The 57671-nt window shown below is 38.7% G+C and carries 59 protein-coding genes (2 of these 59 running past the window's edge); 12 read left to right on the top strand and 47 right to left on the bottom strand.

Going from position 1 to position 57671, the window contains the following annotated elements:
* The 3 genes from B9T62_RS19435 to B9T62_RS19425 all read left to right on the top strand — a co-directional run.
* Positions 1–663, top strand: the 3' portion of a protein-coding gene (locus tag B9T62_RS19435; protein WP_245864500.1) for a methyl-accepting chemotaxis protein. It extends 1344 nt beyond the left edge of the window; the window shows 663 of its 2007 coding nt (coding positions 1345–2007); its start codon lies beyond the left edge, outside the window; it ends in the stop codon at positions 661–663.
* A complete protein-coding gene (locus B9T62_RS19430) occupies positions 656–937 on the top strand; it encodes an STAS domain-containing protein (protein ID WP_087916799.1) in 282 nt (93 codons plus the stop codon). Before B9T62_RS19435 ends, B9T62_RS19430 begins: the two co-directional genes overlap by 8 nt.
* A 268-nt stretch (positions 938–1205) precedes the next feature.
* A complete protein-coding gene (locus B9T62_RS19425) occupies positions 1206–1562 on the top strand; it encodes a hypothetical protein (RefSeq protein ID WP_087916798.1) in 357 nt (118 codons plus the stop codon).
* 106 nt (positions 1563–1668) lie between these two features.
* On the opposite strand, the gene B9T62_RS19420 is transcribed toward B9T62_RS19425, so the two are convergent.
* Positions 1669–2073: a CBS domain-containing protein gene (locus tag B9T62_RS19420; RefSeq protein ID WP_087916797.1), complete on the bottom strand. Its 405-nt coding sequence runs from the start codon at positions 2071–2073 to the stop codon at positions 1669–1671.
* A 122-nt stretch (positions 2074–2195) separates the two neighbouring features.
* On the opposite strand from B9T62_RS19420, the gene B9T62_RS39315 reads away from it, so the two are divergent.
* Positions 2196–2333, top strand: coding sequence for a hypothetical protein (locus B9T62_RS39315; RefSeq protein ID WP_157793931.1), 138 nt, complete (start codon positions 2196–2198; stop codon positions 2331–2333).
* 329 nt (positions 2334–2662) lie between these two features.
* On the opposite strand, the gene B9T62_RS19415 is transcribed toward B9T62_RS39315, so the two are convergent.
* On the bottom strand, positions 2663–3700 hold the full coding sequence (locus B9T62_RS19415) for an asparaginase (RefSeq protein WP_087916796.1): 1038 nt from the start codon (positions 3698–3700) through the stop codon (positions 2663–2665).
* 131 nt (positions 3701–3831) lie between these two features.
* Between B9T62_RS19415 and B9T62_RS19410 the strand changes: the two genes are divergently transcribed.
* Complete coding sequence (locus B9T62_RS19410; protein WP_087916795.1) at positions 3832–4533, top strand: response regulator transcription factor; 702 nt, start codon at positions 3832–3834, stop codon at positions 4531–4533.
* Entirely contained in the window at positions 4530–4991 is a 462-nt protein-coding gene (locus B9T62_RS19405; RefSeq protein ID WP_087916794.1) for a hypothetical protein, read from the top strand. The genes B9T62_RS19410 and B9T62_RS19405 overlap by 4 nt, the downstream gene beginning before the upstream one ends.
* On the opposite strand, the gene B9T62_RS19400 is transcribed toward B9T62_RS19405, so the two are convergent.
* A complete protein-coding gene (locus B9T62_RS19400) occupies positions 4928–5482 on the bottom strand; it encodes an alpha/beta fold hydrolase (RefSeq protein WP_425436671.1) in 555 nt (184 codons plus the stop codon). The two genes, B9T62_RS19405 and B9T62_RS19400, sit on opposite strands and share 64 nt — an antisense overlap.
* Positions 5483–5580: 98 nt before the next feature.
* Here B9T62_RS19400 and B9T62_RS19395 point away from each other — a divergent pair, with 98 nt between their 5' ends.
* Complete coding sequence (locus tag B9T62_RS19395) at positions 5581–6180, top strand: TetR/AcrR family transcriptional regulator (protein WP_087916793.1); 600 nt, start codon at positions 5581–5583, stop codon at positions 6178–6180.
* A gap of 811 nt (positions 6181–6991) precedes the next feature.
* On the opposite strand, the gene B9T62_RS19390 is transcribed toward B9T62_RS19395, so the two are convergent.
* A complete protein-coding gene (locus tag B9T62_RS19390; RefSeq protein ID WP_425436670.1) occupies positions 6992–8059 on the bottom strand; it encodes an LLM class flavin-dependent oxidoreductase in 1068 nt (355 codons plus the stop codon).
* Between the two features lie 138 nt (positions 8060–8197).
* On the opposite strand from B9T62_RS19390, the gene B9T62_RS19385 reads away from it, so the two are divergent.
* The 3 genes from B9T62_RS19385 to B9T62_RS19375 all read left to right on the top strand — a co-directional run bounded on the left by B9T62_RS19385 (position 8198) and on the right by B9T62_RS19375 (position 10661).
* Positions 8198–8689: a type 1 glutamine amidotransferase domain-containing protein gene (locus B9T62_RS19385; protein ID WP_245864499.1), complete on the top strand. Its 492-nt coding sequence runs from the start codon at positions 8198–8200 to the stop codon at positions 8687–8689.
* A gap of 83 nt (positions 8690–8772) precedes the next feature.
* Positions 8773–9150: a VOC family protein gene (locus B9T62_RS19380; protein ID WP_087916791.1), complete on the top strand. Its 378-nt coding sequence runs from the start codon at positions 8773–8775 to the stop codon at positions 9148–9150.
* A gap of 26 nt (positions 9151–9176) precedes the next feature.
* Positions 9177–10661 (top strand): recombinase family protein, encoded by a 1485-nt coding sequence (locus B9T62_RS19375; RefSeq protein ID WP_087916790.1) that lies wholly within the window; start codon positions 9177–9179, stop codon positions 10659–10661.
* A gap of 127 nt (positions 10662–10788) precedes the next feature.
* On the opposite strand, the gene B9T62_RS19370 is transcribed toward B9T62_RS19375, so the two are convergent.
* The 20 genes from B9T62_RS19370 to B9T62_RS19280 all read right to left on the bottom strand — a co-directional run bounded on the left by B9T62_RS19370 (position 10789) and on the right by B9T62_RS19280 (position 28979).
* Positions 10789–11205, bottom strand: coding sequence for a hypothetical protein (locus B9T62_RS19370; protein ID WP_087916789.1), 417 nt, complete (start codon positions 11203–11205; stop codon positions 10789–10791).
* 46 nt (positions 11206–11251) lie between these two features.
* Positions 11252–11998 carry a C39 family peptidase gene (locus tag B9T62_RS19365; RefSeq protein WP_087916788.1) on the bottom strand — a complete coding sequence of 249 codons (747 nt, stop codon included), beginning with the start codon at positions 11996–11998 and terminating at the stop codon, positions 11252–11254.
* Positions 11999–12092: 94 nt separating this feature from the next.
* Entirely contained in the window at positions 12093–12551 is a 459-nt protein-coding gene (locus B9T62_RS19360) for a phage holin family protein (protein ID WP_245864498.1), read from the bottom strand.
* A 53-nt stretch (positions 12552–12604) separates the two neighbouring features.
* Complete coding sequence (locus B9T62_RS19355) at positions 12605–14527, bottom strand: DNRLRE domain-containing protein (RefSeq protein ID WP_087916787.1); 1923 nt, start codon at positions 14525–14527, stop codon at positions 12605–12607.
* Positions 14528–14565: 38 nt separating this feature from the next.
* Positions 14566–16629, bottom strand: coding sequence for a DUF4082 domain-containing protein (locus B9T62_RS19350; RefSeq protein ID WP_157793930.1), 2064 nt, complete (start codon positions 16627–16629; stop codon positions 14566–14568).
* 63 nt (positions 16630–16692) lie between these two features.
* Positions 16693–17898, bottom strand: a complete 1206-nt coding sequence (locus tag B9T62_RS19345; RefSeq protein ID WP_087916785.1) for a discoidin domain-containing protein — start codon at positions 17896–17898, stop codon at positions 16693–16695.
* Between the two features lie 88 nt (positions 17899–17986).
* A complete protein-coding gene (locus B9T62_RS19340; protein ID WP_157793929.1) occupies positions 17987–19216 on the bottom strand; it encodes an SPRY domain-containing protein in 1230 nt (409 codons plus the stop codon).
* 70 nt (positions 19217–19286) lie between these two features.
* Entirely contained in the window at positions 19287–21461 is a 2175-nt protein-coding gene (locus tag B9T62_RS19335; RefSeq protein WP_087916783.1) for a discoidin domain-containing protein, read from the bottom strand.
* 15 nt (positions 21462–21476) lie between these two features.
* Positions 21477–22115, bottom strand: coding sequence for a hypothetical protein (locus tag B9T62_RS19330; RefSeq protein WP_087916782.1), 639 nt, complete (start codon positions 22113–22115; stop codon positions 21477–21479).
* 14 nt (positions 22116–22129) lie between these two features.
* Positions 22130–22684 carry a hypothetical protein gene (locus B9T62_RS19325; RefSeq protein ID WP_087916781.1) on the bottom strand — a complete coding sequence of 185 codons (555 nt, stop codon included), beginning with the start codon at positions 22682–22684 and terminating at the stop codon, positions 22130–22132.
* A gap of 16 nt (positions 22685–22700) precedes the next feature.
* A complete protein-coding gene (locus B9T62_RS19320) occupies positions 22701–23051 on the bottom strand; it encodes a hypothetical protein (RefSeq protein ID WP_087916780.1) in 351 nt (116 codons plus the stop codon).
* Positions 23052–23070: 19 nt separating this feature from the next.
* The gene (locus B9T62_RS19315; RefSeq protein WP_087916779.1) at positions 23071–23691 is read right to left on the bottom strand and encodes a hypothetical protein; all 621 of its coding nucleotides are present in this window, start codon (positions 23689–23691) and stop codon (positions 23071–23073) included.
* 413 nt (positions 23692–24104) lie between these two features.
* Positions 24105–24674 carry a hypothetical protein gene (locus B9T62_RS19310; protein ID WP_087916778.1) on the bottom strand — a complete coding sequence of 190 codons (570 nt, stop codon included), beginning with the start codon at positions 24672–24674 and terminating at the stop codon, positions 24105–24107.
* A gap of 30 nt (positions 24675–24704) precedes the next feature.
* Positions 24705–25856: a hypothetical protein gene (locus B9T62_RS19305; protein WP_087916777.1), complete on the bottom strand. Its 1152-nt coding sequence runs from the start codon at positions 25854–25856 to the stop codon at positions 24705–24707.
* Positions 25857–25878: 22 nt separating this feature from the next.
* The gene (locus tag B9T62_RS19300) at positions 25879–26520 is read right to left on the bottom strand and encodes a phage tail family protein (RefSeq protein ID WP_087916776.1); all 642 of its coding nucleotides are present in this window, start codon (positions 26518–26520) and stop codon (positions 25879–25881) included.
* An 11-nt stretch (positions 26521–26531) separates the two neighbouring features.
* Entirely contained in the window at positions 26532–27167 is a 636-nt protein-coding gene (locus tag B9T62_RS19295) for a hypothetical protein (protein WP_087916775.1), read from the bottom strand.
* A gap of 16 nt (positions 27168–27183) precedes the next feature.
* Positions 27184–27789 carry a phage tail domain-containing protein gene (locus B9T62_RS19290; protein WP_087916774.1) on the bottom strand — a complete coding sequence of 202 codons (606 nt, stop codon included), beginning with the start codon at positions 27787–27789 and terminating at the stop codon, positions 27184–27186.
* A gap of 13 nt (positions 27790–27802) precedes the next feature.
* A complete protein-coding gene (locus tag B9T62_RS39310; protein WP_157793928.1) occupies positions 27803–28294 on the bottom strand; it encodes a hypothetical protein in 492 nt (163 codons plus the stop codon).
* A 110-nt stretch (positions 28295–28404) separates the two neighbouring features.
* The gene (locus B9T62_RS19285) at positions 28405–28776 is read right to left on the bottom strand and encodes a type II toxin-antitoxin system PemK/MazF family toxin (protein WP_157793927.1); all 372 of its coding nucleotides are present in this window, start codon (positions 28774–28776) and stop codon (positions 28405–28407) included.
* An 8-nt stretch (positions 28777–28784) separates the two neighbouring features.
* The gene (locus B9T62_RS19280; RefSeq protein ID WP_087916772.1) at positions 28785–28979 is read right to left on the bottom strand and encodes a hypothetical protein; all 195 of its coding nucleotides are present in this window, start codon (positions 28977–28979) and stop codon (positions 28785–28787) included.
* 273 nt (positions 28980–29252) lie between these two features.
* Between B9T62_RS19280 and B9T62_RS19275 the strand changes: the two genes are divergently transcribed.
* A complete protein-coding gene (locus B9T62_RS19275) occupies positions 29253–29570 on the top strand; it encodes a zinc ribbon domain-containing protein (RefSeq protein WP_087916771.1) in 318 nt (105 codons plus the stop codon).
* 124 nt (positions 29571–29694) lie between these two features.
* On the opposite strand, the gene B9T62_RS19270 is transcribed toward B9T62_RS19275, so the two are convergent.
* Together B9T62_RS19270 and B9T62_RS19265 are read right to left on the bottom strand one after the other, a co-directional pair.
* Entirely contained in the window at positions 29695–30438 is a 744-nt protein-coding gene (locus tag B9T62_RS19270; RefSeq protein ID WP_087916770.1) for a phage antirepressor KilAC domain-containing protein, read from the bottom strand.
* Positions 30435–30824, bottom strand: coding sequence for a hypothetical protein (locus B9T62_RS19265; RefSeq protein ID WP_087916769.1), 390 nt, complete (start codon positions 30822–30824; stop codon positions 30435–30437). The genes B9T62_RS19270 and B9T62_RS19265 overlap by 4 nt, the downstream gene beginning before the upstream one ends.
* A gap of 150 nt (positions 30825–30974) precedes the next feature.
* Between B9T62_RS19265 and B9T62_RS19260 the strand changes: the two genes are divergently transcribed.
* Positions 30975–31178 carry a helix-turn-helix domain-containing protein gene (locus tag B9T62_RS19260; RefSeq protein WP_087916768.1) on the top strand — a complete coding sequence of 68 codons (204 nt, stop codon included), beginning with the start codon at positions 30975–30977 and terminating at the stop codon, positions 31176–31178.
* Positions 31179–31266: 88 nt separating this feature from the next.
* Here B9T62_RS19260 and B9T62_RS19255 read toward each other — a convergent pair whose 3' ends face one another.
* The 21 genes from B9T62_RS19255 to B9T62_RS19155 form a co-directional block, all read right to left on the bottom strand.
* Positions 31267–32103 (bottom strand): phage antirepressor, encoded by an 837-nt coding sequence (locus B9T62_RS19255; RefSeq protein WP_087916767.1) that lies wholly within the window; start codon positions 32101–32103, stop codon positions 31267–31269.
* A gap of 183 nt (positions 32104–32286) precedes the next feature.
* Positions 32287–32997 carry an ankyrin repeat domain-containing protein gene (locus tag B9T62_RS19250; protein ID WP_087916766.1) on the bottom strand — a complete coding sequence of 237 codons (711 nt, stop codon included), beginning with the start codon at positions 32995–32997 and terminating at the stop codon, positions 32287–32289.
* Between the two features lie 90 nt (positions 32998–33087).
* Positions 33088–37515, bottom strand: coding sequence for a phage tail spike protein (locus B9T62_RS19245; RefSeq protein WP_087916765.1), 4428 nt, complete (start codon positions 37513–37515; stop codon positions 33088–33090).
* Positions 37516–37566: 51 nt separating this feature from the next.
* A complete protein-coding gene (locus B9T62_RS19240) occupies positions 37567–43068 on the bottom strand; it encodes an NlpC/P60 family protein (RefSeq protein WP_087916764.1) in 5502 nt (1833 codons plus the stop codon).
* A 167-nt stretch (positions 43069–43235) separates the two neighbouring features.
* Positions 43236–44324: a PDDEXK family nuclease gene (locus tag B9T62_RS19235; RefSeq protein WP_087916763.1), complete on the bottom strand. Its 1089-nt coding sequence runs from the start codon at positions 44322–44324 to the stop codon at positions 43236–43238.
* A gap of 127 nt (positions 44325–44451) precedes the next feature.
* Positions 44452–46200, bottom strand: a complete 1749-nt coding sequence (locus B9T62_RS19230; protein WP_087916762.1) for a phage tail tape measure protein — start codon at positions 46198–46200, stop codon at positions 44452–44454.
* A gap of 67 nt (positions 46201–46267) precedes the next feature.
* Positions 46268–46687 carry a hypothetical protein gene (locus B9T62_RS19225; protein ID WP_087916761.1) on the bottom strand — a complete coding sequence of 140 codons (420 nt, stop codon included), beginning with the start codon at positions 46685–46687 and terminating at the stop codon, positions 46268–46270.
* Positions 46688–46761: 74 nt separating this feature from the next.
* Positions 46762–47766 carry a tyrosine-type recombinase/integrase gene (locus tag B9T62_RS19220; protein WP_087916760.1) on the bottom strand — a complete coding sequence of 335 codons (1005 nt, stop codon included), beginning with the start codon at positions 47764–47766 and terminating at the stop codon, positions 46762–46764.
* Between the two features lie 61 nt (positions 47767–47827).
* Entirely contained in the window at positions 47828–48265 is a 438-nt protein-coding gene (locus tag B9T62_RS19215) for a hypothetical protein (protein WP_087916759.1), read from the bottom strand.
* Positions 48255–48740 (bottom strand): hypothetical protein, encoded by a 486-nt coding sequence (locus B9T62_RS19210; RefSeq protein ID WP_087916758.1) that lies wholly within the window; start codon positions 48738–48740, stop codon positions 48255–48257. The genes B9T62_RS19215 and B9T62_RS19210 overlap by 11 nt, the downstream gene beginning before the upstream one ends.
* A 16-nt stretch (positions 48741–48756) precedes the next feature.
* Positions 48757–49788 (bottom strand): glycosyltransferase, encoded by a 1032-nt coding sequence (locus B9T62_RS19205; protein ID WP_087916757.1) that lies wholly within the window; start codon positions 49786–49788, stop codon positions 48757–48759.
* Between the two features lie 17 nt (positions 49789–49805).
* A complete protein-coding gene (locus B9T62_RS19200; protein ID WP_087916756.1) occupies positions 49806–50546 on the bottom strand; it encodes a glycosyltransferase family 2 protein in 741 nt (246 codons plus the stop codon).
* Positions 50547–50801: 255 nt separating this feature from the next.
* Entirely contained in the window at positions 50802–51677 is an 876-nt protein-coding gene (locus B9T62_RS39305; RefSeq protein ID WP_169834407.1) for a hypothetical protein, read from the bottom strand.
* A gap of 82 nt (positions 51678–51759) precedes the next feature.
* Positions 51760–52554 carry a hypothetical protein gene (locus B9T62_RS19190; protein WP_087916754.1) on the bottom strand — a complete coding sequence of 265 codons (795 nt, stop codon included), beginning with the start codon at positions 52552–52554 and terminating at the stop codon, positions 51760–51762.
* Positions 52555–52569: 15 nt separating this feature from the next.
* A complete protein-coding gene (locus B9T62_RS19185) occupies positions 52570–53289 on the bottom strand; it encodes a hypothetical protein (RefSeq protein WP_087916753.1) in 720 nt (239 codons plus the stop codon).
* The gene (locus B9T62_RS19180; RefSeq protein WP_087916752.1) at positions 53286–53762 is read right to left on the bottom strand and encodes a hypothetical protein; all 477 of its coding nucleotides are present in this window, start codon (positions 53760–53762) and stop codon (positions 53286–53288) included. Before B9T62_RS19180 ends, B9T62_RS19185 begins: the two co-directional genes overlap by 4 nt.
* 19 nt (positions 53763–53781) lie before the next feature.
* A complete protein-coding gene (locus B9T62_RS19175; protein ID WP_087916751.1) occupies positions 53782–54294 on the bottom strand; it encodes a hypothetical protein in 513 nt (170 codons plus the stop codon).
* A gap of 12 nt (positions 54295–54306) precedes the next feature.
* Positions 54307–55518, bottom strand: a complete 1212-nt coding sequence (locus B9T62_RS19170) for a hypothetical protein (RefSeq protein WP_087916750.1) — start codon at positions 55516–55518, stop codon at positions 54307–54309.
* Between the two features lies 1 nt (position 55519).
* On the bottom strand, positions 55520–55948 hold the full coding sequence (locus B9T62_RS19165) for a hypothetical protein (RefSeq protein ID WP_087916749.1): 429 nt from the start codon (positions 55946–55948) through the stop codon (positions 55520–55522).
* A gap of 11 nt (positions 55949–55959) precedes the next feature.
* On the bottom strand, positions 55960–56634 hold the full coding sequence (locus B9T62_RS19160; protein WP_087916748.1) for a hypothetical protein: 675 nt from the start codon (positions 56632–56634) through the stop codon (positions 55960–55962).
* 75 nt (positions 56635–56709) lie between these two features.
* Positions 56710–57671 carry the 3' portion of a hypothetical protein gene (locus B9T62_RS19155; protein ID WP_087916747.1) on the bottom strand. Its footprint extends 154 nt past the window's final position, so 962 of the gene's 1116 nt are visible here — the last part of the coding sequence; its start codon lies beyond the right edge, outside the window — the gene reads right to left on this strand; its stop codon occupies positions 56710–56712.

The following is a 57671-nucleotide window of genomic DNA, read 5'->3' as shown; positions in this document are numbered from 1 at the left end:
AACACAGTGGAAGCGATGGATACCATCAGCCGCAGTACCCGGGAGACCGAGGAGCTGCTGCAGCAGGTGAATGAGCTGTCGGACAAGGTATCCGCCATTATCGGCACCATCAATGCGATTGCCCGCCAGACGAACCTGCTGGCCTTGAATGCCGCTATTGAAGCTGCCCGGGCCGGAGAGCATGGCAAGGGCTTCAGCGTGGTTGCGGGAGAAGTACGGAAGCTGTCGGACGAAACGCATACCCGCAGTACCGAGATTTCGGTGCTGGTGCAGGATATGGTTGCCCAGACGGAGAGGGCTGTAACGGCCATGCGGGGCGCCTCCGAAGCGGTCACCGAGGGTGTGAAGATTGTCAACGAAACCGATGCGGCCTTCGTCAATATTATTGAGTCGGTGGAGTCGATTACTTTGAATGTGCGGGAGATATTGGATATTACCAAGGATGAGGTGGCAACCTCTGACCAGATCATTAAGCTGATAGATTCCATGGGCACGATATCGGAAATAGCGGCAGCCAACAGTGAAGGGGTATCCAGAGCGATTGAAGAACAGGCGGCAACGGTCGAGAATTTCGTAGCGTCAGCCCAGGAAGTCAGTGCTATGGCCAATGAACTGGAAATCCTTGTAGAGAAATTTATAATCAGGGGTGAGCAGGATGAGTGAGATCATCATCACAATGCCGGAAGTCTTTTCGGTGGAGGAAGCAGGACTTTTTAGAGAGAATATACTGGAGTATTTTAATGATGGAACCAACCGCTTTCTGCTTGACTTCAGCTATTGCAGCTTTATCGACAGCACGGGACTTGGTGTTATTGTCAGCACGTATAAGAAGTGTTTGGAGAGTGGAGGGCAAATCAAGCTGAAGGCGTTGACTCCCAATGTACTGAAGGTGTTTGAACTGACCCGTCTGGACCATATTTTTGAGATCGTAGCCTAAGTTATAGCATTAATCACCTCTGCAGGCAGCGGATGTTATCCAATTCAGGATGGCATCCGTTTTTTTAAGGACGCCGAAGCCGTTTCTACTTACATCTCTTAATTTAAAGCGTTTTCAAGTGTGTCAAGCAAAGTTTTGGATTTGTTCTCATAGATTGGTAGATTGTTAATATTTGGTGAATACAATTGACCCTAGGAAAAGGTAGTTCTATACTCCTATATGTAAGCGTTAACATTAACGCGGGATGTTATATAAAGGAGATGTAGTGATGCACAAACCGCTTTCATTTAATGCCTTCGTTTTTCTGGGTCTGGGTTTCCAGTACGCTCTGATGCACCTGTTTGCCTGGGGTGATACGATTGTCATTACTGAAATTGAGCTGGTCTGTTATATCGTCTACTCCGCAGCAGGCCTTGCCGGATTCATCTATAAGGGCAGGCGGACGGTGGCAGAGTCGGTCTCTGCGATGATTCCCTTGTTTTATTCCGTGCTGTGGACGGTGGCTCTCTGCTCCCATTTCTATAAGGAGAGTTATCCGGACACTTTTACGCTGATGATATCCATGGGGCTGTTCTCTGCACTGCTGGCGATGGTGATGGAGATCCGGGTGATTGCCAAGGCTTGAATACGCTGTACTTACTAGTTCTTTACATATTGATTTCTGTCTTCAAAAAGAACCGGCAGCTGTCCACTTGGACGGTTGCCGGTTCTTCTTGTGCAAGCGGGTAACCTCAATCGGTTATATTCCTGGTATAATATTCAATGATATCCTTGCGGCGGATAATCCCGAGGAACACACCTTCATGATCTACGACAGGGACGAAATTCTGGTCCGCAGCCAGCGTCAGCATATCCTCCATCTGGGCGTTAATCGGTACACTTTCATTATGGACATGGTTCTGGATCGCACGGACCGGCACCTCATGCAGATTGTCGAAGGCCAGCTCCGGTGTGTGCTTCAACTTCCAGAGCAAATCGCCTTCCGATAGTGTTCCAACGTACTTTCCCTCTTCGTCTATAATTGGAATGGCTGTGTAATAATGCTGTTCCAGTTGTTCAAGGGCTTCGTGCATGGAGACGGAAGAGGTGATGTAGGCCACCTGCTCCTTGGGCAGCAAGAATGAGGATATTTCCACAGACTACAACTCCTTTGCGCTGAATGTTGGTAATCGAATACTTACATTAAACCATATTCAGGCCAGAAAGCGTATTCGAAAAAAGTTGGCTTCCCAGTTTCGGATCGAGAAAGGGAGCTACAATGAATAAACAAGAAGCGCTGCAACTGCTGAAATACCATGCATTCTGCGATGAAGATGTGCGTGCTGGAGCAAGGCGGAGCGGAAGAAGCATTCTGGGGATACCGGGAGTATATGTGGGAAAGGGGGCTTGCAGGTGAGTGAATTAAACATATATACTCATGAATTGTTACTACTTAGGACCCCAGACATCCCCAAGTAGGTTTGCGCTTTCGGAGTAGTACAACAGAGGTGGCTATGGGGAAAAACTACCGTTAATACCTGGCTCATGCTCGATTGTCGTGGCTTATAGAACTAACTCTTGAGCATGTACTTGAGTAACGTTGATCTGAATTGCTCCTTGGAACGCCGATTGGTGGAATGAGAGGCAAAAAGGCCTTTGAATTGCTCTGAGGAGTGCCGGGGATATGGTGCAGCCGCAGGTTCCCCGTCCGGTCAGAGCAGGACGGGGAGCCTAAGCGGCAGCCCCTTAGTATTCGTTATACATAGCGGCAATCCGGTCGTAGTCCTTCGTCTGCGTCAAGGCAAGTGACAGCAGGATGCGGGCCTTCTGGGGAACCAGGCTGTTGCAGGGGATGGAGTTGGACGACAGATCGATATAAGCATCCTTCAGCGTAATTCCGCTGGAGATCCGCGAGCAGCGGACGACAGGGATGTTGCTCTGCTTCAGCTCGCCCACCTTGTCGATCCAGGATTTGCTGTAAATACCGCCGCCTGCGCCGGCAATGATAATGCCTTGCGAAAGAGTCGCCAGGTAATCGAGAATGCCAGGATTGGCGTCCACGTGGAAATAAGCAACGGATACCTCGGGCAGCGAGGATAAGGCGGAAACGTCGAACTGGGCGGCGGTAGTATGCTTCTTCAATGTGCGTGTATAGAAAAAAGCCTCACTGTCCCGCATATACCCCAAACAGCCGAAATCCCGCTCATCAAAAGCGTTGGCCTTGAAGGTGTTCACCTTCTGCACATCCCGGCCGCTGTAAATGCCTTCAGCAAACACGACCATAACGCCCATGCCACAGGCTTCAGGATTGGCGGCCAGGGCAACCGATTGGTAGAGGTTGAGCGGACCGTCCGCGCTAATCGCGGTGGCAGGCCGCATCGAGCCGGTGATGATCACCGGTTTATCGGTCTTGAGCACCAGGTTGAGGAAATAAGAGGTTTCATCCAGCGTGTCGGTCCCGTGAGTAATGACGAAGCCGTGGATGTCATCTCGGCCTGCCAGGCTGTTAATTATTGAAGCCAGGGTCAACCAGTGGCTTACGGTAATATCGGCACTGCACAGATTACTGACCTGAATGCCTGCACAGTTAGCCACCTCATCCAGGTGGGGAACGCTGGCCAGCAGATCGCTGATCGGCAGTGCTCCCGGTTCATAATTAAGCGTCTTATGCGCTTCGCCGCTGCCGGCAATCGTGCCGCCGGTGGCAAGAATGACCACATTCTTAAGCTCGGGATTATAGGTGGAGAGCGTCTTGAAGTCAACGGTAGTTAATAAGCTGTTCATGATCGTATTCCTTTCGGGCAAAGACTATATGTGAGAAGGTAACCCGGAACGGCCAAGAAGTCAATGCCAAATAATTACAGACATTCGGCCAGAAGGCAGGACAAGGCTGGATAGAATGGAGACAGGAAACAATGAAGCTGTTGATCGCAGAGGATGAAGCAGATATCCGGCGGCTGATGCGGGACACGCTGGAGCCTCGGGGACATGTTGTATTGGAAGCCAAGGATGGGGTGGCGGCGCTGGAGCTGGTGCTGAACCATCAGCCGGATCTGATCCTGCTGGATGTGGTGATGCCGCGACTGGATGGCTTCAATCTGCTGCGCAAGCTCCGCAAGATCAGCCATGTGCCGGTAATCATCGTCTCCGCGAGAGGCGAGGAGATGGATAAGCTGCTGGGGCTGGGGCTCGGTGCAGATGATTATCTGCCCAAGCCGTTCAGTCCGGCTGAGCTGGCAGCGAGAGTGGAGGCGCAGCTAAGACGCAGGCTTGTGTATGACTGCCCGCCTGCCGCGCAGCGCGATCGGATTCAGATCGGTGAGCTGCTGCTGGATACCAAGGCGTGCACCCTCCACATCGGAGAACATTCCGTCCCCCTCTTGGCCAAGGAGTACAAGCTGCTGGAATGGCTGATGCGTAACCCAGAGAGAGTCTTCACCAGAAAAAAGCTGTACGCTGAGGTGTGGGAGGATGAGTATTGTTATGACGACAATACGATAATGGTGACCATAAGCCGGCTGCGCAGCAAGCTGGAAGCGGACCCGCGGAACCCGCGTTATCTGGTAACCGTACGTGGTCTTGGCTATAAATTCAGCGACGGAAGTATTGCTCGATGAGAACACAGCGTATCTCATACCGGCTGCTGAAGAATTACATGTTGATATTCCTCGTTACCACGCTGGTGACGGTGCTACTGCTAATGGGTCTGGCCGCCAGCGGTATATTCCATACGGAGGACAGCATCTACCAGCGGCTGACGGCTGAGAAGCTGATACAGAGCGATTACCGCAGTATTCCAACCGCAGAACTTCTCCGGCATGGCGGCGGGATGCAGGTGGTGGATGCCGACTACAGGGTAGTTTATTCGGTCGGTCTTCATCCGCTTCCTTCAGATCGACTTAACGCCGGGGAGTTCACCGATTTCCTGACGGCCAGTTCTGCTGCCCAGGAGGTCATTACAGTATCTTATGAGCAGCAGCAGCAGTTCTGGCTGGTGGTTTCTTTGCCGATTCAGCTGAAGCTTGCCGCCAGCATGAGCCTCAATTTGAACTCTCCGCTCGGAAAAGAAGCGTAGTCCTGCGGGATGCCGCGGGCAATAATGCGCACAGGCAGTGCTCCCAACTGTTGTCCCCGAATAGCATCTTCTGTTGAAACGGCCCACTCGGCTTCCATCGCGGTATGAAGCTCCTGCACAATGTTGGCTCCGCTGCGCTCCGTATCCGCGCGTTCGCTCCAGGCATAACCTGCACGATCGTAGCTGACTACGGTCGCAGATTCGGCCAGTTGCTCTGGGATGTCTCGCCAGGACAAACTGGTTTCTCCGCTGCCTGCTTCCAGCAGAATGGTCGGCGAGCCGCTGCCCTGCTTATGGATATGCAGACGATAGCCGCCTGCTTCCACCAAGGTGCCCGGAGCGGGATAATCGGACTCTACTTGACGGGAGGCGAACCATTCATAGATGAAGCCTGCGGCGACAGCCAGGACAAGCAGGGACAGGAAGCTGAGCAGAATAGTTACCCATTTAGGTTTACGTTTCTTGCTCTTTAAGTTTGTGGTTTGATTCATGTGTAGTGTTTCCTTTCTGGTTTAATTTAATACAGTGTATTAATTAAAGTGATTATAGCACATTGTATTATAAAAAGAAAAGCAGGTATAATGGAACTATGCCAAAAATCGTAGATCATGCTAAACAGAAACATCTTGTCGCTGAAGCCGCATTAAGAATTATCCGCAGGTCCGGCCTGGAGCAGGCTACGGTCCGCAATATCAGCAAAGAAGCCGGGCTGTCTGTAGGGTCCATGCGTCATTATTTCTCCACGCAGGCAGAGCTGTTTGCGTTCTGTATGAACCTGTTTGTGCAACGGGTCCAGTCACGAGTGGAGGCGTTGCCTTCCGAGGGCCCGGTGGTACCTAATCTGAAACTGGTGTTGATGCAGTTCGTGCCGGTGGATGAGGACAGAATTATGGAAATGGAGGTATGGTTGTCTTTTAACGCCAAAGCGTTGATCTTTCCGGAGTTAAAAAGATTAAGCGAGGAAATGCAGGCGGGGTTGCAGCAGGCTTCACAGTTTGTGATCGACACCCTTCTGCAACAGCAGCTGGCGAAACCCGGTCTGGACGTGGAACTGGAGGTTGAGAAGCTGAATGCGCTGGTCGACGGGCTGGCGATCCACCAGCTGATGCACCCCGGAAGACTGGATGCTGGCCGCAACGAGTCTATTATCGAGCAGCATTTATATAGCCTATGCAAAGTGGAAGAGTAGCTGCTGCTTGGGTAATCGTGGATATTAGAAAAAATGGCTCCGCTGTCCTCTGAATGAGGGGCAGTATCCGTTTCTGCGATAAATAGAAAGGTGATTTATGGAGAGTACCCTATACATTCTTCAAATTCAATAAAGGGCTGCCCCGGAAATCGGGACAGCCCTTTGCGCACATGGAGCGATAGGGAGTTATTACCACTGAGAAATTCCGTTACTACATAGGTCTCAGCGGAGGATTTAGAAGGTTACTCCGGATCGTTAACGCAAATAGATGCGAAAGTGGTTACTACTTAGGACCCTGCGACACTCCAAGCCCTTGAACTAGGTAACCTGCATTCTAGCGGACCGTATAGCCCCTATTTCCTCCTATCAGCGATATTTTGACGTCTTACGGACCGTATAGCCCCTAAGTCGTCAAAACAGGCTCAAAAGCGAGGGTTTTCTGTGATATAGAGGCTCCTGGGTCCGTTAATCCTGCAAAACGGCCTATGTACAGCAAATAGAGGCTCCTGAGTCCGCAACCGTCTGAAATCGAAGCGAGGGTTACGAGCGAAGAGGGCTAGGGGACCTAAGTAGTAACCACTTTTTCAACTAATTCCATGGCCCGGACTTAGGAAGCCACTACGAAGTTAAACTTCGATATTCTCATCATATGGAGCCCTAAGCAGTAACGAAATTCCCATTAATCATACGGGTTGAAATCATACGGAAGTTAGCCGAGATTGCGCCGGAATCCAACTTAGCATTCATAGACCATGTTCTATAGCGTGCAAACGTAGGTCGGTTCGGCTGACCTTGTATTGCAGCAGGTCCGTCAGCCTTCGAGACGGGCAAGCTCTTTACGCACAATGGGCGCTACCCGCGTGCCCAGCAGCTCAATCGCCCGCATGACCTCCAGATGCGGCATTGTGCCGACATTGACGTGCAGGAAGAAACGCGAGACGCCCAGGTTACGGCGCAGCAGAATGATCTTCTCGGCGACATATTCGGGGTCGCCGACATACAGCGCGCCGCGCAGGCTGCGCGCGGCATCGTAGGTCGCGCGGCTATATGGCTGGCCCCAGCCGCGTTCGCGGCCGATTACGTTCATCTGCGCCTGTGTCGGCGCGAAGAACTTCTCGGCGGCTTCATCGGTGGTATCCCCGACGAACCCGTGCGAATGGGTGGCAATCTGCAGCTTGGCCGGATCATGGCCAGCCCGCACGGCCGCCTGCTTGTAGAGGTCTACCAGCGGTGCGAACTGCTCAGGCATGCCTCCGATGATCGCAAATGCGATCGGAAGGCCCAGCATGCCGGCGCGGATCGCCGATTCCGCGTTGCCTCCGCTGGCGATCCAGACCGGCAGCGGTGTCTGTACCGAACGGGGGTAGACCCCCCGGTTCACAATCGCCGCACGGTGGCCGCCCCGCCAGCTGACCTTCTCGGTATCGCGGATCGCGAGTAGAAGCTCCAGATTCTCCTCAAACAGCTCGTTGTAATCCTCCAGGCTGTATCCGAACAGCGGGAAGGATTCGGTGAAGGAACCGCGACCAGCCATAATCTCGGCCCGGCCGTTAGACAGGCCGTCCAGTGTAGAGAAGGCCTGGTATACGCGCACCGGATCATCCGAGGACAATACGGTGACGGCGCTGGTAAGCCTGATCCGCTGGGTCTGGGTAGCCGCGGCTGCCAATACAACCGCAGGTGCCGTGCCGGCGTAATCGGCCCGGTGGTGCTCACCGATCCCATAGACATCGAGGCCAACCTGATCTGCAAGCACAATCTCTTCGACTGCCTGCCGCAGCCGCAGGGCATGGCTCATGATTTGCCCGGTGTGCGGGTCGGGTGTTGTTTCCAGAAAAGTGCTGATTCCTATTTCCATTGTGCCGGGTGTTTCGGCCATTATAAACGCCTCCTTCAAGTACCTTTATCATACTATAAAAACTAATGTATCTCAACTTTAGTAAGTTAATTTCCGCTTTCTCTTGTTTAACTTGCCCGTTTTGGTGTTATACTTCCTTCCAAGGATGAGGCCACTGGATTGTGGTTAAGTGAGGCTACTCACTTCATAGAAGTATTTGACAAGCATGACGTTGTAATTGATCTGGTAAGCCCTAAAGGCGGAGATGTCCCGCTGGACCCCAAAAGCCTCGGTGCCGTCCTTGACAAAAGCACCAAAGCTTATTTCGAGAGCGCCGAATTTATGGGCACGCTGAAGAACACCATGACACCGGAGCAGGTAGACGCGGAAAGTTATGATGCCATCTATTTCACCGGAGGCCATGGCACGATGTTTGATTTCCCGGATAATGCCAGCCTGCTGCAGATTAGCCGAGCAATATATGATAAAGGCGGTATCGTATCGGCAGTATGCCATGGCGTAGGCGCTCTGCTGAACATCAAGCACTCCGACGGTACTCCATGGATATCCGGCAAGAAGCTGACCGGCTTCGCCAATATTGAAGAGAAGATGGCAAAGCAGGAGGAAGGACGCTTGATTACCGGCCAGAACCCGCAATCCGCCAAGCGGTAGGCCAGCTTGTCAGGGATTTGCTTTTTGTATAGTATAGACGTAACGTTTCAGGATATCCTTAACTTTATAAAGGAGTGATTAGAATGCCCATTCATGCGTATCTGAATTTTGCCGGGAATTGCCGGGAAGCGGTGGAGTATTATGCCAAGGTATTTAAAACGGAGAAGCCGAAAATAATGTCCTTTGGTGATATGCCAGACAATCCGCAGTACCCGCTTCCGAAGGAAGCCAAGACTATGGTTATGCATACCCGTCTTGAAATTCTTGGCAGTACTGTTATGTTCTCGGACGTGTTTCCGGGTATGCCCTTTACAGTTGGCAGCAACATCAGCTTGTCGGTTGTGACGGACAACGCAGAAGAGCTTAAGACCGCGTTTCATCAGCTGCAAGAGGGCGGTAAGGTGGAAATGGAGCTGCAGGAAACATCCTGGAGCGTATACAATTACATAAGTTCATGGTAGAATGAATTTGTGGAGCGTGAATATTAATGGCGAATGAACTAGTATGTATATTTAACAGAAAATCCAGATCAGATGGAGATACGGATTCTACACTATCGAATCACCGCACCATTACAACCGATTTATGTCGTCGTATTGGCGTTCGATATACCGAGTCTTCGACTTATGAAGAAATTCTCTCTGGCGGAACCAAATTTGAAGAGAGAACAGAACTATTGCGTATGATGCGAGACATTGAAGCCGGACTATATCACGCAGTTGTTGTAGTTGAACTTCAACGTTTGGCAAGATCGGGTCACTTATCTCAAATGATAGCTGATGTGCTCGAAAAAGCAAACTGTTTAATTATAACTCCAACCCAGACTTATGATCTACGAAATAAGGAACACAGGTTAATGTATGATATGGTTTCATCTCTCGGCGTATATGAACTAAAAACGACTGATAACCGTATGAGGGATGGCTACATTAACAAAGCTAAGGCGGGACATTACGTTTCCGCACAACCACCCTACGGATATGACGCCGTATGGGACGATTTTATTAAAAGGAAACACAGGACTCTTGTTCCGAATGACAGAGCGAAGTATTTACAACTAATGTTTCAACTGGCAGAAGAGGGATATTCACTTCGAGATATCAAAGCGGAACTAGATGGCAGAGGCATTATGTCATCATATGGAAATAAGTGGTACATAAGAACGATACAGCACATATTGAACAACAAACAGTATCTTGGAATATTGGTTGTACGTCTAACAGATAAGTATACGAAGGAAGTTTCGGAAATTATAGAAACACATAATGCCTTTCCTGCACTAGTTTCTGTTGAACGATTTATTAGAGTGCAACTTGCAATTAAGGGTCGATTGAGTGGAGATATGGAGACTCGAACACGCTCCAGGGGATTGGTCAGAACAATACTTAAAGACCTTGTGTTCTGCAATGTATGCAATAGAAAAATAGGTTACACAACAAGTGTTAAGCGGAAAGATGTACTCGTTGTTAAGAAATGCGAGTGCGGTAATAGGGGTGTAATGGAGAGTACTCTTAAAGAGAAGTTTTATCAGCAACTAGCGTTCATTGAGCAATATTGGAGGGAAGAGTGGGTCAGGGTTCTTAATGGTAATATTGGTTCCGATACAAATGATTTGGAGGAAAAATTAGCCGATCTGGAATCGAATAAAAGTAAATATACTGCTCGACTAAAGAAACTGTCAGATGGTTTCTTAGACGGATTATTTGAGAAAACTGAGTTCCTAGAGAATAAAAAAGCGATTACAGATGAAGTTGAAAATATCAACAAGTCCATTTCAGAAGTTAAAATACAATTGAATGCAACTGATATCGAATCACTAAATGTTCAAATGGAAAGTAGGTTTACAGTTCTAGATAAAATAAAGGATTCTGCGGACATTAAGGAATCAAATCGTCTATTGAAGCTCATCATTGAACGTGTTTATTATCAAAGGGAGTCCGATAAGATTACTTTAATGATTGCTCCAAAGTGAGAATAATCTGAATGAACACTGTTACTGTGTGTTGTGTAAATATAATTTTAAAACATTGAATCAAATGAAAAAAATGCCCCCAAATGGATTAATCTCCAAATGGGGGCATTTTGTATATCTAATTATTTTACTTAATGAGTGGGGTAGAGGCTACTACTTTATCCGCAATCCTAATTCCTTGTTCGATTATTATTTCAATCAAATTCATCTCTTGATTACTCGGTTTTACTCCATATTTCTCGCAAATACTAACTACTATTTTTGATGAAAGTGCAATTTTATCATCCTTTGAAAGTGTGCCATTGACGTATGTATTAACATAATCAACAACTTCATCGGCAACGTCTAGGACAAAGTTTGCTTTATTTTTATATTGATCGGCAATAGGAAGGATATCGATAACCAGACGTTCAATATTAGATAGACTAAGGATAGTCTCAATATTTTTACTTGTAAGAACACCTTTTTTCTGAAGCCAAGGAATGACAAAGAATCCTGTCATAACGAGCAGGACTGCACCACCAATAATATAGATATCATTCATATTTTTAATCCCCTTTTATTTATACGTATTTTTACTTTAATAAAATTTAGCTAATATACAATTTCTTATTCTCATTATCCCAAGTAACCCTATGACCCAATTCCTTTAGGACACTTACAGGAATATAGTTAGCATTATCCTTCATGAATCCTTCAACTACACTATTGTCCTTGGTCAGAATCATCTTTACTGTTTGCACTTCTTCATCATCCTTTATTGTTGATTGTGTTGTTTTCGTATCATCTTTTTTAACAGTATCGAAGATCCAATACTGTTTACACTCAGCACTAAATACTGATTCTTTAGATTTAACTTTTCCATCATCTTTGACTCCTTGGTCAACAAGGCCATCTGAACCATATCTTCTATTACTATGGTTGGGATCATAAACATCAATCCAGGCACCGTTGATGCCAACAAGAAGGATATAGTGTCCACCACCTGTAAAGTGACCTTTTTTCATGGAGGCGATAACCAATTTTCCTTTAGAAAGAGCAGTTTTGACCTCATTAAGCCCAGATGTTTGGGAACAGGTCAATCCGTGCTTTTCAGCGATGCTAGAGAAGAATCCCCAGGATGTTCCCTCATTACTTGTACGAAACCCATTTTCAATAGCGTATTTTGCTGCCATAGTAGGAAGAAGAACATTGTTGGTCAATGTACTAATAACCATTGCAGCGCTTGTGGGGCCACAAGCAGAAGCTCCTATAGTTTGTGTTGTGTCACCGCGACTGGAGTACATCGTATTTTTCCATTTTGGATTTTTTTGACTGTAATAAACTATTTCCTTCATTTAGACTATCTCCTTTTACAATTTATATGATATAATTTCTTTGGGACAACTTTACTGTGGATGCTCAAGCAGGGCGATACAATAATGTTGTCTTTTATTGTTCTGGTTTATCTTCATCTTTTGTTGCTGCTTCAGCCCTGTCCTTGAAAATTGTAAATATCTTTTTATAAATCGGAGGGATGTTAATTTTCATCCTTCCATAATTTTCAAATATACTGACTAATTCATTTGATATCCAAAAAACAATTGTGCCATTCATGACCAGATTCATATTTAGGGCTAAATCAATTCTATGGCCCAATAGAACCATTAACAGCATCATGCCTTTCTTTATCAATCCCCAAAATCCAATACTGCTTTTTAATCCTTTCCCAGATTTTAAACTTGCAACACAACCTGAAATATAATCAATCGCAAACATCAATAGTAATATTTCCAATAGTCCACTCCAACCTCCAAACGAATAGGACAAAATTGATCCTCCAGCACCTGATAACGCATAGAGAAAAGAGTAGTCTTTGTTCGCCAATAGTTTAAAATTAAAATCTTTCAATTTAGTTCCCCCAAAATAAAAGAGAGATGCCAAATGACACCTCTCTAGTTCCTTTAAAACATGATTACAAAATTTCTATTTCCCTTACCTCGAACACTAATATAGCTATTCAAGTCTGCAACGTTCCTTTTCTTAATCAGCATCTGTCCGACCAAATCGCTGTCTCCGGTAACTCTGGGTATCAAATACCCAAACAACTCAGGATTATTAACGGTCATTTCTCCATCAATCTGATTGACAGCTTTGATCATGAGTACACCAGACATTTCACTAATGTTCTTAACATCAATCATTGAATTTAAGTATTCTTTATCCTTAACATATATCTCACTCTCAACCTCTGAAGTATATGTAACGGTCAACATAGCATTCAAATCAGGACGAGAGTATCCAAAAGTAGAATCCATGTCCTCATAATATGGAACCTCAATAAGACCATCTAATCCACTATCACCTATGGCTCTAATTGTTAAAGTGGCATTCATATCTGGATGAGAATAGCCCAGTGTACTATCTACATCGTATCTGTCTGGAACTTGTAGAATCCCATCCATCTCTGTTTCAGCAATCCCTCTAATACTTATGAGACCAGCCAAATCTCTGACAGATACATCTATAGTTGAGTCTATAATGGACTCATATTCGGTTCTAACGGTTAGTACAGAATCCATATAACTATTTACCCTTGTATGGTCTGAGACTGTCAGCGTAGCGTTTAAGTCGGGCTGTGATACGGCTATGTATGAATCTAGATACTCATGCGCTGGAACATTAATAATACTTGCCAATGACATATTGGGATCAACAGTCAACCAAGAGTCTATATCTGGAATACTAATACCAATGCTTGAATCAATTTCAGTCATACTTCGAACGCCAACCGTTATCACTGATTCTAAATCAGTAAACTCTCGTCTCTGTACAGTCATCCTAGAGAATAAGTCTGGTTTAGAAATTGGCATATTACTTACGACATCACTATGCATAAAATCAGCAGAACGATGGACATATAAATAGGATTCCATATTATTGATCCCTACATCGCTATCTACAGTCAATCTAGCAGACAAATCACTATCGCCTTTACCATAAACAAATATTCCACACTCAAGTTCACTGCGTCCTATGCTAAATACCTGTGACGTAATGTAGTCAACAATTAATTGAGGAGGATAATCTGACTCCCGAGTAAATAATGTGTATCGAACATCATCACTAGTTGAGATAATAAACCCATAATTATCTAAAGTACCATCCTGCCATCTTTTAGCGATATCTTTAACATCAAATTCAACATATCGCTGAACAGTATTGATCGTGAATGTATCACTAAGCTTTTCAACTGATTGAGGTTTATTGGCATCGGTGATACCTAATTCTCGCCATATAGTATTGGGCTGATGTAATTCAATATTTGCTTCAGAATGTACATTTGTATAATATAATCTTAGCTTGGCTGATTCAATAAACTTTAAATCAGGAATAGATTCTACAAAATCAGCAAATTGTACAAATGCTCCAAATTCTTCATCTATGGTTTTACCAGTCAACATACTTCTAGTATCACCATAGTTTATTGTCCGTAAATCCTCACGACTTCTTGTAGTTGCATCAGCAATAGGAGGGAGAGTCACACTGACTTTGGGAGCGCCCATTAATTCAAACTTACCAAACATACGATTATGTGGTCTTACTTCAATTAACCCATCTATGTAGTTTGCAGCAATGGCTTCTATTTCTCCCTCAGCATCGCTATTGCCTCGATACATAATATCCATTGTTGCGTTAACATCGGCATATTTTTCAACTCTGACTTCGATGATACTTCTTAGGTCGTCACCAGTACTCTTTTTAACAATGAATTCAGCCTCTATATCATCTGTCATCGGACGATATAGTTTAAAACTCCCTGCCATTTGGTTAGAGAGTCTGTTTTTAATAGTGATAATACTACTTATTTCATCGATTTCATCCACTTACACACTTCCTTATCTCATTGTATTGAGATCATAAATCATACTGGATCTGCTTTAGCTCTTACTTCAAACTCACCATTGGCTGCTGGAGGAGCTTGAATGTCGGTTAAGATCCTAGTATAAAATTCAAATTCTTCATTCTCGTCAAAAAACATGTTAAACAGCAATGGGTCCTCTGGAGTGAACGGGAAGTTTGAACGAGACAATTCAATTTTAACTCCTTCAGGCAGTTTCTCCTTTTGGACTTCCAGGATTAGATTCTGAACCTGGATTCCTAGTTGGTTCTTCACAATCACCTTTTGCTCTAATGTGGTTTGACCAGCAATAACCACACCGAAATCCAGGTGTTTCAAGATTTCTCCAAATGAGTTTGATAGAAATTGACCTGTCTCATCCTTGAACATTATCCCAGAATACGTTCCAACAAAAGTTGTTTGCCAGAAATCGGTTTGACCCCAATAATCCTGGAACTCAACCTTTAATGTATTATCTTGTCCAAACACTACGTCCTTTTCAGAGATATTCAACCGAATATTTAAAGGGGAAGGCATCAACGGTGAGAAATCACCAGAGGCAGGATAGTAGGGATTACCATTTAAAATAACTCTGTATTGGACCCTACCTGTATCAGTATCATCTAAGGTTCCGACAATCTTATTACCCTGTAGAGCTATTTGAATCGTAGCCGTAGTGTTGAGCAAATAAAATGCCACATCGCTAAACTTAACATCCTGAGTAGGAGCTAACGAACTAACTTTGACATAATCCAGCTGCACATTTTCAGCACTATTATGAATGCTGTTATCCAGATAATAACCTAACCTATTTGCTCCAATTAAATCCTTTTCGGGTATCACATTTAATTCATCAACGCTCATTCCTTTTTTTCTGACAATAAGCAAATCAGCTTTATTAATTAATCTCCATTTGCCAAAACGATAAATTTTCCAAGTTGTACCTGAATCAAAACTTGTGATAAATCTCAATCTTGCATCGCCAATTTTGCTTGCCACAAATGACTTAACCGTACCATATGACGAAAAATCTGAAGGCTGAATAATAAGTTGTTCAAATGGTAATGCGCCATATTCCAAAGTTGGCTCATTACCCACAGCAATATCCTCATCATCTGTCCAGGTGACAACATCAAAATCTCCCACAATCTCATCGAGAGGGGAGTAGTTGGCTGTAACATTTAGATTAGCTGATGTTTTGGATGGATCGTCAGTGTAGTATAAAACATCTACAGTATCACCAAGTTCATCATATAGTGAGAATGGTTCGGTTTCTAAAGTTATAGTCGATTCTGATTGATTGGGATCATCGGTGTATTCAATTATTTTTATTTCTTTATCCTCCCATTCTTCTGCTAAAGTGAAGGGAGTGGTTTCAATATTAAATTGTGCTTCTGTTTTGGTTGAATCATCGGTGTAATAACACAGTTCAACGTTTCCTGTTAGTTGTGACCATGCGGATTCGGGTATAAGGCTTAATTGTTCGAGCGTATTCCCACTAATATAGTCGCTTTCTATGGGGTTAGTTGATATATTTTCCCAAGTATTTGTATACTTTTTGTATTGATTTTTATTAAAAACTAATACCTTTCTATTGTAGCTTACACCATCAAATCCAATAGAAATTAAATTCCCACCACCTTGCCTTATTGGTACAACATCAACACCACTTCCTCCATTACTCCAATATAGTCCATCTGATAAGGTCATGGATAAATCTCCACCAATGTCATAAGTGTAATTACCAACAGCAAGATTTGAATATCCAATAGGAGCGCCAATACTGAAAAAACAACCTATTAAATAATCTGTGTTTGCAATCAACTCTACAGGCGTCGTTAGAGGTAATCTATACCATCCCAATAGGAAACTTGATTCTATAGTTCCATTCCCTGTACCAATAACCTTTCCACTTAATTCGTATATTCTAGGCGTGACAATCGGGGCGTATGTGGTGTTACCCCTATACCAATATAAAGCTGAGATAGTGGTGTTTTTTGAAAAACGAAGTCTGTGTGCCACCGTTGTAGAGGAGTTCCCAGAAAACGGAGCGGAAGTATTAATAGGGAACTTAAATGTGTTAATCATATAAATCACCTTCTTTTATTTTTTCTAAATTCTAAATAGAACAATCATTCTAATGAGAAATAACTATGTGATTGTCGCTTTTTTAATTGGTATTTTTGATGTATCGATTGTTTTTCTGAATACTTTTCCTGAGCCAATTTGAGCAAAAGAAAATAAGAGAAAGGATTTCTCATAAAAAAATGAATTAAGATCAATGAAGTCGTTATTATTCATACCATTCCCCAAAAAAGTATCTTCAGTAATATCGCCTCCTATATTTATTAATTTATCACCTTGATTTGGTCGTCCCAATTTCAGTTCTTTGACCAACAATCTTTCTGCCCTATTATTACTTTCTCCTTTTAGTCTGTACATTTTAAATTTTTTTGTATTACTGAATGCGAAAACTTTAATCTGTTCAACATTCCAGTTTGTTATGTTTTCTTGTTTATCCAATACCATCCAAGTTGTCCCATCATTTGAACCTTCAAATGTCCAATTTTTCGGACAAACGTTGTAATACGCATCTGATCTACCTGTGATAGTATATTTATCGATTACAATTGGAATCAAAAAATCATAACCAATCCAGCCCTCAGATAAGGTTTCAGATACCCATGAATTCGTGGCATCTGGCGTTATTGGAGACTTGTCAAATGCATTCCAGGCTAAATATCCGGCATATTCACCACTAGAAATAGCCATACCATAAGGTGAATTGTTGCTAGTCATTGCAGGTATAACATCATTAGACTCTGAATAAGAAGTACAATGAAAATACTCATCACCTGATGAAATCAAGAATTTATTAGAATGTGAAACAAATGTCTGTTCAGTAAACTCATTTGCTATTATTTTTTTTGATAAAATTACAGTACCGCTATCTTTTGTGGATAGAACTCCATCTTGAAACAGCGTTACATACTTCGCAACACCACCAACTGTAGAATTTCTGCCAGTGAAATTCAAAATAACAATAGTAGGAGCTTCTGTACACGTTACACTAATTCTAACAAAATTCCCATCTGATGGAGTGACAGTTGGAGCGCTAGAACTATATAAAAGAACCATTGCAGTTGCAGCAGCATATGTCTTATTTCCATCGTTCAATCCTGCTTTCCCGAAGGTCGTACCTTGATTCCAATAATAAGGTACAGCGCCAACTCTAGAATCAAAGGCATCAATAATAGTGTAATTAATTTTACCAATCTTATTATAAAGCTCTAACTCATTCAGCCTTATGCAATTCCCACTATAGCAGCCTTCGAGTTGAATCGTATAAGTTACCATAAATTCATACACATCCCTTCTTTTTAAACTAAATAAAACACATCTTCAATTGGGATCAGAAGATGTGTTTTGATATTATATTATTTAACTATCCCAGCGTAATTTTATCAACTCGTCGTTTCGACATATCAATTGTATGTTCAAATGTTTTTCCTGAACCTAATAATGAAGTACCTGATTTGACATATTTTTTTGTAAAAATATTTTTTGTTAAGTTTAATCCATTTGATGAGCCATCCAGCCCGTACCTCAAGAATGTATTCTCAGTTGAACTATCAAGATTTAAAAAAGTAAATTTTGAATCTGTTTTTGTGTGCATCGTCAATTCACATATAGCTGGGGGAGCCGCAGCACCTGTTGCAGTTATATTTAATCTATAGTAGATATATGTGCTGTCATTAGTTATCGCAAACTCTTTAAACATTCCAGTTATCCAATCCAAAACATTTGTTTTAGTGTCAAGGACATTCCAATTTGATCCGTTATTACTTCCTTCAAATGTCCAATTTTTAATATTATTACCTGGGTACGACGCACCTAAAGATAATACTTTATATTTTTCGATTTTGATTGGTATATTGAATTTAAACTGTAACCACCCTCCGGTTCCAGAGTTTGTATACCAATAAGTCGAACTGCTACCATCAAATGCTTTCCATGCATCAAGTTCGACAGTTGATATTAAATTTGCACTTGAAATCCCCGCCAATGAAGTATTCGAACTCATGATTGGGATAACATTTTCAGAATATAATCCCGACCCTATTGAAACTGATTGTATTTTTTCACCACTTGAAAGTAAGATTTTATGGTTGCCATTGTAAACCTTAAACCCATTTGGAATAGCATACTTGAATAGTGTCGCACCAAAATTTGCCGTTACACTAGAAGAGGTAGTGTCGCTTCCGCTTGTGTGTGAGGGATATACTGTGCCAAGGGGTTTAATATCTGTAAATGCAACGCCTTGAGTTACGCCATTTTTCCAGAACTCTAATATTCCATTATCCATATCAAGGAGAATACTAATTGTATCTCCTAAAGTAAATGTTGAACCGTAAATACTACCAGCTGAACCAGACCATTTTTTACCATCAGGAAAATATCCTCTATGGCTTACGCTATCATATATCCGTCCTCCGCTTTGGATATTGGTTATCCCAACCATAGATCGTGTATCAGCAATTACTTCCCAATACCATTTTCCTGAACTTCTTCCATTGCTGGCAATAGTTGAATAAGATAAACTGGTTGCACTTGCAGTTAGGTTGCTATTTGAAAGAGTAACATTGGGGTAAGACCTCCAAGTTGTAGTTGCCAAAAAATCATCTCCTTTCTAATTATTAGCATTATTTAATCCAAAAAAGAGTAGAGGTAATTAATCTCTACTCTTACTCAATTTTAATATTCGTTATCTCAAACAATTTCTTCAAGTCAACTGATTTCTTAAACACTTCGCCAGCACCCAATACACCATTATCGCTCATGGTTTCCACAAAATTAGTAGGCTTACGATCTAACACCGATAGATCATCCATACCTTCACTAATAAAAGTATCTTTGGAAGGTAAAGTTGTTGAAATGGTGTTCCATGAGGAAGGTGTTGCTGGAGACGAGATATTATAAAATTCAATCTCACCAACATTCGTGAAATTGCTATTACCATTGTTTATGATTATATCAAGCTTGTAATAACGATAAGGAATAGTATTGAAAACAATAAACTCTCGTCTCTGCAAATCTATCCATGTTATACCAGTTTGACTGTCTAATTGCACCCAAGTAGCATTGTCAGTAGAAGCCAAAAGTTTAAAATCTTTCGGAGAACGAATTGCTGAATCATTATTTGATGCCGTAATTGCATACATGGTTACTAATTTTTCTACACCCATATCCAACATAATCCAACCTTTGTTATTTCCAGATGCATTAGCAGTCTGCCAACCAGCATCTTTTACTTTGTTAAACGCCCTATAGGCTTCATAACCAGCAACCTCACTGCTTGCAAACGCAGAGTACGGAGCCATGTTGTTACCTGATAAAGCAGTGGTTAAATCAACATAAGTTGCTGGCGTACCACCCTCAACCCACTTTTTATATTTATTATCATATTTGATTATTGATTTATATTGCGCTTTAGATTCAATGATAAGAACTGGACGAAAACCAACGCCTTGCCCCACACCACCTGCACCTGACTGTCCTGATGCATGTGTTGCTACGGTTGTAGTTCCTCTTCTTACTCTGTTCGTGTTTGTTCCAGATATAGTTGTACTCGTCCAACTAAATATCCCTTGCCAATTCCAAACATTATTATCTCCCGCCACTCCATTTAGAGTAAAGTTAGCAATATATTTTTCCCACTCATTGTCCTTGTCTGAGACTGAGACACCACCTGTCAACAATCGTAGTGTGGCAAATATACTATTTTGCACCCCTTCAATTTTAATTGGAAGACCACTACCCGAGGCCACTCCAACAGTATTAAGAGCATCCCAAGATATTGAGTGCTGCACATTTCTATCTGCAACTAATATTTTATTCTTATTCCAATCCTCAACCATTATCCAATAGAAATCTCCGTTTGGAGTTGCAGAACTTGCGGCAGGAATAAAATCTGATGTTTCTTTCCCTAGTCCACTAAATGTTCCTACAGAGCCTGAAGATGCTTGATAATGACATCTGATACGTTTTCCAACAGCTAAGTCTTTAATTTCTGTGACTTCGTCAGGATGATATAGGCGACCAGCAGAGTCAATATCGATTGCGTCCAAATAAATAACAATTTCTTTATTGTTAATAATTTCAACAGAATGAAAATCGTTCTGCAAACCTGCCTTTTCATACAATAAAGTCTGGTAGCCGGACGCGCCATAACTTGTTGAAAAAGTCTCTGAAACTCCATCGACTATTACATTAACAGAATCAGAATATCCGTTATTAGCTACACCTAATAGTCTTATTTTAGTGCCATTAAAACTAAATTTAAGACTATTCTTTTTATCTGTGAAAATTAGTGTTGCATTGTAGGCGAGTGAATTCGAATTTGATCCCCATACACCATTAGGTTTTAATAGGGCAAAGCTAGCATCATATCTCTTCCACCCTGCATCTGGCGAAGTTACCACAGCACCAATGGGGGCAGATAATCCCCCGATGTCATCAACGTCAATGGCATCAAGACTAAACCCCATATTATCTGTGTCATTGTATATTTCGACAGTGTGCAAACCAAGTATTAATCCTGTCTTTTCGTAGGCTAAGCCCCGATATACCACTGGTGATGCGTCCTGTGAATGGCTTTCAATAATACCGTCAATTTTCACTTTTACAGTTGTGGCAAAACCACCAATCTGTGTAATAAGTCTTATTTTTGTTCCGTAAAACTTAAAGCTAATTTTGGAAGTCCCGATAGCATCAGGATTTGTATAAGTAATGTGACTATCTGTATATACAGAGCTAGTAGATATGCCCGTTTTCCCTAAGTAGGAAATATATGGGTGGGTATCTTCTATTCTCTTCCACCCACTTTCTGGTGTTGTTAATGCTTGCCCTAGTGTTGCCATAATTTACACCTCCTTTTATTCTTTGTACTCAAATGCAGGGCGAAAACCAACGTTAGTAGGAATTCCATTTGATATATTTCGATTAATCGTATTCCTAGTTCTTATTGTCCGCAACGTCGATGCAGCAATTATCGATATAGGTGTATCTTGTGTCCAAGAGAAAGCATCATAGTGATTAAATACATCATATAGAGTTTTTCCTGTTTGAATCAAATTACTAGGAAAGCCAACAATATATCTGTCCCATTCATTATTTGCAGGCCAAGCACCAAATCCCTTATCCGTGGTGGAACTATTGCCATTTTCATCAGCCCAAGCAACTCCACCAGATAAAGAGCGAAGAGTTCCTACGGTCATATCAAAAGTCTGAGGCTTACCTTGGATTGCTTTCTCAGCATTCAGTACATCCCAACTAATGTTGGTTTGGACAACTCTATCTGAAAAAAGCAATCCCTTGTTCGTTTTCACAAAATAGAATATTCCATTAGGAATTGCTGCTCCTGTGACTGGAATTTCAGTTGCAACACTTGTTCCCAATTCGCTAAATGTACCAACTGCACCATTTGTAGCGACATACTTACAAACAATGTAGTCGCCAACTTTCATATCACTCAATCTTTCTCTCAAGACTCCAGCTGTAGCTGGAACTGTCATATAATCACCTCATCTTATTTTAATTTATCTATTTTCTTAAATTGACTCTTTTGCACCAAAGCTTTAATCAACACTCCATCTGTCCAAGCATTGTCGATTGCATAAGGAGAGGTGTATGTTTTTTTTAGCTCCAATACTCCAGAAGATGCGTTGATAAACGGATTGGTATATTTATCGGGAGTTGTGAATTGATCGATGGAAATAGAGACTAGTGTAGAAGAGGGGATGATGAAGATTTTTATTTTAGCGTAATAACCGACAGGAGTATTAATTGATCCATCCGTATTTATCTCAATCCAATCCGTCCATACAAATCCGTCATTGCTTGACTGAGTAAAAATTTTATATGTTCCAGTACCACTCATGGTTTTTGCGATGTATTTAAACAATGCAACCTTGTCAGCAATTCTAATAGATTCAGAGATCCAGTAACCTTCAGGAGCGTAAATGGATGTGCCTAGATCATCTTTACCTAGTTCACGGAGTTGCAATTTTCCATCCTGGAAGACAGTGTTATTGAAAGTCCCTTGACTCAAATCAATCGGGATTCCTATTTCTTGTGTTGCCATTTATTCCACTTCCTTATTATATCGAATCAAAAAAGGCATCAAAAAACGTGCCAGTAATGTTGTCAATTTCGGCACCATCAGTAAGTCGGAATACAATTGAATTGTATTTTACGTCCTTGTGATTACCACCCAAAAATACCTCTATAGGATAGGATTGCGCCTGAACAACAGTCTTTATAGTGTCAACCAATTCTGACATTCCGGTTGCATACATAGAGGCGTATGTGCCTGTGGGAATAGTGAAACTGTAGTCATGAGATCCCGATGAAATGGTAATTTCATTGTTCGAAGTGGTAACAACTGAGACATTGCCAATGGCTTTATTTCCCCAAACTCGACCATAATTATCTGTATAAAAATTTTCCATTATGTATCATTCCTTTCATTTATAAAAGTTCCCAATTGTATATTCCTGAACGATTTTTGAGTAACGGGGCATGTATCCTATTGGCTACAAATCCATTTACTCTAATTACCAATTCACCATCTAAATCCTTATCTGCCGATATTTTCACTTCTAGGTAAGAGGGCTGCTCATTCTGAGGGATGTAAAGAATATTTTGAAAATTGATATTAACTTCATCTAATTCCATTTTCTTTTTGTAGCCAATTAAATGTGCAATAATATGTCCTTTAATTCTTCCGCTTGCTGTTTTAGATAAAAGTTTTCCATCTCCAATAGCAACTTTTTGTTGAATGATATCATTATATAAATATGTTCTACCTGTAAGAGGGTACTCAATACCATTTGCAATGTAGGACATCTGAATTCGATTCTTATTAATATTAAAAATTCCGTTAGCAACATCAAAATAAATTTGAGATCCCATACCGATAAGCCCAAATCTGATGAGCTGATTTCTATCAATTGAGTAATAGTCATTCTTTATTCTGTTATCAAAATTATATTCTGGTAGATGAGATCCATCTGCGTATTCCGCAATCCATACCCAATCTTGAGCTTCTTTGACAGGCGAATACCTGTAATGTTGGTTTCCTAAAATCATAAAATCCCTCCACATTGTATTGTGAGTTTATAAAAACAAAAAAGAGACACAAATAAACGTGCCTCTTTAGTATGTACTTAATACTTTTATCTTTTAAACGTAACGATAACTGCTTATTATGAATACCGTCTCTTTCGAGATATTTACACTCATATTGTCTGAGTCGGAGTAGAGCGCACCATTATCCCACAGGGATATTCCTATTACGCTCGTTGAAGGTCTCTCTTAAACAAGAGATTTCCCTGCTACGATTTCCCATTAGAAGTCCTTAGCACCATCTAAGTAAGTATGGCTTTTATTTCAGCATAGACCATATTTTCATTTTTTTCCGTCTTTCGACCACGTTCACGCTCACCGTTACCAGTCACGTTGTAGTATGAAAATCTTTAGGGGGTTCCAGCAATTTAAAGAATTTACGCCACATCGTTACCGATATAGGGGGCCAGTTTTACAAAGTTAACCCGAATTTTGAACGCTTGTTGTCCACTCTTAGCTTCCAGTGGTACATCTGCCTGAAGAGTGACTGTAACGAAGTTACCAGCAGCATCAAGAGCAATACCATTATTTCTAACTCCTAAAATTTCTTTCGCTCCTGGTTTGAGTGGAGTTGGATATGATGCACCAGTATTATCCTTCTTTGTAGTGCCAGTCGTACCAAGAGGTTTGGTATAATCTTTACCAATACGTGAAGACTCTTGAGCTAGATCGGTCTCGCCCATAGAGTCTACTTGTACATGGAACCAGTTGTTCTTAACTACCTCAATCTCACTTCCCACCGTGTTACCAAGTCCACCGGACATATCACGAGTTGTGATTGTGCAATCTTCCATTTTTGATACATCGGTTGCTCCGCCTTTATTATTCCAAATATTAAAAGTATGTGGATCGGACACATCATCTGCATCGATTACCCCAAAATTGAATGGTGTTGTGACTGGTGCCGAATTTGTTGCGTTCATCCAAATTATCACAGGATTCGCCATATATGTATTTCTCCTTTTTAATTAAGTTGTTTATATTTTTATCTTTAATAAAACCGTTATGTTATAAATCCCCAACCCTTGTTGATTCAGGTTAATCCTAAAAATATCACCTTTCGAGACAATCGAACTCTTAAACGTCACTTTCTTATCATCGAAATTTTGATTGGGTTCAAATTGTAATCTACGGTCTGTTACCTCTGACCAATTCTTCAAGTCCCTTGTGCGCTCAAGAGATAAGGACGTTACCATTTCTCCTGAAGTAGCACAATAACCACTCAACTCAGTTATCTCTCCGCTAAATGGAAAGGGGATGAAGTTTTCAATTACCCCTTGAACAGCATCGGGGAGGGAGAAGGCTATTACTTGTTCTTTGAGATCAACAGGAAATGACTTTAATTTTTGATAATCTAAAACCGACATCAATCCATCCTTGAACTCATTCACAACTTGCAGATTAGAGCCGAAAACATCAATCTCAATCCATCGGCTTCCATCAAATCTGTATCGTTTACCATCTTTATATGTTTGGACTGTCCAACCAACAAGGGGAGAGGGGTACTTTGAAGGAATATTCTGAAGAGTAGCAACGGGTTCTTTGAATACGAGTCTAGTTGTGTCGTAAGCACTTCGAGCCAATTCTGCTGCGGATTGGGCATCCTGAGTTGCTTTATTCGCATTATCTGTAGCTAGAATTGCATTATTAGTGGCTTCAACAGACTGCAATATCGTTTGTTCCAGTCGAGCAATACCATCATACGTTTCATTTAATTTCACTTGAATCTCTTCTATGTAATCTTGCAATGTGACAACAACGTCTGGATTCCTATTTGTCAAAGCATAGATACGGCTCGCAGGATACATAATTAATCCCTTGCCTTTAAATCGACATAATTGCGCTGTTCCCTCTAAAGAGCTATGTACTTGTACAGCACCAATGGAGTAGTTAACGAGGAATTCAGTGGGGGAGAGGTGGGGACGATTTTCAAATACTTCTTGGTCAATTTCAGTCATTCCAGCTATCGTTACCCGATCTGCTTTTGATGGTATTTCCAAGAGTGTTATCATATTATTAATAACAGGCAATGAGTCGGCTCGATCTTTGTAGGGGTCAGTAGGACTGCCTGAGCGAACAATAATTGTGAGTGGATCATTGTATTCTAAATACTTTTGAACATCTGCCAATATATCACCTCCTTATCTAGAGTTATTGAAGTAGTCCAAACTGATATCTGAACTTGATTTTTGCTTTTCCCTCTATCCTTAAGATGTTCTTTCCAGGAGGGAAGTTAAGATAATTGTCATTAAAATCCTTATAACGATATGTAACAGCGTGGCTAGTTTGAATATCTTCACGTTCGTTATTTACATAAACAGTTTCTTGATTCACAAGAGAAACGAACTTGAATACGTCATTACTTCTTGAAGTATTGATTATGCTCAAATCTCCGTTTTCAATTTTCGTAATCCATATCTCGGGTTTACAATGGACGTTACCCTTATTATTGAAGACAATGACAGGCTCAAAATACAGGAGGATGTTATTTTGAATAGTGGGAGGAGAGAGGTGATCTTGTGCGTCAACGATTATGCGTAGGGTTAACCTAGTATTATTCATATATGTATCTTCACTTATTTCAGGAATACTTCCACCATTTACACATTCCCGCCATTCAGACCAATTGTAGCCATCTTGAGAAATTCGTGATTGAACTACGATTCGATCACCTTCACCAACAGTCTGGCTCCATGTAATACGACTCAAAGCACCATCACAGTTAAGAGGAATAGTAATAATGGGAGAGGTGTAATATCCAGTGAGATTGCAAATACTTTTCCAGTTAGTCATTACTTATCACCTCAATCAAACTTTCCAAATGCTTTAAACAAGGCTGCTGGGCCAGATTCTTTCCATTTTGCAATTCGATAACTTCTCCATGCTGCATTTTTATCATAGGTTGTATTACCATCTACTAAAGACCAAACAGGCTCAGAGGCATTAGATTCTCCTGCTTGTACGCAAAGATAGAAACGGCCATTGTCGATACTTGGCAATGCAATGTCATTGACTTTGTATTGATGTGATGCAATCCAAGTATTTGAACCCCTGATATCTTGTACTTGTCCATTTGTTGATACAGGGAAAATAGGCTCTGTGACACCAGAGTTGCCTGCTTGGATACATTCATAAAAATGTCCGTTGTCTCTTTCGGGTACAACTTTTTGTCCAACAACGTATACTTTTGAAGGCCCCCAAATAGGTGCGCTTGTCCCTGTTCGTATATTTGACCATCCAGCATGAGTTTGGGTTAACGAATAATTGTTCCAAAATCGTTCTCCCGCCTGATACAATCCTTCTGTTGGTGGCTTTGAAGCATACTCTTCAGATGAATCATCTAAAGTTTGAAAATTATTTGCTAAATCATTTATAGTAGCTTCAACTTCATCGGTGTATGAAGGAATTTTTAAACCGAGCTTATTCGATGTTGTTGCCAAAATTCATTCTCCTTTCTTAAAGATCACTCCATTTTGTTCCTTTGGGGTAGTCACTCCATTTTGGCTTGATCGGGTTCAGGGTTAGGTGTCCCGAACCATTCACGATGAGTGATTTCTTTTCTCCTTGTGAAAAATCAGTTAGTCCAACCGATTCAGAGGATTTATCCCATATGTATTCACGACTTGTTGTTATAGGTGTGTAGGAGTAAGGGGAATCACATCTAAAGGTTAGTTTTACATATCCTTGCTTTAGACAGTTATGTACAAGAGTTGCATCATCTACGACTACTGCATAAAATATTCGTTCAGGGTTGTTGCCTATTTCATTAGTGAAATACAATTCCTGATAATAGTCAGGCGATGTTAGCCACTGAGCAACTTCACTTATCTTACGAGTATCCCAAGTATCCATAAATGCAAAACTAACCGGGAACTTTAATGGACTGCGTTTTATCCCTTGGAAATATGGCTTATCTCGACCCCTTACCGTTTCCTCGATAATTTCTGCTGATGGAGCAAATATTTCTTCTTGCATGCCACTATCCATGTTCACGTTGTAAATCCCATATTTAGTTGATTTCTCACCAGCAAAAGAGAAGAAGAGGGAGTCACGTATTGTCATTTGTTCACCTTCTTTACATGTTCATTGAATTCTCACCATCAGCAATTGTAGTTGTGCTTCCCAGACAAGTTGTTACCTCAGACCCAACTGCGGCAATAAGTTGTCCATTAAGTTTTGCATTCTTGTTGTTGCCACCTGTAATTGTTCCTTGGCCGCTACCGGAGGTGGAGGAAGTTGCTGTATATCTTGTAGAACTATCGCTTGAGGGGATTGGAGGGTCGGCTTCCCATACCTCATTAGTTTGATCTCCAATGACAGCTACATTTTTACCACCTACTTTTAACTTGCTGTTTTGAGCCACGATTGTACCCGTTATTTTTGCACCTGTGCTGCCTGAGCCACCAGACTGCCAGTAACCTCCATCATAATCAATACAGGCACCGTTTTCGTCATACGCAATACAATATTCTTCTACATAATTTTCAATTGAGTATGTTACATGACCTGACTTAATTGCTTCTGTTATGTTTGATCCATTTACTGCAACTTTAGCGATTTGACTCACATCCTTAAAACGGCATAATAAAAAACCCTTTGTTTATAAGGGTTTTAGAGTTGTTGAATCACTATGAAATTGTTATTTTATCTTGTGAAGAAAGACATCAAAAAAGCCACTCATCTGAGTGACTGTTTCTTTCTTGACTCAAGTATTTTTTGGATAATTGCTTCAAAGTCATCTTCATCAGAAACACCTATGTAACTTTTTAAACGAATTCTTTCAACATTATGCGTATTTTCTGGAGCACATTTAACGTATGATTTTTCATCCAGTCCAGAGTTTTTCCATTGCTCAATGACCTGTTTAAAACCATCGTAATGAATAGGTGGTGTTTTTGGCCCTATACTAGTGATCTCTTGTATAGTGTATAATCCTGTATCTTCACTGAAATTGATTACTAGTACGGGGCGCGGTTTACTTGTTCCACTTGTACCTTTGAAATAAATTCTTGCTGTCCACATTTCGGAAATTTCTGGATCTTTACTCACAACAAACTTCACTCACCTTTATAATGATCTTTTTCAAACCATTCAACATGGTGCTTATTTGATGGATCAAGCTCAATCATTCCCCGTTTGCCTTTGAGCTTAGGTGCGTCTTTACTTATTTCATCAAGTTTGTTTTTGAGGTGGGCATATTTGTTTTTGAGGACAACTGACATATCTTTTTCCTCCTCGTTTTTACTACTCATGTTTTACACCTCCCAAGCTAAATTCGCTTGGTTATAATTATGCCCTCTAAATGATGTTTAAAACCTCTATTAAAAATAGAGTTAAAAAAGAGGGGAGAATTGGCGCTTCTTAATTGTACCATAATTTAACTGCTTTTAGTACTTGAAATTATGGTGCTTTTTGGACTAGATTTTTTCTACTTTTTTACCATCGAAAAATCACACTGAAAAATGTTCCATAAACATATACTAAATGCTACAATAATTTCACTACCAAATATAGGAGATGACTTTTTGAAATGTAAAAAATGTGGCTATGAGATGCCGCGAGATAATAGATATTGTTTTAGTTGCGGAAGTGAAATTGATAGTTCTGCACCCGTAATAGATTTCAATACAAGGCCAAACAAAAGATCAGTGTATGACTATCTTGCATATGCTGGGATCGCTTTTTTGATCCCTTACTTTCTTTTTTCATTGGGTTCATGTAATATATCAAGTCCGAAAGCAAAAGAGGTGAAAGATTGGACGCGAAAAGACTACAACAATTTTATGGAATATAAAGAGAAGGAGTATCAAAAGAGAATGAATGACACTCCGCTGCTTAAGTAAGTGAATGAGAATTAATTGATTTGCAATTGAGATTTAATGGTCCCTAACTTTGACAACTCCTCATCCAGTATTTCTTCAATACGATCAAATTCCCAGTAGGGGATGCGGATGAGGAGTGTTGTTTTTAAACTTTGATAACTTCTTTTGATGAGATAAAAAGTCTACCTAAAAGGTCTAGCCCTTTCGCTGTAACCAATGTTTGAGTAAAGTTTTTTCCATTCTTAGTAACTTCTCTAACGAAAAAATGATTGCTTTCTAAATATTTCTGGTAGGGTAGATTATTCCACATAAGAAATTTTTTATCTCGCAGTATTTTCAACATTTTATTTCTTCCAATTTTCAATGACTTTGCAACCTCGTTAAATGTTTGATTGCTTTCAGCATCAATCATTCTGTGATAGATTTGAACTTTAGGTTTTTGTTCTTGAATTTCTTCCTGAAGTTTATCATTTTCCTCTAATTGTCCTAGCAGTGCGGCTACGGCTTCTTTATAATTTTGAGGGATTGATTTAAATACTTGTATCTTATCTTTTCTTATCTTTTTAATCATTTCTGATACTTGACGCTGAAAAGATATTGCTTGAGGAAGATTTGATGCCATTAAAAATATATATAATCCATTTTCATTAATAATGTTAGTGTCATAACTCTTTCCATCAGTTGACCTCAGTTTACAGCCAACTGAAAAACCCTCAAATCTCTCAAAATTCTTTCTGATTAACTCGTTTGCATATTTTCTTGGGTTCGAAGCGCTAAGTGCTTCTGCAATTTGCTTAGGAATAAACCAAGCATCTCCGCTCCCATCCCATAGACTACCGTCTTCATTTAAAGTATCAACCTCAAAATTCTCGAATTTAATTAAGCTCATTTCCACACTCCCCTTTTATGTAAGAATTTATGAATCTCAATTAAAGTATTACAAGGTCGAAGAGAGGACTCTCTAAAGAACTGAAAAACATCTTCCCGATCCCATCCAATAACCTCCTCATATTCATATGTATCTTGGAGATTCATTTCCTCCATCATGCCTAATATAAGATTTTTGAAATCATATTCTGGAAGACTTTCGCCCATCTTGGCGGTAGTGTATAATTTATAAGTCAGAACATCTTCACCGTGTGTAATATTGTCTTTGGCTTGTTTTGCATCACTTGCTACCGTATTCCATGTGCGTCCAAACTGATCTCTTACATAATAAATGTTTAAATCTGTGTCGGAATCGAGTGGAGCTATTAACTGAACTTTAGTGTTCATTGATTACCATCTCCTAGTAATATTAAATATCTTCTAGGGATATTGTACAACGCTAATAGATATTTGTAAACAGATATTGTTAATTTATTCTTATTAGTATATAATTAAAAGTGTATATGTTTACTTTATAAATAAAGGTGGTCGTATTTTATGATAAAAATTAAGGTGGCAGAAATGCTTGGAAAACACAAGATGAGCAGAAAGGATTTGTCTGACTTAACTGGTATTAGACAAAATACAATAGGGTTATTATATGATGAAAAAATCAAAAGAATTGAAGTGGAGTGGTTAGACAGGATGTGCAAAGTATTCAATTGCTCATTATCTGAATTGATCGAATACGTTGAAGATTAATGCGGGATATCAAAAGAAGCGCCGAAATAAATGGCGCTTTTAATAATATATATTCATTATTGTATGTACATAAAAGTGAATGTTTTATTTATATGTTTACTTCATTAAACTTATCCATCGCTGGTTTGATCTCTAACTTCTCCAATATACTATGTATAAACAATCTTCCTTTTTGAGTCCACTTTGTATTCATTTTCGTTTGATCCACTCCAAGACTATCCTTGTAGTGATGGGTTTCTGATTTAGTATACCCTTGATGTAAATGCTTCTTTAGCAACAACCATTGACCATTTAGTTTATGCTGAACTTTTTCCTCATTTAATATCTTATTTAACTTCTGAGGTGTTAAATCATAATCTGAAGCAATTTGACTAATCAAAATAGCATCTTTAGCATTTAGAATGGTATCAAAGTAAGTTACTTTTGGAGTGTATTCTGCAACGACTTGTTCGAGTATGAGATTATTGGTTTGAAGCAATTCCGTCTCTTCGCGTTCTTGAATCCATCTCTTAGCACGTTCAATAGGATTATCTATCATGTAAGACGGAGCATTAGTAACGATACCATATGTTCCTGTCTTTTGGATAGAAGGCAATACCTCTTCAAACAACCAATCTTGGAATGGCTCCGCGTTTGGCATTTCGGATTTACCCAAAACACGATTTAGAGCTAGATTAGTGAAAAAAGATTCTCCGGTGTTGTTTAATTTCGTTTTCGCCGTATTAGCGAAATCGGAATTTTTAACCTTAAACACTTGATCGCTCTTACATAGCTTAATAACATTCTCAACTCGTTCATAATCTAAGGCAGCAGATACGTCTTTTGCTCTGATTAAAAAATCACCCTTAAACCCAAAGCTCACATCTTCCTTGGTCAAGATCATTACTTCGTTTCCTTCAAACATTTGCAGTTGACCATTTTTCAAATTATCATTCTCCCTGTTATTATATTTACGAATAAGTATCCGCAAATATAATATATCACAAGGAATTTATAAAGTAAACATATATATAATAAATAATGTTAAATGAGAGTTCACATAGTAAAAAGCCAACATTGGTATGCTGGCTTATTTGTGGAGCATTGAGTTAGGATATGGGATGGTGTGTTACATCATATAACCCTGCAACCCATTGTAGGTTGATGTTCCCTTTGTAGCATAATCAATAGCTTGCTTTCCAGCGTTATCTTTGATTGTAGCATCTGATTTATATTGATTTGTTAATTCACCTTGATAAAATATACTCTCGTTAATTACAGCTAACATAAGCGGTGTTTGCCCAGAACTATTTTGAACATTTACATTTAAAGCATTGACCTTAATGATAGAGTATACTGCAAAGTTATCTTCCAGAACTACAAAATGTAAAAGGCTATTACCCGTTTCTTTATCAATGGAGTTTGCTGTTATTTCTCCTGCTGCAATTCCTACTTTAATCTTATTTGCATCCAGTTTGCCCTCTGTTGAGTATTTGTCATGTAGCCCTTGCACATATTCCCCTCCTGTTTTAGTTGTTGCTGTGCTTACATTCTTGGTAGCGTCGCCCGATTTGGCAGTTGTTGTCGCCCCCTCTTTAAAAGTAACTGCCGAAGATGTTACGCCAGCAACAGAATAACCAAATGAATTACCTGCATCACGAACTGGAACGTACAACTTATTATTTACGTTCATCGCTTCCACGGATGACTGATTGTTGCCGACCACTATTTTGACTGTTTTTGGAATCGCTTTTAGGTATGTCGCAGCGCCTACGGCAGTTCCGGCTGTTAAAGTTACACCTACAATTAGACCTAGAGCAAACGTTGAAACTTTCTTCATAAAATATGTACCTCCCGGTTTTGCATATGGTATATATCTAGTTACAGTATATACCATATGTATCGGTATTTTAATACTAAAAGATTAGTATCAAATATTTTCAAAAAGGAATTCCGATCCTTTGAAAACCATTTTATTATCTGGTCTTATTTCAAATAATGCACCAGTTGTGTTCCCAATCTTGATTGTTCCATTATCGGAGGTGACTGTAAAATCTTTAGTGGTAACTTGCGTTTTACTACCATCAGAGTTAACAAAAACTCCATCATCCCTCAAGTCGACACTTCTGTCATGACCATAATTACTATTCCCGTAGTTTATCTTCAAACCACCATTATATTTGCTTATTTTGCCTCTACCACTTGTTGCTGTTGCCCCATCACCAATACCCATTGAAATAAAGGGGTTCGCACTATCGCCTGTTCCGTCAAATGCAAATTCTGCCTTGATTTTCTTATTGGCACTATCAATGGTATATTCATATACAGGCCAAGGGGTGACATCTGTTGTCATTCGTCCGGTCTGTGAAGATTCAACCCAATAAAGAGGTCTTCCATCTGAAAGGGTTTTGTGTGCTCCTTGTGCTGCAATACCAGTTATCCATTGGATAGAGTTGCCTTCGATGTTAATGAAATTAGCCCAACTACCAATTGCCGAGCGAGTCATAGTCGAGAGACGTTGCGCCGTAAGGTTGCTTATGAACCCAAATTCTGCCGACACTATAGAAGCCGCTAACATCTCTGCGTCTATGCGCGACGCACCCACGAGATCCCACCTGTCTAAATAAAGCCTTTTTGTTGAAGCATCAATCATCAATGCATCTTCTGATTCTCCGCCAAATGGATCACTCGTGATTTTTAACCGCTTAGCAACCAAATCAATTGCATGGAGTACACCATAAGTGTCTGCATAGAACACCTTTTCTCCGTTACGCTTAATTGAGATTCCATCTGTGGCATTTAGTACAGTTTCTACGATATTATCTGAGCGAGTAACTGTAATACCGTTTAATGCGTCAACAACCACTTTATTATAGCTTTCGCCAAGTTGTAAACTGCTCCATTTGACAGCATCTGTTATCTCATTAATGATTCTCTGCGCCTGATTGTAGTATGCCTGAAACTTGTTGGCGAACACATCTCTATCAATGTCAGTTGTTGCACTCATATCAGCCAGTAGGGGGATTACGTAGGCAACGAGATTATTGAAAGCAGTAGTGAATGGGGGTATGTCTATAAGCACTTTTGTGTAATTGTCACGCTGAGACGTTTTATACTGATTCGCTTGCTGTAGCAGTTTAACATATTCAGTTTGAATAGTTTGCCATTCCTGCTTCAGAGTTAATTTTTCAATGGAAGTGAGTTTATTATCTGTGATAATATTCGTAAAACGTCCGATATTGAGATAGCTTGAATCAATATCAAGGAACACATCATTAAAATCGTTAACAATCGTTAACTTTTTGGCGACCAACTCTTCAACCCAAAGCCGACTGTCTTCAACGTTAATGTAGAACTTTTTAATCCAGTTTCCGTTGACTTGTTTTTCTATGGAGATGCCATCGGTTGCGTTGAGCCTTGTTCGATACATTTCATCGGAACGTGTAACAGTTATACCATCCAAGGCATCGAGCAAAACGTTGTTATATAGCGAACCCAATTGCAAACTACTATATTTAATAGAATCATTAATCGCCTGAACAATAGCAACAACTTGATCATAGTATACTTTAAATTTCAAAATGAACTCATCACGATCAATATCAGATGTTGTAGTCATGTTGTTGTCAGCGAGAAGAGGAGAGAGGTAGGCAATCAGATTATTGTAGGCAAGAGTAAAAGGGGGGATATCAATCATAATCAGTGCATCTCTGCTTGTGATCTTATAGATATTGGCTTGATCAAACAACTTAGCGTATTCAGATATTATTCTGGTTCTTTCACCTAATACCTGAAGCTTTTCAATCCCTGTTAACTTACCATCGGTAATTATTTCAGTAAACTTTCCAATATTCATCTGCTTAGTATAGCTATCTAAAAGCAATTCATTTTGATCAGATAAAATTTTCAGGCGTTTTGTTGTCATATCTTCGCTATACAGGAAGCCATTAATATCGACATTGAATACGTCCACAAATGAATGACCATTATACCGTTGAATCTTAAATCCATCATCACTGTCAGCAATGACCTTGTTTATAAGGGTAGAGTTAATATCATTACTATTATAACGATTAATTATCATCCCAAACTTGTCAGGATTCTCTTCATACAAACCTAGTTGCATTGCAATTCGACCATAACGATCTTTAATAGTAGTTCTTGGGCCTTCCATTAGCCATATCCCTGCTGCGTCACCAACAATGACTCGCTGTGAAAGGATAATTTTTCCATATAACGTCTCTGCAATTATCCCATCTGCGGTGAGCGCAGTTTCCCATCGCTGTCCACCTGATTTTGTGAGGCCAATGGCTCCTGATGTCATCCTGATAAATCTCAATGGGTCATTTGGGTCAACAACAGTTATTCCACGATTATCAATGGTAGTTGTATTGTTAATACTCATATTAATCTGATTCGTAACTTTGTCCCAAAACTGGTCGAACAATAAACTCATATCTGAAACATCAACGACTGCTTTTAACCAATCTTTTTTATTAGCATCTATAGTAGTTGAATAGTTTGCATTCTTCTTCAAATAATCATTCATCTTTGATACAGTAGAGCCATCATTTCTAACATTGGCAATTGTTAAAGAGATGCTTTCGCCTTCAAAATCATAATTTATTTCAATTATCTTTGCTTTGACTCTGACGCCCATTCGTTCGTATCTAACAGTAATATAGTCGCCCAATACAAGTTTGTCCCACTTTGACTGTTCCTCGATTACTGACAAAAAATTAATAATATCAATATTCATGGTCAATTGAGGCACTTTAACTTCATCAAAATGCTTTTGTCCCTCTGTCAGCAAATCTTTAGGATCAATACAGCTATCGTTGCTATATGTATCTTCTTTTACAAAGGATTGTAACTCGATTAATTGATCGGGAGTAAAGTTTTTACCACTTGATAATAGACTTTGTAACTGTGTTATCTGAGTCATGATTGTAGTAAGATAACTCTTTTGTTCTCCGATCTCCGCTTTTTTCGAATCAATCTGCATTTGTTTGTTACTGGGAGAGTAGCGATTGATAATCACGTCGTCATTATTGGGTGCGTCAAACTCATTATCATTAATAGCTGTGAGTTGGATATCAATTACCGATGAACCGCTGCCTGTTATAAGAACACTTGAAGTAGTTAAGTCCTTAATTTTACCTAAGAGGGTCCACTTGTTAGATGTAGCCGTTTTTAAGTTACCATTCAATGAGACTTGTACGTTTTGAGCATTTGAAACTTTCACCATAACACCGTACTTATACATGGTTTGAAGAGATGTGAAATCAATAGTACTTGGTGTACCATTATGATTCATAGATTCAAAAAACATAGTGGGAGAATTGTTATTTCCCAGTTGATAATTATCTACAATCGTTAGTATCGCTTTAAGTTCATTCTGCCTGTCTGTTAATTCACTTTCTTTGGTTGAGATTACTACACTATAATTATCTCTTTGGGTTTTTAATAATTGGAATTGATTCTTATTCTGTTCAACTAGTTCTTGATAATCTAAAATTGCGTGACATAAAGAATCTGACATTTGATAACTATGCTCAATTACATTTTTGTTTACATCCCTGCTGAATGGATACATAAAATACGAATAATCTTCCAGATAACTTTGTCCAGTAGGGGAGATAGAGTTGATAGTCAACCCATCTTTTCCTTTGAGATAAAGTCTAGTAACAACCTCGTTAGCGTCAGACTTCTTATCAAAACTCTTAAGAAAACTTTCATATGAAAAAGTTAGCCCAGTATCCAACCCAAATACTTCGGGCTTTTTCATATTTACTGTTTTATTCTCGGTATTGAATATAGTTACCGCATTGTAGGTATTCCCAACATCATAGATTGCACCAAGAATTTTATTATCTAAGAATTCAAAACTTCTTTTAGATAGTTCAAAGTCTACATCTACATCACCAATTTCCCAAACCGTTTTATCTAGGATTTCATTTAGTACGGTTCTAGCACCTTTTGATTCTGCTTTATATCCTTTAAGAATTCGCTTTGCTAACTCAAATTCCAAACTTAGTGCTGTAATTTGTTTGTAGTCGGACGTATCAGTCATAACTTCATTAATTGCAGTTATCATGTACCAGTTAATACTTTTACCAAAGACCATCTTAATAAGATAGTTTTCTTTAACTAAATCAATATTTTTATTTTTACGTAGAGCATGATTATCATCAATGTAGTAGGGGATATTTAATGAAAGCTCATTCGTTTCATTTACTGGTGTCTTTAAATTGTCCCCGTATGCCTCACTCAATTTGCTGATAATTTCTTTATTTGGTTTAGCTAGAAAGTAATTGGGCTTATACGGCTTTTTGAAATAATCTATATCTCCTAGCATAAAACTCCTCCATATTAAAGAGGGCTGTTTTAAATAACCAGCCCCAATGTTTTACCATCCTTGTTTTGTTTTTTTATTCCACAGTTCCTCAATGCTGTCGGTGACGATCTTGGCTCCTTCCTTGTCTCCCTTAATATTGTCAATACGAATGCTTAAACTATTGTCAATTGCTTGTGGTGTTTTGACGTTATTGTTGAATATACCCTGCGGAAGAATATTGGCAATATTGTTACCCAAACTACTGAAAACATCTCTCGAAATATTAATTATCTTTAATAATTTAGAGGTATCGAATTTATCCAATACAAGCTCTTTTTCATGCGCGAGTAGGAATTGACCTTCATCTGGCATACCAGCGGGGGTCATACCGCCCATTTTTGCAGAAAACACCTTATTCTTTAATTCCTCGTATGAGCCATCAGGGAACCCATATTTAGTACGATATCCGACATTTGTGCTATTTAATGATTCAAATTGAGCCTGTTTATTTTTATAATCAGCAGAATTTTTTATTAAAGTACGCATATCAGCCTTAAGCTGTTCTGCTTTTTGTTTGTTAGAGAGATAACTATCCCAAGCGGTCTGTTTTTCTGATCTGCCGCCAGTTACAGGGTTGGTATTCCCATTGCCCGATTCAATGCCTGATCCAGTACCCGTATCATTGTTGCTTTTGTCTGCTAGGGGATAGTTTTGAGCATATTTTTCATCAACACTCATCGCATATTTAAGATTAGAAGAAATCTTATCAGCGTATAATTTAGAGTTTTTTTCTAACTCCTGATAAAAATTTGTATAAGCAGCCTGAACAATGCCTAACTCATTCTGTATTCTAACGGTGTCGCCACTCATTAGGGATTGCTTCATATTATAAAAATACTGTTCGTCATTGAGTAGGCCATTATAATAATCGTCATTAATCTTTATGAGACTATCAATATTCCTGATGAACGATTTATTCTTATCATCTTCAAGCTTTTTCTCTTTATCAACAGCATTCTTACGATCCTCAAGTTGATCTGACAAACCATCCTTGCGAATAGTTATTTCTCTATCGCGTTGGAGTTTTGTGATTTCTTCTGCTTTGGCATCAATCTCTTTTTGGATGTCGACGCGCTGTGCTTTGGCTTCAAGGGAATCATCTAATAGCTTACTACTAAACTTAGCATCAAGTTCTGCCTTTTCTTTTTGTAGTATAGCTAATTGTTTCTTATAATCATCTTCAGAAACTTCTCGATCTAAACTTTTAGACTGAGCATTAATATTATTCTCGAACGCCTGATACTCAGACTCTAGATTATTAATTCTGGTTTCGTGGCGTTCATTTTCTAATTCTTTTTCTTTTTCATATGCATCTTTCTGGATTTTTTGCTGTTCTTGAAGTAACTTTTTATAATTCTCAATTATTTTATCAGCATAATCTTCTCGAAGTGATTTAACCGCATCCGAGTATTCATAAAGACTCAGAGTATATTCTCTAAGTTTGTTTCTATGTTCTTCTCTAGCCGATGCTGTTAATTCTTCATTTCTCGACTGGGTTTCCTCATAGTCGATAAGTTTTTTGGTAACCGAAATCTTATCACTAAGAATAGAAACCTGATCTTTAATTGCTTGATTATACTCTTCCGATCCTTCTACATAACCCTTCATCTTTGCTTCTGAGAGATCCAATTGATGATTCAATTCAGACAATTCATTCTCTAGAGGATAAGACTTAGAGTTGATTAACTCTGCGTTTAAATCCTTAATCTTCGCAGTATAATCTTCTAATTTGGCTTCATCTAGTATTTTATTCAAGTCGGATTTCTGTTTAGCATTCAACTTCTGATTTGTTAGTTGTTTTTCCGTACTTACAATCAACTCATCATTAACAGTTTTTTGCTTCTTAGTAGTGGCAATTTGAATATTCAGTTCTTTGTTATAGTCAGATGATCCTTCTTCAAGCTGAGACATCTTATTCTTGGAGCTATCAATTACATTTCCAAGATCAGAAATGCGTTGCTTCGATGAGTCAATGGAAGAGGTGATGTTTGCATACACCTTAAACAGTTTTTCAGCCTGAACATCCAACCAATCTGAAGACAATTTCTTTAAATAAGCGTCATAATCAGCAAATTGAACGCCTAAAGCATCCATCATGTATTGGAGCTGATTCTTCTCATCACTTTTGATCGATTGGATTTTGCTCTGAGAATTAATTTGTTTATTGTTCTCATTGCGCCATTCAGCAGAGTTGGGATCAAGAGTATCTTGTTTTTTCTTAGATGCTTCAATTGCGCTCTCTTGGTCGGCAATTAACTGTTCAAACCCTGTTTTAGTGTTATCCAGACTCTTAATATAAGCAGTGTGGATCTGAGAATCTAGAGCAACAAGTTTGTCTTCTGCCTCTGTTTTTGCATCAGCTTTTTCCTTTGCCGTAGCGTTGTCAGTTTTAACAGTTTTTCCACCAACTTTAGACGTAGACTTACCATCGGAGGAAGAGGAGAGAGGGGTATAAGATGAATCAGAAGCAACGCGTCTAGCACCTTCGTATTTATACTTCTGTGTCCATGTCTTGCTATTTAAATCTTGCTCACTAAGCCCCTTGTTCCCCATTTGAATAAACTTGCCGTTTCCGGTATACATACCAACGTGGGAATTTGCCTTCCCGGTAGTATTAAAGAATACCAGATCCCCAGCCTTTAGATCCGCCTTAGAAACAGCAACACCCTGTTTGGCTTGTTCTGCTGCTGTGCGGGGTACTTTTACATCAAGAAATTCATCAAACATTTCTTGGATAAACTGAGAGCAATCCGATACTGCTCCATCGACAAATTGATCGTAAGTACCCTTAAACTTACCCCCGACTTGCCCGTAGGTGAAATTACCTTGGAGGCTACGTGCAGCATCAACCATATTAGCAATGGCGCTAGTGGAGGCGGTAGAGTCGGAATCAGATGCTTTAGTTTTAACCGTGGTCGTAACTTTAGTGGAAACTAACTTTGATGGATCTTTAATACCCTCTTCATAGAGTCGCTTCTGTTCCTTGAGTAAGGATATCTCTTTGCTGATGGATTCCTGACGTTCCTTAGAGCCATCCTTGAGTTTATCCTGAGAGTTCTGGAGCTTCTTTTGTGCAACATCAACAGCGAGGAGTTCTTTCTGAAGATCAGTGAGGATTTCTACGGTATTGGATACTGAGTCGTAGTTTGTGTTATTGGCTTTGGTGGAATCTTTTGTTGATTTTTCTGTTTTATTTGCTACAGTAACAAAGTCTTCTTTTACAGAGTTGAGGATGCTAAGTTTTGCAGACAATGCATCAAGACCGGACTTTTCAATAGACAGATCGAGAACGGTATCATCACCATTTCTCAAAATAGCAGCAACCTGTTTTTCAGCTAACGATTCGCTAATGGTTCCATCTGAAACTCCGGCGTTTAAAGAATCAATTCTTTCTTGAGCTAGTGCTTTTCGTTTTTTATTGATTGCAGCAACTTCAATTTCCATTGCTTCAATCCGTTTTTTAGCACCATCAATAGCCTGTTTTGTCATAGCTATTTCAGCATTAACAACAGCTATTTTCTCATCCTTCTTAGACTTAATGAACTCTAATACCTTATCTTTACTAAGTCCAGTAACCTTTATAAAGTCTCCGTATTTTTCATTCATTTTGGTAATAGTAGAAGTAGAAAGATTGTTAGATTTTTTCAATTCATTCTGAGCAGATGTTAAAAGTTCAATTTCATCAGATGAATCGGAGATAGACTTTACAAATGCAGTCATCTCATCTGACGTTCCATTCATGGTGTCATCCAGTGCCTTCATAGCATCCGTCAGAGAAATAATTTCGTCTTTTGAATCTTCGGCGGTGTCACCGACTCCTTCGACGCCATCATTTACACCTTGAAAATTGAGTTGACTAATTGCAACTTGGAGAATGTTGTATTGATCTTTTGTTAGTCCGGCAGCACCAGCCACTTTTTCAAGGGATGCAACAGCATCATCCATCGAATTTACATCTGTCTTTTGGAATGTATTGAACAATTCAGTTTTAAACTTATTTAATACTTCTAGATCGTCTGTTTTTGCTGTAGCAACGATAGACGCAAACCCATCGGCAAGAACTCTTGTAGACGCTTTAACCTCAGTACCACCAGCCTCGATGGTGTCGGCGTAGGCAGAGAATTGGGCCTTAAATGCTTGTTCTCTTTTACTTACTACTTTGTCAAGTTCGGTTCCAGCAGTTTCTAAAGTTTTTCTGGCATCGATAATTGCTTGAGCAATATCTTCACTGAGATCCGCAATGGCTCTTTTTGTGTTTTTAGCGTCATTGGGGTCGATTTCAAGGAGTGCGTTCTGAGTGTAAGGTAGTTGCCCTGCGTCGTTTTTAATTACGGTTTTATTTGCAACACTGTCTTCAATGTACTTCTGCTGTTTTATTAATTCATCAAGTTTTGCTTGAGCCGTTTTTCTTGCTGATTCTTGAGTTTGAATGTCAGAATTTATCTGTGTCTTATTGGCCTTGTACTCATCCAATGCTCTTTGTTGCTCAATCGCTGCTTCTTCTTTTAATTTGTCGATTCTATCGCCTATGGCGGCAGTGTTGGCCTGTACAGCATCAGTCTGATCCTCGACAGTTTTCATTGTTACGCCGTGTTTTGATGCTAGATCGGATTCAACGCCAGCAAGTCTAATTTTTTCTTGCGTGGTTAGATTCGTTTTATTTGCTAATTCATTGTATTCATTGGACAAATCTTGAAGCTCTTTTAGATTTCCTGTTTTCTCTTTAAGTTGATCAAGACTTGATCCTGCTTCATCAACAACTTCGGATGTTTTCGCGAAATGTCCTATAACTTTCTCAAGTATCCAACCCAGACCAACAAGAGCTGCCCCAACACCAGTACTAATCAACATACTCTTTAAACTTATTCCGGCAAGTTTTGCGGAAGCAGACAATCCCATTAGTCCCATTCTTGCGCCACTTGCAGCAGCAGTCATACCAAAAAGACTGGCAATTGTGGTTGTAATGTTAACTATAAAAATCCTAAAACCAGTGCTTAATAACATTAATCCAGCATAAGAAACACCGAATAAGACAGGGAGGAGACCAAAGTGTTCCACTGTGGATGCGAGAACATTCCCCAAGCTTGTTAATAGTGATGTTATAACCACAACCGAGTCCGAAATAATTGCATTTCCCATAGCCAGTGCAAGTGTATCCCAAGCTGTTTTCATCTTTTGAATTCTGGCTTCAAGTGATTGCATATATTTTTCGTTTTCAGATACGGCAGACCCTTGTGAATGTAAAGCTGTTTCTGTCGCATTTACCGATATCTGGTAATTCTGCATGAGCGCGAGGAACCTGGAGAGCTGAAATCGGCCAGCCAAATTTACAGCAGTATTTTGTTGTTGTTCCTTAGATAGACTTCCCCACTTAGAGGCCAATTCATCGAGAATAACCGGAGCATCTTTAACTTCTCCATTCAGTTCTCTCATTTTAATACCAACGGCTGCGAGGGTTGATTCTGATTTACTCATTGTTGTTAAGCGAGAATAGATTGTTTTCAGTGCGTTCATCCTGTTACTTTCAGATCTTTATTGACAGATCCTACTGACTATACTTACAAATAGAAGTATAGCGGAGGCGGTACTCCTTTAAAGTGTCTTTACACTTGACCGCCTCTCTGTGCTTTTTTGTATCTGGGTTATGGCACAAGATCAGACTATATCTTCATCTAGAAATACTAGATGCTCTGCGTGTAGTCGTTACGGGGATATATTGTTATTATTTTGCTTTTTAATAGACTCTCAATATTTTCATAAATTTCATGTTCCCAAAGAACTATGACCTTGAATCCATATTTATTAAATGTCTCAATTCTTATCCTATCTTTTTCTACTTGAGCAATTTGATGCTCATTTGGTTGTATTAAATTATCTCCGTATATATCTGGATTAGTATGCCAATAGTCTCCAAAAACTTCAACAATAATATTGGTATTTGGTAGATAGAAATCAGCGTAGTATTTATGGAAAAATCCCTGCTCCTGAAGAAAAGGAATATTGTTTTTTAATAGCCACTCTTTAACCATTTTTTCAGGAAGAGTTTCACCTTTTGTCATTCTGTATTTTTCATTTCCTTTATATTTGGCAATTTTAAATGATTCTTTCACTATAATGTTTTTAGCCCAATATCTTTGTTTGCAGAACTGAGAACAAAATTTGCTAGTTTTCGATGCATGACGGGTAGTGAAATACTTATCTTTGCATTCAAAACATTCCTTTTCGATTTTTCCGCCTCTAAAATTGCTTGATTTTTCACCTATCCGTTCTCTTGACTGCCATAAACCTTGACATTTTCTTGAACAAGTGATCTGATTATCATATGTACTAGCTTTTACTTTGAATTCACTATTACATATTAGACAATTTTTAGTGATGTTCTGTGTCCTCTGTCTTTTGTTATATTCTCCAACGCATTTATTTGAACAGAAATAGAGACCACTTTCGCTTTTATCACATTGAGTTTTATTTCTGTAAAACGATTTATCACAAATTCCGCACCTATGTAGTAGTGTTTTACCAAATAAATATTTACATTCTTGAGAGCATATATGATTCTCTGCTCTATTAATTTGATGAATTTGAAGTTTATAAATTTTTCTACAAACATCACATTTAACATCTGCTTTGATCTTAGAACTTTTGGGAACCTCAATAAAACTTGCCTCAAATACATCCCCATATTTAGTGAATTTATACCCAAGTTCTTCATAGTGTTGTTTAGTATTACCATGCCAATTAACCAATATTTTTTGTTCTGTGATTTTCAATTTAATCTCCTATCTAAGTAGTGTCCAATCTATAAAACGTATATTAATAACAATATATCTTCCCTCGGTATTACGTTCCCCAACGCTTCCACCGATATAGCAAAGTTTTCATTAATCAATCACTTGATTAAGCGGCAACAAGTTTACCGACCACTGCTCCTGATTCTCTAGTTGCTGTTGTAATGGCTGTTGTGTCTCCGATTAATTTATCGATAGTAACACCAAAGGTCTTTCCGGCTGAAGCAGATTTATTTATACTCAATGCAAGACCTTGCGAACTTACTGCGAAATTGTTATCTACTTCGTTAATTTTATTCGCTACTTCGATACTTTTACCAGCCTCAACACCAAATACGGTCATTGATGCCGTTAGCGTATCAACAGCCTCGGTTGGTGTTAAATCAGATATGTTTTGAAATAGAGTTGCAGTCTTAGCAAGCTCAACAGTTTGATTTTCATCAAAACCCATTCTGGCAAAGCCAATCGCATTTTCGTTTACCTCTTTAATACTTCTACCTAACTCATTAGCTAGTCCTATATTTTTTGTCAACATGCTATCGAAGTCAGTATCTTCATCCATAACACGCTTAAGTTGTGTCAATTGCGAATCGACTTCAATAATTGTTTGCGTCATCTGTTTTAAAGCATTAATAGAACCATAGAACAAACTACCCACACCAGCATACATAAGCATGCTGCTAAAGGTCGTTTTTAATATATTTCCTAGTCCTTGGACATTAGGAGACGCATTTCTAGCCTCTGCACCAATACGATTAATCTGATCGGTAATTTCTTTTGACTTAGTCTTGAAATTGGCTGTTTGAGTGTCTAAGCTTTTTAATTGCGCCAACAAACTTGTCAATTGGCTTGAATCAACCTTGTCCTTATGCCTACCCGAAAGCAGATTGTTAATCTGGGTCTCTGTACGTAATTGAGTAGAGGAGAGGGTAGCACGATCTTTTTCAACTGTTTTTTGTCTCGAAGCTAAATTATTCAAAGCTTCTATTCTTCGATTAATCCCAGTCAATTCACTATCAGTTAATTGCTTGCCACTATTCTTAGCAGCATTAAGATTGCTCAATACTTTATCGTATTGTCTATTGAGAATATCGAGAGCCTTGGCTTCAGCAACGCCACTAGAGGCGCTATTTGTATTTTGTTTACCAGAGAAAGCGGAATTGATTAATGACTGAGTTTGTTTTTGATTCTTGGCAATCATATCATTGTTCATTTTGATTGCTTGATAGTGAGCCTTATCTGTTGCTTCTGCTTGTTTATTTGATGCCTGGAGATTCTTCCAATCTAGGTCGCGATTCTTTTGAAGTGCTAGATAATGAAGTTTATCCATAGCTTCAATTCTAGATTGATTCGTTTTGAGTGCGTTGTAATGATCTCTATCCAATGCCTCAAGTGCTTTATAGTCCTTTAGTTGATTTGTGATATTATCAATATTCTTAATAGAATTATCTGGTAAATAGGTAACAGTTTGCTTAGAATTATCAACGTTATTCCCTGATGTAACGGTACGAATGCCCTTACTGTTGGTTTTTTCGCGTTCAATTTGCCACTTTTGTTCTGCCTTAATAGCTTCATTTGTGGCTTTTGTTTGATCTTGGATGCTCTGAGTAGTGTTCTTTGAGCTATTATTAACAGCATTATTGGCCGTACTTTGTTGTTGAAGCTGAGAGGTAATAGTATTAAGATTCTTTGACAATGATTGGATGTTATTTATAAATGACTTATCTATATTAAGTTTTAAATCAATTTTTTGGAGGGAAGGATGCTTGCTTAATGCCCTAATTGAAGCGTTAAGGTCTTTCAGTGCGAGACCTGAATTTAGCTTAGCCGATATGAGTATTGCCAATGGGTTTGCCATTATGTTTAAACCACTTCCTTTTGATATTTAAGTGAAATATAAAAAAGAAGAGATTTAAAATCTCTTCTTACTGGTCTTCATATGTAATTTGTTCTACAATTTCAGCCAAACAATCGTAAACGTCTGCATCTTTACCTTCTAATTCAGAAGGACCACGGTTCAATACCGATTCTTTAACTGAGAGAAGCATCTTTTTATTTTCTTCATTTTGCTCGATGTAAATTTCTTCGAAACTCAGGTCTTGAATTTCTTTAAGTCGTTCATCGTTATTTTCAAAAATCCACTTATCATTCTCAATAATGGGATCACCGGAACTATCTTTTACTGTGTAGTCAACATTGATTTCGCGTAATTCATCTGTGAACACTTGATACTTGTCGATTAGGATTTTTTTGAATCTTGAACGCATTCGACTGTCTACACGATCTAGCCTAAGAGAATGGAGGTAGCTGATAAATGGCTCAAGTTCAAATTTCTTAATTTTCATGACTTAACTCCCCGAGAAGCCCTTATAAGAAAGGGCTTGTATATGTATTTTTATGATAAAACGATAGTTTGATGCTAACCGAAAATCTTATTTCTTTCTTCTGCAAAATCCCTTAGATCGTAATGGGCGATAGTTGTAGCGATATTTTCATGATGCGCTACGTATTTTGAGACTATTTCGATAGGGATCTTTTTAACTTCCAACAAATATGTAACACACGATGCTTTAAAAAGATGGGGGTTAATCCGTCTTCCTAAAATATTTGAAAGAGTTTCTTTGCAAAACTCGTTAGCCCAAGCTTCTGACATTGAACCCGTTTCTCCGCTATATTTAGTAGTAAAGATATATTCAGCTTCATAGTCACGTTTTTCAATCCATAACTTAGCATACTGCAATGCTTCTTCGTTGACCATATAAGGTTCTTGCTTTCCATCTTCGCCACGACCCTTGAGGCGAATTATGTGAGACATTGTATAACCGCCGCCTTCAACAATAGGGTAGTTCAAAATTTCAGTTTTAAACTGTGGGATCTCTGCACGTCGAGCACCTACATTAAAAGCAAATGCTACCCACGCAGCACCAAGATAGTTTTTATCATTCACCATTGTTTTCATTATTAGATCATAGTCGTCTTTTGATATCTTTACTTTGTTGTATACGCTATTCTTGGTTATCGCTGGTAGACCGCGAGTGAAGTTTCTAAACATCTTATAGTTCTTATCATCATCTGCCACAACATTTTCAATATAATTACAAAGACTTGAAACACACGCCTTGCGTAAACCAATTGCACTGGATGACATTTTTCTCGTATCTCTCAAGAAACTAATATATCTCAAAAAATCTCGTTTACTAATATCGTATAGAAATTTATTGTTCATGCTCTTATATATGTAGTAACCGAACTGCCTTAAGCAGGATCTATATTGAATTTTAGTTTTTTGACTATGTGCTTGAACCGAGATGTACTCTTCGACCAAGTTGCGATAATCTTCATTAACCATTTGCCATTTTTGTTCATCAACAGGAGGTAGCTTTTCGGCTGTCTCTCTGAGCATATTTTTATTAAATTCTGCCATTCATCCATCGTCTCATTTCCCTTTACTTTATCAAATTACAATTTCATCATCACTTCACAAATCACTTCTGAACCTTCAGTCCCTGAACTTCCAAACCCTTCATCAGCGCATGTTCAACACTACCGTCATTTCTCAATTCATCACGAGTGACTTCTGTAAATAGCCTACTCTTATGTGTATAAGGGAATGCCCATTCCTCGTTATATCCAACGCCAGTTTCAACAACGACTCCTACATTTTTGTTGCCATCCATCCGATGACTCTCAATGGATACGGTGTTATTATCAATCATCTCTACTTTGATATTAGCGTCATCAATTAAACCACCATTTTCGCGTTGGCGTTCATAAATAACGGGGTCATATTTATCATAAACCTCTGTCTGGATGTTCTCTTTAAGTTTTTTTCTAGCAACACCATTACCCACATCATTTTTGAGTGATTGCGCAATCTGTTTGTTTAGATGTTTTTCCAAATCTTTTAGGCTTTTAAACTCCATCAGTTACAGCTTCTTCTTGAGTACTAATAGTTTGCTTAATTGCTAATTCACCTAGCAATTCGCCAGCACGTTTACTTGAAATATCTAGTTTTTCATAAACCTTCTGAACTTGTTCATGATCGAATCCTTCAATAACTGCTTCCATAATGCCAGTATCATAAAGAGCGAGGGATGTATCTACAAGTTCTTGAATATCATCGTTTGTTTTAGGAATCATCGGTACATCTGAGAATTCTCTAAGAATAAAGAGATGGAGTATTCCAGCGGTTCCACGAAGTAAGTCGTCAGAAATAGAAGATGAGGTGCTTAATTTTTCCAATACAGAAATATAATCCATGACTACCTTATCCACCAATGATTCTTTAAATTCAATGGAAACATTCACTTCATCATTGTCTTCAAGAATATAGATTTTCCGTTTCTTATCGAGTTCCTTACTAAGTTTATTGATTTTTGCTGCTGTAAGTTTAGCCATTAATTAATCTCTCCTTTTAGTTCATATATAGATTTAGCGCTTCAATAGCGGTTTCTGCTCTAACATCCCAAGAGTTTCTAATTGAAGTTTCTATTCTCTTTGCTTCTTTCTCTTTGCTGTTTTCTGCAATGACTCTATCAATTACTTCAAGACAATTATCAATATTCATAAAATCAACTACATCTGAAAAGTTAGCCACCACATCTTCAATCTCTGTTGTTACAACTGGTTTCCCACTAGCTAGATATTCTTGTAACTTTACGGGGTCGCAGCCCTTCATCATCTCCGTTAATTTAAAGGGAATTATTGCAACGTCGAAGTGTGATAAATATATAGGTAACTGTAGATAGTCCTTATGTTCAATGTTGTATACGTTTGGATGATTTACTTCAATTGGATAATATTTATTTTTACCTATCAATACTACTTTATATTTCTCTGCAATTTTCTTGATGATTTCAGTGTCCAGCCAAGTTGCAAGCGCACCATAAAACCCCACAACTTTATCGTCCTTATTTGTTTTTGGGAAATCATGAGGTTTGTCCAGTCTCTTTTTTGCTTTTTTAAAATGTGCAAAATCTCCACCATTAGGACACATGAAAATTGGCTTATTCGTTCGCTTAGAATGATACTCATATAAGATATTTGCTGTACACGAAACTATATCCGCCTTGGAAACAGCATAATCCAATTTGTCTTTCCATACGGCAAATTCATCGACCGGATTATCAATTGCATCAAATACAACAAAATCCTTCTCTACGGTCAGGTGATAGTCAATATGTTCGGGATAGGATACCCAGTATACGACTTTGCCTTGAATCAAAGATTTATAATCGGAGTTCCCTCGAACAACAAACATATTTTTACTGACTTCGTTGATTGGTTTAGGAAGGGGTTTGAATACTTCTGAACTTATAAAAATACATCTTACATTGTTGATCCTGGATAATGCTTTCAATAGTTGATGGGGGCGCTGATAGAGCATGTAATAATCTACGGTGGGCGGATAAATAATAGTAATACTTTGCTTGGATTTGATAGACATCTCTGATCTCCCTAATTTTATTTTTCCATTACATGTGTACAGAATGTCCCGACATCGCAATATATTTCAAATCCTTTACTCTGAGCCATTGCACAAAAATAGGCATCTTCCCCTTGAGGATGATACCCGAACTTTATGTTTTTATAGACTTTCTTATTGATCATCCATACTGCTCCAGTCAAATCGGCTTTTAATAGATGTTGATGTTTGTTGTAGGGGGCTTCGCGTATGTAGTGATTAGATATATGCTCATAGTTATTTTTCTCATTTAACTTCATTATATTGGGGTATTTATATGGACGTTCTGGATCGACAAGGTAGCCATTATATATTAGTCCCGAAACAATATCTTTTTCGGCGTTGAGTAGATTATTAATTACACTATCAGGGACTAAAATATCGGAATCGATAAACAGGAGTTTTTCGGTCTTAACTTTGAACATAATGTAATTTTTTAATACACTCAAATGATTATAAATATGTTTATCTCTAGTGTCAGTAGCACGAGTGTCCAAAGGGATGTTTCGATTATATATTTCTATAGTGATGCGGTTATATTTATCTAAGTGATTTTCTTTAAACGATCTAAGTATTTCTTCACTGTGATCGGAACTATCATTGAGAACAAAGAAGAGGTTGATTTTTGATTTTGGATAGTCGATATCATGTATGTGATCTAGATATTGGTTTAAAATGAAACTTCTATTTCTAACCGGAGCAGCAATCGTGAGAGTGGGTAAGTCATTTATGTTATTCATTCATTTACGAACTCCTAAATGGATTTACAGTTCATATTTTTCTATGATATCTATGTATTTTTTTGAATCTTTTCTTATTCTATTTAATTTTCCAAAATCATAAGAAACCTTTGTTTTGCTGGTAATCAAAAAATTATTATCAATATCAAAAGTAACCCAGGATCTACCGGAATTTATTATATTTTTAGCGATTAGAATCATTTCTTCTATTGCTTCAATAGAGGGGAGGCGGTCTTTTTTCGAAATAATTCTAATTTAATTCCAACCATTACGATATAAAGCATATCTTCTACGCCTTTCCTTTTCTTTAAACTTTTTTTCAGAAATAAGACCGAATTTTACTTTTCCATCGTGAAGGCCACCGTCATATTCGATATAAATATTTTCTTCTGGAAAAGCTATATCTAAAAACGATCCTTCGCATAGATAATTGATGTCGCCGCTAGTTATGCTGTGAATATATGCTTGCTGCAATGATATAGACATAGAATTGTTTATGTTAAACGTTTTGAACGTTTTTGCTCTTACCACTGAGTTTTGCATTGGATTAGCACAGCCAAAACGTTCAAAACTTGTTTGGACTTTCTTAATTTCAATACACTTAGGACAACGAACACTACCGTTCATAATGTTCCTAAGTCTTCTACTATGAGTTTCTCCGCATGAACAAATGTAGTCAACATGGTCAGATAGCGCCATATGCAAGTAGTCCCTATCTTCAATAAGTATCTTTATATTGTTATGTTTAGCATATTCCATTACTTTTCGCAGAGATCTTCTTCTAGTTGATCCAGATTTTTTTAGGCCACATTTAAAACATGAGCATCCTAATCTACTAACTACATCATAACTTGTTTCTGTCTTTTCTCCACAAGAACAAATATAGGATATTTTTTGTTTTGCGTCTTTAATATGTGTAGTTAGTAAAGAATATCCTAGTTCTTTCATTGTAATTCTAACAGTGTTGTAGATAATGATTTCTCTACACACATCACAACAGAAATTATATATATGCCCAATTGATCTTATTTTTTGATCTTTTCTTCTATTGTACTCTGTTCGTTCAAGTCTCCATTCACTTTTCATACAATAATCACATGTAACGGTTATTGGGCCTCTTTCTTTTATCAAATTCCACCATTCTCCCTCTTGGTTGCACAAATAAAAAAGCCCACCTATATTAATAGATGGGCTTATTATGTATTTGTGCTTATTAAGCCAAATCTGATTCATCAAAGATATACATCGTATATAGGTCTTTAGAACCCGGAACAGCTAGTGCTTCCATTACAATATCCTGAGTAGCAGGATCTCCATCGGGAGCCATTGCCATGCTCCAATTATCTTCAAGTTTGACAGATGGAATAGTAATCTGTGCAGCATAATCCTGTTTTGTGAGTACATCGCGAACTAGAACATCCAGAATTAGCTCAAAACTGCCAGCGAACTTATCGGTTTGCGCCTTTAGTTGTTTTGTGCCCGATCCTGCCATTGTCTTATAGTATGCAATGACTTTTTCTCCATCTATTAGAGCACCAGTTGCAAACGTTACTACCTTATCTGTCACACTATACTCACCAGCAGTAGGGGAGGCGGATTTGTAATCAAAGCTTTCTCCTACAGTTCCATCGGGAAGATACTTGCTTACGCTAACCAATGCTCCGGTTGTTATGGGGGTGTAATCTAGTGTTACAGAGTTTCCAGTAACCTTCAAGATATTATCCACCGTTACTGGTGTTGCAGCCGTAATGATTTCTGTACCCAACAGCATGGCAATCAGATCGTTTGTAAACAAAGCATCTTGCAGAGTGAATTTGGCTGCTTTATTACCAGAAAATCCCACTAGTTTAGGGTTACCACTACCACCTTGTGCATATACTGTATCTGCTGTATTTTCGAGTCCAGATTGTTTCAAACTATCCAATCGTGCTCTAAGTTTCTTTGTAACTTGGTCAAAAAATGATGCAGTAGCTACATCACGAATTGTCCATCGATTTGTTACTGTCATTATATAATTCCTCCATTATGTGATAATCTTAGTCCAAGTATTTTCTTGGATTTTTATTTTTGTAGAGTCTATGTTCCCAGAATAAATACCCATCATGATGTTATTGTAATGATCAATATTTTCTAATCTGTAATACCCATCATAAAATTGGTATATTGTTAACTTTTCTATATCTAATATGGATAAGTTATTGGATTTCCAAGCCAAACCCGATATGAGGCTATGTAGATTATTAATAGGTTTTTTTTTAGGTTTCTTCGCTCTATCACCCATTATTTTTTTAATGAACTCTTCTGCTTTAGAATTTGCAGGATTAAATTCTTCCTCTTCCGTCTTGTCTGGCACTTTATTTGCAAATCTAACTACTTTCTGAATTGAATTAATCGTGTTTTCTGAAACGAACTGTTTTCCAATTCGGAAATATCTTTCGTTTTCAACAACGTCTAATACAATATCTTTACCAAATATAATCCTTGACCCAAGTTTTAAGGACTCTCTGAAAACATCATCTTTTTGGAAAAAGTAAATCATGAGATCTGTATTAGATTGTTCTAAATCCTTTAGATCAGGAAATCTGTTTTTGTCAAAAAGCAGAGAAGAGAGGGCGTGATTGTATGATTCATACCCATGAAAAATTACAGTTTTTAAAAGAGGAGAGTGGACAAATATACCATCTACGAGGATTGGCTTTCCGAGCAGTAGCTTTAATTCGATATCTTCAGTAATTTCAATCATCTGTTAAAATCTACTGGTCTATAGCTCAGCACGTATCCTTGAAATTTCTCGTTAACCACATATTCATTTAGACCACCAAATCCCAATTCTCCTAATCCAATTCCTCTTTTACTATTCATCAGTTCTTCAATCTTTGTCATTATAAAATCCATGCGAGTATAACCGTAGTCTGTCCTAAATAAGTCTCGATGAGTGAACATATAGATGTTCAACAAACCATTCTTAAAACTATTTCCTGTTGGTCTGTAATCGGTGCAAGATATAGTAACAAATGTTTTAGCGGTTTCAGTTGTATCTGGAATAAAACGATGAGGGAATATATTCTCATAAATAAGATTATCCAGATCATCAATATCAGGTTTTTCAAGAAATCCTTCATCTGCATAATACACAGCCTTGCACAGTTCTTGGTCGCTTAACAACCTATTTATAATAGTGTCCTTATATTCACTTATCTCTTTGAGAAATGACAATTATACTCGCCTCATTTCTTCAACTTACAACGAAGTCTGGAACTACCTCGCACTTTAAATATCCGCCTGTATCAACCTGTCGAGTATCATTGAATGTAGAAATCACAGTCGTACATTGAGCCAAAGACATTGGAGTTGTTCGATGAATTTCTTCTCCAAGTGAGTTACGAAAGATAGAGATATACAATCCACCATTAGGAGTTAAATGCCCCAAATCATATGTAATACTAATACATTTTAATGCTTCAAGCGCACTGCCTTTATCGGGATGCTTTACTTTATCAAATGCAATTTTCAGCTTATTATCTGTTGCAATTGAATAAGCATATGTATAACTAGGATTGATTGTAACGTCCAAATCAGCATCAATGATCTCAACCGTTGGTGTTGCACCAATCAAAACGTCTCCATCCAATCCACTGGAATGTTGCTTAGAATAGGGGAGAGAACTATAGATAAGCCAGTTGTTTATAATGCCTTGTACAAATGATTCTACTTTTAGTTCTCCAAAACGAACAATTGCTTGACCCATGTTTCACGCTCCTTAATATAATGGCTTAACTTTGATTCTTAATTTTGACTCAGAAAGTCCGTTTTGATTTTTAACATGTAACCAGAAGTATCCGATAGTATTACCCGTAAAAATTGAACAGGTATTGGCAGAACTATCTTGAACAGAAATAGTGGCTAGGTCAGTCTCTGAAACTCCGTCATCTGAAGTCAATAAAAACTCACTATCGTCATGATATTCAACACCGTTCCGGTAAAATTTAACAGAATATGATTGAGTTCTGTTTTTTTTGATTTCACTTACTCCTATGATTTCGCATGTATACGCATATGCGGTAGATTCAGTAACACTTATTTCGATTTCTGCAAAGACATCCTTATATGAAACTTTTACAACTACGAGACCTGTTTTTTTAGGCGTGACAAGACCATCAGTTGTGATGTCAATAATTTCATTGTCACTAACAGAATATATAATGTGGGGGAGGGAAGGAAGGGGGGTATCGCGATTTTTTACTATGATATTTAGCTGAAGTGTTTGATCTTCTTTAATTGTTGCGAATTTACCGTTAATAATCTCAACTCTAAATTGAGCTACATTGTCGTAATAATCGGCAATTCCCAATTCAAGGTTATCTTTGGCTGGATTAATTTCATCTTCTTGCAAAGTGATAATAATTAATCCCTTTTTAGATATACGGTCCAGTGCTGTCACTTTCCATACTCGATCATCAAAAATAAATCGCTTGTCTCGCGTAACTTTGTATGTGTGCTCGTTGCTCTGGAGAATGATATTCCTACGCTCATTGGAAAGAGTTATTATACGATCTTCATTTACTCCAAAATTAGATGAGGACTCAGAGTTAAAAGCGAATGGCGTTTCTTGAATATCTCCAGCATTATCAATCCATTTAAGTAATGAAACACAACGCTTTATGGTTCCTCGCGTGTAAATGTCTCCTAAATAATCCGTAATAATATTAATCCATCTAGATGACTGCCAATCAACAATATCCCCGTTTTGTAAATCATAATCTAGAGATGTGATGACCTTTTGATCTTTAGTGTCACTGTCATCAACGATCCACACATCTTTGAAATCAGTTGAAGAGTTGATTGAAACGGGGTAGTAAGACGGAGAATCAGTAAATGTTGTACTTAAGCTATTTTTAGCATGAGTAATATTTTTATCGCGATTTGATATCCCATTTACAAGAAGAAATGCGTTATAGGATTCATAGGACATTTCAGCTCACATCCATATGTTTCAAATAATACTGCATCATTAAATAATCTGCGTTTTCTTGGGACTTATCCCTGAGATTACTTTTTTCTTTAAGATTCTGAGACTCGGAATATCTCTTAAAATCACCTGACGAAATTGCTAGTCTCATTTCCATGATATTATTCACTTCTTTTTCAAGCCATTCAACTAACATTAGGTTTCCTAATATCTCTTGCTCCAGTTCCGTCAAATCAACTACAAATTCTCTCGTTGAATCGTCGCGACTTAACAAGTCTTGTTTACAATGAAAAAACTTAACTAATCCAGATTTCAAGAACCCAGTCAGATAATTTTCATATGCTTCAACCGAAGACATATAGATTTGATCGATGGTATAGTCTTGTATTTTCTGTTGGAATCGTTCGAATATTTTTGAAAATGGGGTAGGCATTTTTTCACCCCTTATTTATTATTTTCTTCGATTTCTGTTACAATTTTATACAAGTCTTTTTTAATGTGGTTGCCAATTTCAAGAATCTTACCACGGTCTTGAAATTTACTGTTTCCGCTCATAATCCCTTTGATAATACGAGAGACAATTGTTTCCTTGAGAGTTGCGCTAACTGTATCTAAAGTCTTTTTAATCTCATGAATTGGCAAAGTTATAATACTTTCAACCTGATCCTTATTGAGCATATTTTCATATTCATCTTCTAGATAAAGAGCTTTTACGGCCTTCTCGTTCTGAATCAAAAACGCTCCTTCTTTTGCGGAAGTTGGATGATTATCGACGATTGCTCTAAGGTCTTCAAAAGTTACGCTCTTGGTTACACCAAAATCATTGAATCTAATAACTGTCGTATTTGTGGCTAAGTTTAATCCTCCATCAGTCAAAGAAATCAGCTTAACGTATTCTCTTGGATCAATATCTAATTTATCTTCCGCTGTTTCATAAAGAGAGTTTTCAATTTTTGTGATTGCTGATTTTTGTTCTTCTTTTTCAGCTTGTAACTTTTGATTTTGTTCTAGCAATGATTTTACCAACGCTGCCAAGTCTGAAACCTGATTCGCTAAAGACTCATTATCAACTGTAATAACGGGACTCTTATCACTTGCTGTTTCTTTTTTTACAACCATTCTTGATTCTCCCTTAGTTTATTTTGTAGTATGAAAAGGATGGACTAAAAAATCCACCCTTTATTTAAAAAGAAATTAAGTAGTCAGCTTGTAGATACCATAGTTGGCTGCTGTTACAATTTGAACATCATAGTGCTGTGCTACAGAATAACTCATAGATCTATCTGCATTATCCTCTGGTTTGGTTTGGTGTACTTCAGTGTTTCCTTCGAATCCAATTTTAACAATCTTGTCGGAACCAGCAGAAACTACAAGGATGAAGTCGGTAGCCAAAGCAAAATCATCGGAATTAGCTTTAAGTTTTTGATCCATTTCAAACAGTTGAGTGCCTTGGAAGTTACCCAAGTGTCCGTTTCTGTTGAATTCTGCACCCATACCAAATTGCATATATTGATTTTCTGGCAGGACTTTAGACAGGGCATTTTTAGTACCGAAGGCTACAGTATTTTTGTTATTGTTGGAAGCAGCTACCCGAGCTACGAGATTGTTAAAAGCAGTAGAAGTGAATGCGGCAGACTCTCTGTAACTAGTGCTCAGAGAAGAGAAAGAATCATAGATTGCGCTATAGATACGAGTAGTAATGTCTGTTTCAATAGCCTGTGCAACACGAGCAACCCAGTTGCCCCAGTTTGTTTTACCAGCAAGAACACGGTACAATTCTTCGTAGATTTCAACGGTATGACGGATAGGGGTAAGAGTAAAGTCCTTACCAAACAGACGTTGACGTTGGTTACCACGAATTCCGTTTGCTTTTGTACTTACAACAAACAGATCTGGACTTTCTACATGGAACAAAAGTTGATCGCCCCAATTCACGTTTTTCACTTCGGCAAAGTCATAGAAACTATCGAGTACAGTCTCAGGAACAATAATATCCAGAGTTTGAGCAACGATTGCGAAAGTCGCCCACTGAACTGATGGGTGAGTCTGGATCATGCTTTCACTGAATTTTGTGTCAGCAGGAATACCAGCATAGCGCAATGCCTCTTTCTGAAGACCCTTTGTAAATAGCTCTTGTTTCTGATCAAGAGTAACAC

Source organism: Paenibacillus donghaensis (assembly GCF_002192415.1).
GTDB classification, from domain to species: Bacteria; Bacillota; Bacilli; order Paenibacillales; family Paenibacillaceae; genus Paenibacillus_AQ; species Paenibacillus_AQ donghaensis.
Note: the sequence above shows the minus strand (reverse complement) of the source record. Positions and strands in the feature narration are given on the sequence as shown.

Coding starts and splice junctions, on each gene's coding strand:
- B9T62_RS19430 (WP_087916799.1), top strand. CDS start 656: ATGAGTGAGATCATCATCACAATGCCGGAAGTCTTTTCGGTGGAGGAA.
- B9T62_RS19425 (WP_087916798.1), top strand. CDS start 1,206: ATGCACAAACCGCTTTCATTTAATGCCTTCGTTTTTCTGGGTCTGGGT.
- B9T62_RS39315 (WP_157793931.1), top strand. CDS start 2,196: ATGAATAAACAAGAAGCGCTGCAACTGCTGAAATACCATGCATTCTGC.
- B9T62_RS19415 (WP_087916796.1), bottom strand. CDS start 3,700: ATGAACAGCTTATTAACTACCGTTGACTTCAAGACGCTCTCCACCTAT.
- B9T62_RS19410 (WP_087916795.1), top strand. CDS start 3,832: ATGAAGCTGTTGATCGCAGAGGATGAAGCAGATATCCGGCGGCTGATG.
- B9T62_RS19405 (WP_087916794.1), top strand. CDS start 4,530: ATGAGAACACAGCGTATCTCATACCGGCTGCTGAAGAATTACATGTTG.
- B9T62_RS19400 (WP_425436671.1), bottom strand. CDS start 5,482: ATGAATCAAACCACAAACTTAAAGAGCAAGAAACGTAAACCTAAATGG.
- B9T62_RS19395 (WP_087916793.1), top strand. CDS start 5,581: ATGCCAAAAATCGTAGATCATGCTAAACAGAAACATCTTGTCGCTGAA.
- B9T62_RS19390 (WP_425436670.1), bottom strand. CDS start 8,059: ATGGCCGAAACACCCGGCACAATGGAAATAGGAATCAGCACTTTTCTG.
- B9T62_RS19380 (WP_087916791.1), top strand. CDS start 8,773: ATGCCCATTCATGCGTATCTGAATTTTGCCGGGAATTGCCGGGAAGCG.
- B9T62_RS19375 (WP_087916790.1), top strand. CDS start 9,177: ATGGCGAATGAACTAGTATGTATATTTAACAGAAAATCCAGATCAGAT.
- B9T62_RS19370 (WP_087916789.1), bottom strand. CDS start 11,205: ATGAATGATATCTATATTATTGGTGGTGCAGTCCTGCTCGTTATGACA.
- B9T62_RS19365 (WP_087916788.1), bottom strand. CDS start 11,998: ATGAAGGAAATAGTTTATTACAGTCAAAAAAATCCAAAATGGAAAAAT.
- B9T62_RS19350 (WP_157793930.1), bottom strand. CDS start 16,629: ATGATTAACACATTTAAGTTCCCTATTAATACTTCCGCTCCGTTTTCT.
- B9T62_RS19345 (WP_087916785.1), bottom strand. CDS start 17,898: ATGGTAACTTATACGATTCAACTCGAAGGCTGCTATAGTGGGAATTGC.
- B9T62_RS19335 (WP_087916783.1), bottom strand. CDS start 21,461: ATGGCAACACTAGGGCAAGCATTAACAACACCAGAAAGTGGGTGGAAG.
- B9T62_RS19330 (WP_087916782.1), bottom strand. CDS start 22,115: ATGACAGTTCCAGCTACAGCTGGAGTCTTGAGAGAAAGATTGAGTGAT.
- B9T62_RS19325 (WP_087916781.1), bottom strand. CDS start 22,684: ATGGCAACACAAGAAATAGGAATCCCGATTGATTTGAGTCAAGGGACT.
- B9T62_RS19320 (WP_087916780.1), bottom strand. CDS start 23,051: ATGGAAAATTTTTATACAGATAATTATGGTCGAGTTTGGGGAAATAAA.
- B9T62_RS19315 (WP_087916779.1), bottom strand. CDS start 23,691: ATGATTTTAGGAAACCAACATTACAGGTATTCGCCTGTCAAAGAAGCT.
- B9T62_RS19310 (WP_087916778.1), bottom strand. CDS start 24,674: ATGGCGAATCCTGTGATAATTTGGATGAACGCAACAAATTCGGCACCA.
- B9T62_RS19300 (WP_087916776.1), bottom strand. CDS start 26,520: ATGACTAACTGGAAAAGTATTTGCAATCTCACTGGATATTACACCTCT.
- B9T62_RS19290 (WP_087916774.1), bottom strand. CDS start 27,789: ATGACAATACGTGACTCCCTCTTCTTCTCTTTTGCTGGTGAGAAATCA.
- B9T62_RS19280 (WP_087916772.1), bottom strand. CDS start 28,979: ATGAGTAGTAAAAACGAGGAGGAAAAAGATATGTCAGTTGTCCTCAAA.
- B9T62_RS19270 (WP_087916770.1), bottom strand. CDS start 30,438: ATGAGCTTAATTAAATTCGAGAATTTTGAGGTTGATACTTTAAATGAA.
- B9T62_RS19265 (WP_087916769.1), bottom strand. CDS start 30,824: ATGAACACTAAAGTTCAGTTAATAGCTCCACTCGATTCCGACACAGAT.
- B9T62_RS19260 (WP_087916768.1), top strand. CDS start 30,975: ATGATAAAAATTAAGGTGGCAGAAATGCTTGGAAAACACAAGATGAGC.
- B9T62_RS19250 (WP_087916766.1), bottom strand. CDS start 32,997: ATGAAGAAAGTTTCAACGTTTGCTCTAGGTCTAATTGTAGGTGTAACT.
- B9T62_RS19245 (WP_087916765.1), bottom strand. CDS start 37,515: ATGCTAGGAGATATAGATTATTTCAAAAAGCCGTATAAGCCCAATTAC.
- B9T62_RS19240 (WP_087916764.1), bottom strand. CDS start 43,068: ATGAACGCACTGAAAACAATCTATTCTCGCTTAACAACAATGAGTAAA.
- B9T62_RS19230 (WP_087916762.1), bottom strand. CDS start 46,200: ATGGCAAACCCATTGGCAATACTCATATCGGCTAAGCTAAATTCAGGT.
- B9T62_RS19225 (WP_087916761.1), bottom strand. CDS start 46,687: ATGAAAATTAAGAAATTTGAACTTGAGCCATTTATCAGCTACCTCCAT.
- B9T62_RS19220 (WP_087916760.1), bottom strand. CDS start 47,766: ATGGCAGAATTTAATAAAAATATGCTCAGAGAGACAGCCGAAAAGCTA.
- B9T62_RS19215 (WP_087916759.1), bottom strand. CDS start 48,265: ATGGAGTTTAAAAGCCTAAAAGATTTGGAAAAACATCTAAACAAACAG.
- B9T62_RS19210 (WP_087916758.1), bottom strand. CDS start 48,740: ATGGCTAAACTTACAGCAGCAAAAATCAATAAACTTAGTAAGGAACTC.
- B9T62_RS19205 (WP_087916757.1), bottom strand. CDS start 49,788: ATGTCTATCAAATCCAAGCAAAGTATTACTATTATTTATCCGCCCACC.
- B9T62_RS19200 (WP_087916756.1), bottom strand. CDS start 50,546: ATGAATAACATAAATGACTTACCCACTCTCACGATTGCTGCTCCGGTT.
- B9T62_RS19190 (WP_087916754.1), bottom strand. CDS start 52,554: ATGACAGTAACAAATCGATGGACAATTCGTGATGTAGCTACTGCATCA.
- B9T62_RS19185 (WP_087916753.1), bottom strand. CDS start 53,289: ATGATTGAAATTACTGAAGATATCGAATTAAAGCTACTGCTCGGAAAG.
- B9T62_RS19175 (WP_087916751.1), bottom strand. CDS start 54,294: ATGGGTCAAGCAATTGTTCGTTTTGGAGAACTAAAAGTAGAATCATTT.
- B9T62_RS19170 (WP_087916750.1), bottom strand. CDS start 55,518: ATGTCCTATGAATCCTATAACGCATTTCTTCTTGTAAATGGGATATCA.
- B9T62_RS19165 (WP_087916749.1), bottom strand. CDS start 55,948: ATGCCTACCCCATTTTCAAAAATATTCGAACGATTCCAACAGAAAATA.
- B9T62_RS19160 (WP_087916748.1), bottom strand. CDS start 56,634: ATGGTTGTAAAAAAAGAAACAGCAAGTGATAAGAGTCCCGTTATTACA.